Origin of the sequence: Mesorhizobium sp. AA22, assembly GCF_001672375.2 — a bacterium.
Taxonomy (GTDB): Bacteria; Pseudomonadota; Alphaproteobacteria; order Rhizobiales; family Rhizobiaceae; genus Mesorhizobium; species Mesorhizobium wenxiniae.
In genome coordinates, this window is sequence record NZ_CP048406.1 from 3590747 (window position 1) to 3648232 (window position 57486).

At 62.6% G+C, this 57486-nt stretch carries 50 protein-coding genes (2 of these 50 only partly in view); 31 read left to right on the forward strand and 19 right to left on the reverse strand.

The features are described from left to right. Together glmS and A9K68_RS17360 are read left to right on the forward strand one after the other, a co-directional pair. On the forward strand, positions 1-26 hold the 3' end of the coding sequence (gene glmS / locus A9K68_RS17355) for a glutamine--fructose-6-phosphate transaminase (isomerizing) (protein WP_065009493.1). 1798 nt of this gene lie to the left of the window's left edge; only the last 26 of its 1824 coding nucleotides appear in the window; its start codon lies off the left edge, out of view; its stop codon occupies positions 24-26. 80 nt (positions 27-106) lie between these two features. Further along, positions 107-865 carry a DUF502 domain-containing protein gene (locus A9K68_RS17360; protein WP_065009494.1) on the forward strand — a complete coding sequence of 253 codons (759 nt, stop codon included), beginning with the start codon at positions 107-109 and terminating at the stop codon, positions 863-865. On the opposite strand, the gene recG is transcribed toward A9K68_RS17360, so the two are convergent. Further along, a complete protein-coding gene (recG, locus tag A9K68_RS17365) occupies positions 817-2925 on the reverse strand; it encodes an ATP-dependent DNA helicase RecG (RefSeq protein WP_065009495.1) in 2109 nt (702 codons plus the stop codon). The genes A9K68_RS17360 and recG overlap by 49 nt on opposite strands. A 92-nt stretch (positions 2926-3017) precedes the next feature. Between recG and A9K68_RS17370 the strand changes: the two genes are divergently transcribed. From A9K68_RS17370 to A9K68_RS17395, 6 genes are all read left to right on the forward strand, one after another. Continuing rightward, entirely contained in the window at positions 3018-3305 is a 288-nt protein-coding gene (locus A9K68_RS17370) for a succinate dehydrogenase assembly factor 2 (RefSeq protein ID WP_065009628.1), read from the forward strand. Positions 3306-3317: 12 nt separating this feature from the next. Continuing rightward, positions 3318-6815 carry a transcription-repair coupling factor gene (gene mfd / locus A9K68_RS17375; protein WP_065009496.1) on the forward strand — a complete coding sequence of 1166 codons (3498 nt, stop codon included), beginning with the start codon at positions 3318-3320 and terminating at the stop codon, positions 6813-6815. A 183-nt stretch (positions 6816-6998) separates the two neighbouring features. Continuing rightward, positions 6999-8372 (forward strand): 3-deoxy-7-phosphoheptulonate synthase class II, encoded by a 1374-nt coding sequence (locus A9K68_RS17380; protein WP_065009497.1) that lies wholly within the window; start codon positions 6999-7001, stop codon positions 8370-8372. A 334-nt stretch (positions 8373-8706) separates the two neighbouring features. Next, positions 8707-9126 carry a GFA family protein gene (locus tag A9K68_RS17385; protein WP_065009629.1) on the forward strand — a complete coding sequence of 140 codons (420 nt, stop codon included), beginning with the start codon at positions 8707-8709 and terminating at the stop codon, positions 9124-9126. 94 nt (positions 9127-9220) lie between these two features. Continuing rightward, positions 9221-9580 carry a diacylglycerol kinase gene (locus A9K68_RS17390; RefSeq protein ID WP_029352991.1) on the forward strand — a complete coding sequence of 120 codons (360 nt, stop codon included), beginning with the start codon at positions 9221-9223 and terminating at the stop codon, positions 9578-9580. A gap of 39 nt (positions 9581-9619) precedes the next feature. After that, positions 9620-10207: a hemerythrin domain-containing protein gene (locus A9K68_RS17395; protein ID WP_065009498.1), complete on the forward strand. Its 588-nt coding sequence runs from the start codon at positions 9620-9622 to the stop codon at positions 10205-10207. A 200-nt stretch (positions 10208-10407) separates the two neighbouring features. On the opposite strand, the gene A9K68_RS17400 is transcribed toward A9K68_RS17395, so the two are convergent. Next, on the reverse strand, positions 10408-10995 hold the full coding sequence (locus tag A9K68_RS17400) for a DedA family protein (protein ID WP_065009499.1): 588 nt from the start codon (positions 10993-10995) through the stop codon (positions 10408-10410). Beyond that, on the reverse strand, positions 10992-11546 hold the full coding sequence (locus A9K68_RS17405) for a DUF1003 domain-containing protein (protein WP_065009500.1): 555 nt from the start codon (positions 11544-11546) through the stop codon (positions 10992-10994). Before A9K68_RS17405 ends, A9K68_RS17400 begins: the two co-directional genes overlap by 4 nt. Before the next feature lie 84 nt (positions 11547-11630). Here A9K68_RS17405 and A9K68_RS17410 point away from each other — a divergent pair, with 84 nt between their 5' ends. From A9K68_RS17410 to gltX, 5 genes are all read left to right on the forward strand, one after another. Further along, positions 11631-12344 (forward strand): DNA-3-methyladenine glycosylase I, encoded by a 714-nt coding sequence (locus tag A9K68_RS17410; protein ID WP_082982502.1) that lies wholly within the window; start codon positions 11631-11633, stop codon positions 12342-12344. A gap of 139 nt (positions 12345-12483) precedes the next feature. Next, complete coding sequence (locus A9K68_RS17415; protein WP_065009501.1) at positions 12484-14196, forward strand: NAD+ synthase; 1713 nt, start codon at positions 12484-12486, stop codon at positions 14194-14196. Positions 14197-14252: 56 nt separating this feature from the next. Further along, positions 14253-14666 carry a GNAT family N-acetyltransferase gene (locus A9K68_RS17420; RefSeq protein ID WP_065009502.1) on the forward strand — a complete coding sequence of 138 codons (414 nt, stop codon included), beginning with the start codon at positions 14253-14255 and terminating at the stop codon, positions 14664-14666. A gap of 392 nt (positions 14667-15058) precedes the next feature. After that, the gene (locus A9K68_RS17425) at positions 15059-16864 is read left to right on the forward strand and encodes an ABC transporter ATP-binding protein (RefSeq protein ID WP_065009631.1); all 1806 of its coding nucleotides are present in this window, start codon (positions 15059-15061) and stop codon (positions 16862-16864) included. Between the two features lie 133 nt (positions 16865-16997). Beyond that, positions 16998-18371 carry a glutamate--tRNA ligase gene (gltX, locus tag A9K68_RS17430; protein WP_065009503.1) on the forward strand — a complete coding sequence of 458 codons (1374 nt, stop codon included), beginning with the start codon at positions 16998-17000 and terminating at the stop codon, positions 18369-18371. On the opposite strand, the gene A9K68_RS17435 is transcribed toward gltX, so the two are convergent. The 3 genes from A9K68_RS17435 to A9K68_RS17445 all read right to left on the reverse strand — a co-directional run bounded on the left by A9K68_RS17435 (position 18289) and on the right by A9K68_RS17445 (position 22937). Then, positions 18289-19485 (reverse strand): DUF2865 domain-containing protein, encoded by a 1197-nt coding sequence (locus A9K68_RS17435; RefSeq protein WP_065009504.1) that lies wholly within the window; start codon positions 19483-19485, stop codon positions 18289-18291. The two genes, gltX and A9K68_RS17435, sit on opposite strands and share 83 nt — an antisense overlap. Positions 19486-19566: 81 nt before the next feature. Next, complete coding sequence (locus A9K68_RS17440; RefSeq protein ID WP_065009505.1) at positions 19567-21891, reverse strand: NADP-dependent malic enzyme; 2325 nt, start codon at positions 21889-21891, stop codon at positions 19567-19569. Between the two features lie 212 nt (positions 21892-22103). Further along, positions 22104-22937 (reverse strand): LysR family transcriptional regulator, encoded by an 834-nt coding sequence (locus tag A9K68_RS17445; protein ID WP_246811177.1) that lies wholly within the window; start codon positions 22935-22937, stop codon positions 22104-22106. A gap of 147 nt (positions 22938-23084) precedes the next feature. Here A9K68_RS17445 and A9K68_RS17450 point away from each other — a divergent pair, with 147 nt between their 5' ends. Beyond that, a complete protein-coding gene (locus A9K68_RS17450; RefSeq protein WP_065009632.1) occupies positions 23085-24158 on the forward strand; it encodes an alpha/beta fold hydrolase in 1074 nt (357 codons plus the stop codon). A gap of 213 nt (positions 24159-24371) precedes the next feature. Here the strand turns inward: A9K68_RS17450 and A9K68_RS17455 are convergent, their stop codons facing one another. Next, entirely contained in the window at positions 24372-25289 is a 918-nt protein-coding gene (locus A9K68_RS17455; RefSeq protein WP_065009507.1) for a LysR family transcriptional regulator, read from the reverse strand. 139 nt (positions 25290-25428) lie between these two features. On the opposite strand from A9K68_RS17455, the gene A9K68_RS17460 reads away from it, so the two are divergent. Then, a complete protein-coding gene (locus A9K68_RS17460) occupies positions 25429-26397 on the forward strand; it encodes an MBL fold metallo-hydrolase (protein ID WP_065009508.1) in 969 nt (322 codons plus the stop codon). Between the two features lie 125 nt (positions 26398-26522). On the opposite strand, the gene A9K68_RS17465 is transcribed toward A9K68_RS17460, so the two are convergent. Then, the gene (locus A9K68_RS17465) at positions 26523-27302 is read right to left on the reverse strand and encodes an SDR family oxidoreductase (protein ID WP_065009509.1); all 780 of its coding nucleotides are present in this window, start codon (positions 27300-27302) and stop codon (positions 26523-26525) included. A 152-nt stretch (positions 27303-27454) separates the two neighbouring features. On the opposite strand from A9K68_RS17465, the gene A9K68_RS17470 reads away from it, so the two are divergent. Beyond that, a complete protein-coding gene (locus A9K68_RS17470) occupies positions 27455-28243 on the forward strand; it encodes a UDP-2,3-diacylglucosamine diphosphatase (RefSeq protein WP_065009510.1) in 789 nt (262 codons plus the stop codon). A gap of 129 nt (positions 28244-28372) precedes the next feature. Further along, a complete protein-coding gene (locus A9K68_RS17475; RefSeq protein WP_065009511.1) occupies positions 28373-29590 on the forward strand; it encodes an MFS transporter in 1218 nt (405 codons plus the stop codon). On the opposite strand, the gene dgcA is transcribed toward A9K68_RS17475, so the two are convergent. Next, positions 29561-30544 (reverse strand): N-acetyl-D-Glu racemase DgcA, encoded by a 984-nt coding sequence (gene dgcA / locus A9K68_RS17480; protein WP_065009512.1) that lies wholly within the window; start codon positions 30542-30544, stop codon positions 29561-29563. The genes A9K68_RS17475 and dgcA overlap by 30 nt on opposite strands. 99 nt (positions 30545-30643) lie before the next feature. Here dgcA and A9K68_RS17485 point away from each other — a divergent pair, with 99 nt between their 5' ends. From A9K68_RS17485 to A9K68_RS17505, 5 genes are all read left to right on the forward strand, one after another. Then, on the forward strand, positions 30644-31831 hold the full coding sequence (locus tag A9K68_RS17485) for an ABC transporter permease (RefSeq protein ID WP_065009513.1): 1188 nt from the start codon (positions 30644-30646) through the stop codon (positions 31829-31831). Position 31832: 1 nt separating this feature from the next. Then, on the forward strand, positions 31833-32654 hold the full coding sequence (locus A9K68_RS17490; protein ID WP_065009514.1) for an ABC transporter ATP-binding protein: 822 nt from the start codon (positions 31833-31835) through the stop codon (positions 32652-32654). 14 nt (positions 32655-32668) lie between these two features. Continuing rightward, positions 32669-34042, forward strand: coding sequence for an MlaD family protein (locus A9K68_RS17495; protein ID WP_065009515.1), 1374 nt, complete (start codon positions 32669-32671; stop codon positions 34040-34042). Positions 34043-34088: 46 nt separating this feature from the next. Beyond that, complete coding sequence (locus A9K68_RS17500; RefSeq protein ID WP_203546848.1) at positions 34089-34757, forward strand: ABC-type transport auxiliary lipoprotein family protein; 669 nt, start codon at positions 34089-34091, stop codon at positions 34755-34757. 118 nt (positions 34758-34875) lie between these two features. Continuing rightward, on the forward strand, positions 34876-35319 hold the full coding sequence (locus A9K68_RS17505; RefSeq protein ID WP_065009517.1) for an SRPBCC family protein: 444 nt from the start codon (positions 34876-34878) through the stop codon (positions 35317-35319). A 76-nt stretch (positions 35320-35395) separates the two neighbouring features. Here the strand turns inward: A9K68_RS17505 and A9K68_RS17510 are convergent, their stop codons facing one another. Continuing rightward, positions 35396-42217 (reverse strand): kinesin, encoded by a 6822-nt coding sequence (locus A9K68_RS17510; RefSeq protein ID WP_065009518.1) that lies wholly within the window; start codon positions 42215-42217, stop codon positions 35396-35398. 271 nt (positions 42218-42488) lie between these two features. Here A9K68_RS17510 and A9K68_RS17515 point away from each other — a divergent pair, with 271 nt between their 5' ends. The 3 genes from A9K68_RS17515 (at position 42489) to A9K68_RS17525 (ending at position 44513) form a co-directional block, all read left to right on the forward strand. Then, on the forward strand, positions 42489-42860 hold the full coding sequence (locus A9K68_RS17515) for an Hpt domain-containing protein (protein WP_065009519.1): 372 nt from the start codon (positions 42489-42491) through the stop codon (positions 42858-42860). Positions 42861-42960: 100 nt separating this feature from the next. Continuing rightward, complete coding sequence (locus A9K68_RS17520; RefSeq protein ID WP_006334837.1) at positions 42961-43281, forward strand: 2Fe-2S iron-sulfur cluster-binding protein; 321 nt, start codon at positions 42961-42963, stop codon at positions 43279-43281. A 203-nt stretch (positions 43282-43484) separates the two neighbouring features. Next, positions 43485-44513 carry an NAD(P)/FAD-dependent oxidoreductase gene (locus A9K68_RS17525; protein ID WP_065009633.1) on the forward strand — a complete coding sequence of 343 codons (1029 nt, stop codon included), beginning with the start codon at positions 43485-43487 and terminating at the stop codon, positions 44511-44513. A 47-nt stretch (positions 44514-44560) separates the two neighbouring features. On the opposite strand, the gene A9K68_RS17530 is transcribed toward A9K68_RS17525, so the two are convergent. Beyond that, a complete protein-coding gene (locus A9K68_RS17530) occupies positions 44561-45175 on the reverse strand; it encodes a DUF922 domain-containing protein (protein WP_065009634.1) in 615 nt (204 codons plus the stop codon). An 87-nt stretch (positions 45176-45262) separates the two neighbouring features. On the opposite strand from A9K68_RS17530, the gene folP reads away from it, so the two are divergent. The 3 genes from folP (at position 45263) to folK (ending at position 47076) form a co-directional block, all read left to right on the forward strand. Then, a complete protein-coding gene (gene folP / locus A9K68_RS17535) occupies positions 45263-46105 on the forward strand; it encodes a dihydropteroate synthase (protein ID WP_029352937.1) in 843 nt (280 codons plus the stop codon). A 115-nt stretch (positions 46106-46220) separates the two neighbouring features. Then, positions 46221-46580 carry a dihydroneopterin aldolase gene (folB, locus tag A9K68_RS17540; protein ID WP_029352935.1) on the forward strand — a complete coding sequence of 120 codons (360 nt, stop codon included), beginning with the start codon at positions 46221-46223 and terminating at the stop codon, positions 46578-46580. After that, positions 46564-47076 (forward strand): 2-amino-4-hydroxy-6-hydroxymethyldihydropteridine diphosphokinase, encoded by a 513-nt coding sequence (gene folK / locus A9K68_RS17545; RefSeq protein ID WP_065009520.1) that lies wholly within the window; start codon positions 46564-46566, stop codon positions 47074-47076. Before folB ends, folK begins: the two co-directional genes overlap by 17 nt. 48 nt (positions 47077-47124) lie before the next feature. Here folK and A9K68_RS17550 read toward each other — a convergent pair whose 3' ends face one another. Together A9K68_RS17550 and A9K68_RS17555 are read right to left on the reverse strand one after the other, a co-directional pair. Beyond that, entirely contained in the window at positions 47125-47673 is a 549-nt protein-coding gene (locus A9K68_RS17550) for a DUF924 family protein (protein WP_065009521.1), read from the reverse strand. A gap of 17 nt (positions 47674-47690) precedes the next feature. Beyond that, positions 47691-49526: a monovalent cation:proton antiporter-2 (CPA2) family protein gene (locus tag A9K68_RS17555; RefSeq protein WP_065009522.1), complete on the reverse strand. Its 1836-nt coding sequence runs from the start codon at positions 49524-49526 to the stop codon at positions 47691-47693. 260 nt (positions 49527-49786) lie between these two features. Between A9K68_RS17555 and A9K68_RS17560 the strand changes: the two genes are divergently transcribed. After that, positions 49787-50041, forward strand: a complete 255-nt coding sequence (locus A9K68_RS17560; RefSeq protein WP_065009523.1) for a hypothetical protein — start codon at positions 49787-49789, stop codon at positions 50039-50041. Between the two features lie 96 nt (positions 50042-50137). On the opposite strand, the gene A9K68_RS17565 is transcribed toward A9K68_RS17560, so the two are convergent. From A9K68_RS17565 to A9K68_RS17580, 4 genes are all read right to left on the reverse strand, one after another. Beyond that, positions 50138-50692: a hypothetical protein gene (locus A9K68_RS17565; protein ID WP_065009524.1), complete on the reverse strand. Its 555-nt coding sequence runs from the start codon at positions 50690-50692 to the stop codon at positions 50138-50140. 180 nt (positions 50693-50872) lie between these two features. Further along, positions 50873-51961, reverse strand: coding sequence for a TIGR01620 family protein (locus A9K68_RS17570; RefSeq protein ID WP_065009525.1), 1089 nt, complete (start codon positions 51959-51961; stop codon positions 50873-50875). Then, positions 51958-53454 (reverse strand): YcjX family protein, encoded by a 1497-nt coding sequence (locus A9K68_RS17575; protein ID WP_065009526.1) that lies wholly within the window; start codon positions 53452-53454, stop codon positions 51958-51960. The genes A9K68_RS17570 and A9K68_RS17575 overlap by 4 nt, the downstream gene beginning before the upstream one ends. Positions 53455-53519: 65 nt before the next feature. Beyond that, positions 53520-54023: a histidine phosphatase family protein gene (locus A9K68_RS17580; RefSeq protein WP_065009635.1), complete on the reverse strand. Its 504-nt coding sequence runs from the start codon at positions 54021-54023 to the stop codon at positions 53520-53522. A gap of 263 nt (positions 54024-54286) precedes the next feature. On the opposite strand from A9K68_RS17580, the gene dksA reads away from it, so the two are divergent. Continuing rightward, positions 54287-54703 (forward strand): RNA polymerase-binding protein DksA, encoded by a 417-nt coding sequence (dksA, locus tag A9K68_RS17585; protein ID WP_006202025.1) that lies wholly within the window; start codon positions 54287-54289, stop codon positions 54701-54703. Between the two features lie 100 nt (positions 54704-54803). Here dksA and A9K68_RS17590 read toward each other — a convergent pair whose 3' ends face one another. Both A9K68_RS17590 and A9K68_RS17595 read right to left on the reverse strand, forming a co-directional pair. Further along, entirely contained in the window at positions 54804-55532 is a 729-nt protein-coding gene (locus tag A9K68_RS17590) for a flagellar biosynthetic protein FliO (RefSeq protein ID WP_065009527.1), read from the reverse strand. Continuing rightward, a complete protein-coding gene (locus tag A9K68_RS17595; protein WP_156768402.1) occupies positions 55513-55821 on the reverse strand; it encodes a hypothetical protein in 309 nt (102 codons plus the stop codon). Before A9K68_RS17595 ends, A9K68_RS17590 begins: the two co-directional genes overlap by 20 nt. An 83-nt stretch (positions 55822-55904) precedes the next feature. Here A9K68_RS17595 and A9K68_RS17600 point away from each other — a divergent pair, with 83 nt between their 5' ends. Further along, positions 55905-57486, forward strand: partial view of a PAS domain-containing sensor histidine kinase gene (locus A9K68_RS17600; RefSeq protein WP_065009528.1) — the 5' portion only. 989 nt of this gene lie beyond the right edge of the window; only the first 1582 of its 2571 coding nucleotides appear in the window; its start codon is at positions 55905-55907; its stop codon lies off the right edge, out of view.

The window sequence follows — 57486 nt, forward strand, 5'->3', positions numbered from 1 at the left end:
TGGCGAAATCGGTGACTGTGGAATAGGCGTGGTTTAAAAAATTTCGCGGTTCCAAAGCGGATTGCGGTTCATTAATGTTGCGCCGCAATCAGTGCTGCGGTGAACCATGTCCGATGCGCCCAAGACCTCAGGCATGACCCGGCTGCGGAATTACTTCCTGACAGGCTTTGTCGTCTGCGCGCCGCTGGCGATCACCGCTTACATCGCCTGGTCCTTCATCGGCTGGGTCGATTCCTGGGTGAAACCCTATATTCCGGCTCGCTACAACCCCGATAGCTATCTGCCGGCGCCGGTTCCGGGGTTCGGCCTGATCGTCGCCTTGATTCTGATCACCCTGATCGGTTTCTTGACCGCCAATATAGTCGGTCGCGCTATCGTCTTGTTCGGCGAACGGCTGCTCGGCCGCATGCCGCTGGTGCGCGGCATCTATGGCTCGTTGAAACAGATCTTCGAGACCGTGCTGTCGAACAAAGGTGACATGTTTCGCCAGGTCGGGCTGGTCGAATATCCGCGCAAGGGCGTCTGGTCGCTGGTCTTCGTCGCCAGCGACAAGGAAACCGAGATCAACCAGAAGCTCGACCAGGAAGGTGATCCGCTAATCGCGGTTTTCATGCCGTGCGCGCCCAACCCGACCACGGGCTTTCTTATGTATGTGCCGAAATCCGACATCGTGCTGCTCGACATGACGGTCGAGGACGGCGCCAAGCTGATCGTTTCGGCAGGCTTGGTGGCGCCGGCGGTCAAGACGAAAATGGTGACGTTGAACGGCAAATCGATCGGCGGTCAGATCGGCAATCCGCCTGTGGATGCCGAGCCTCAACCGGCGCGCAAGAGCCGCACAGCCTCGTCGCGGCCGAACAAATAAAGCAGCATGCGAAGGGCGGCGCCGCGTTCGGATTGCAGCTCGGGATCGCGCGACAGGATCAGCCGCGCGTCGTCGCGGGCGGCTTCGAGCAGGTCGGCATGCGCTTCGATGTGCGCCACCTGGAAACCTGGAGTGCCGGACTGGCGGGTGCCCAGCAGCTCGCCTTCGCCACGCAGTTTCAGGTCCTCCTCGGCGATGCGGAACCCGTCCTCGGTCTCGCGCATCACCGACAGCCGGCGCGTTGCCGTCTCGCCGAGCGGATCCTTGTAGAGCAGCACGCAGGAGGACGGTTTTTCGCCGCGACCGACCCGGCCGCGCAACTGGTGCAACTGGGCGAGGCCGAAGCGCTCGGCATGCTCGACCACCATGATCGTCGCATCCGGCACATCGACCCCGACCTCGATGACCGTGGTGGCGATCAGAATGCGTGTCTCGCCGGCCTTGAAGGCGCGCATCGCCTCGTCCTTGTCGGCGCCCTTCATGCGCCCGTGCACCAGGCCGATCCGGTCGCCGAACAGCGGCTTTAGCGAGGCAAAGCGGTCCTCCGCCGACATCAGCTTGATCTCTTCGGATTCCTCGACCAGCGGGCAGATCCAGTAGATCTTCTGGCCGTCGGCGACGGCGTCGCGCATGCGGCCGACCAGTTCGTAGAGCCGCTCGAGCGGCAGGGTGACGGTGCGGATCGGCTGGCGACCCGCCGGTTTTTCGGTCAGCTTCGACACATCCATGTCGCCGAAGGCGGTCAACACCAGCGTGCGCGGGATCGGCGTCGCCGTCATCACCAGCATGTCTGGGGCATCGCCCTTGGCGGTGATGGCAAGCCGCTGGTGGACGCCAAAGCGGTGCTGCTCGTCGATGACGGCGAGGACGAGGTCGTGGAACGTCACCGTTTCCTGGAACAGGGCGTGGGTGCCGACGACGATGTCGATCTCGCCATTGGCCAGACCGGCCAGCGTGTCAGTGCGCTCGCGGCCCTTTTCACGGCCTGTGAGGATGGCGATGCGCAGGCCGGCTTGTCCCGCCAAAGGCGCAATCGTCGCAAGATGCTGGCGCGCCAGGATTTCGGTCGGCGCCATCAACGCCGCCTGGCCGCCGGCCTCGACGGCGCGCGCCATGGCGAGTAGCGCGACCACCGTCTTGCCGGAGCCGACATCTCCCTGCAAAAGCCGCAGCATGCGTTCGGGATCGGCGAGATCGGCGTTGATTTCGGCCAACGCGAATTCCTGGCTGGGAGTCAGCGAATAGGGAAGGGCGGCGCGCAGGTTTTCGACGACGCGGCCGTCGCCGACCAACGGTCGTCCGGACAAGCGGCGGACTTTCGCGCGCACCAGCGCCAGCGACACCTGGCCTGCCAGAAACTCGTCATAGGCGAGACGCCGCCAGGCCGCGCCGTCGACGGACACGTCGATCGGGTCGGCGGGATTGTGGATGCTGGCGAGCGCGTCGCCGAAGGCAGGAAAGGTGCGGCGGCGCAAAAACTCGCCATCCTGCCATTCCGGCAGCACCGGCAAGCGAGCGAGCGCTTGGCCGATTGCGCGGCGCAGTACTTTTCCCGAGAGCCCAGCGGTGAGCGGATAGACCGGCTCGACCAGCGGCAGGTTTTCCGCTTCGCTGGCCAGCGCGATGTGGTCTGGGTGGACCATGGTCGGCCGGCCGTTGAACCATTCCATTCGACCCGAGACCACGACATGCTCGCCCTGGGGCATCGCCTTTTCGAGATAGGCGGCGTGCGCATGGAAAAAGGTCAGCGCGATCTCGCCGGTGTCGTCATGGGCGTAGACGCGGTATGGCACCGATCTGTTGCCGCGCGGCGGCGGCTGGTGGCGGTCGACGCGTACTTCGAGGGTGACGATCGCGCCTTCGGCCGAACCGGAGATGCCCGGCCGGTTGCGGCGGTCGATCACCGTGTGGGGCAGCATGAACAGAAGATCGCCGGCGCGCGCCGCTCGGTCGCCGAGATCGGCCGGCACGATTTTCTCGATCAGCGCGCCGACCTTCGGCCCGATGGCAGCAAGCGAGGTGATCGGGACAAACAGCGGATCGAGGAGGGAAGGACGCATGATGTCAGCTTATGTCGAGACAGCCGCAGCGCAAGGCTGACACCGCCCTCTATCCACGCTATATGCGCCGCTTCAGCAAGGATGCGGGAGCAATGACGGGAACGAGACGATCAAGCGAGGGGCTCGATGCCCGCCGCCGCAAGCTTCTGTTTCGGTCCTGGCATCGCGGCATGCGCGAAATGGACCTCATTCTTGGCGGTTTCGCAGATGCCGAGATCGGCGCCTTGACCGGCGACGAACTCGACCAATATGAGAGGCTCCTCGATGTTCCCGACACCGAATTCCTGCCCGTGATCACCGGCGAGCGCCCAGTTCCGGCTGATATCGAGTGTGCCGTCCTGCAAAAGATCTTGGCGTCGCGCCAGGCGATGACATTCTGAATACGTGATTTCATGAGCTTGATTCCCACCATCGGCCTGCCGAAAGGCCGCGCCGGCCAGTTCATCGTCGACGGTGTTGCCGACGGCTACGAAGCCTTTGCGCTGGTGCAGGCCGCGCACGAGATCGCGCCCGACAAGCCGGTTTTGTTCGTGGCTCGCGACGGCCAGCGCCTGCCTTCGATTGTCGAGGCGCTGTCATTCGCCGCGCCAGGCCTGCCGGTGCTCGAACTGCCAGCCTGGGATTGTCTGCCTTACGACCGCGTCTCGCCCGGGGCGGATGCTGCCGCACGGCGTCTGGATGCGCTCACCGCGATGGTCGCGCTGGTGAAAAGACCGCACCGCGCCGTCATCCTGACCACCGCCAATGCGCTGCTGCAGCGCATTCCGCCGGCAAGCCTCATCGAGGCGCAGACCTTCCACGCCAGACCCGGCAACCAGATCGACATGAATGCACTGGTGTCGCGGCTGGAGACATCAGGCTTCGAGCGGGTGCCGACCGTGCGCGGCGTCGGCGAGTTTGCCGTCCGCGGCGGCATTCTTGACCTGTTCGCACCGGGCTGGACGGAAGCGTTGCGCCTCGATTTCTTCGGCGACACGCTGGAATCGATCCGCGTCTTCGACGCCGCCACGCAGCGCACCACCGGCCAGCGCAAGTCGATGGCGCTGCAGGCGATGAGTGAAGTGGCGCTGACGCCGGAGACCATCAGCCGTTTCCGCCGCAGTTACATCGAGGCCTTTGGCGCGCCTTCGCGCGACGATGGGCTCTACGCGGCGGTCAGCGAGGGACGGCGTTTCGCCGGCATGGAGCATTGGCTGCCGTTCTTCTATGAGCGGCTGGAGACGGTGTTCGACTATCTGCCGGACACGCCTGTCGTGTTCGACCATCTGGCGCATGAGGCGCTGGCGGAACGCCATGCGTTGATCCTCGACCACTACGAGGCGCGCAGGAAGCAGGCCGACGGCGCGCTGAAGGACGCCGTTCCGTACAAGCCGGTGCCGCCCGACCTGCTTTATCTGTCGCCCGAAAACCTCATCGCCTCGCTTGGGCCGCGCGAAGCGATTGACTTCACGCCCTTCGATGCGCCCGATGCCGGCGCGAAGAAAATCTTCCATGGCGGCTCGCGGCATGGCCGCAGCTTCGTCGAGGAACGCGCCGATCCCACCATCAACGTCTTCGACGTCGTCGTAAAACACATTGCCGATGAGCGGGCCGCCCGCCGCCGCGTCGTCGTCGCCGGCTGGACAGAAGGTTCGCTAGACCGGCTCGGCCAGATCCTGGCTGAACATCATCTCGGCAATCTCAAGCCGGTGGCCACGCTGGCCGAGGCGGAAAAGCTCGAACCAGGGCAGGCGGCACTTGCCGTCTTGCCGCTCGAATCCGGCTTCGAGACCGAGAAACTGGTCGTCGTCGCCGAGCAGGACATTCTAGGCGACCGGCTGATCCGTCGCTCGAAGCGCAAGAAACGCGCTTCGGACTTCATCGCCGAAGCCTCGGCGTTGTCCTCCGGCGACATTGTCGTCCACACCGACCACGGCATTGGCCGCTTCATCGGGTTGCGCACTATCGAGGCGGTCGGTGCGCCGCATGACTGCCTAGAAATCCATTATGCCGGCGACGACCGGCTGTTTCTGCCGGTTGAGAACATCGAACTGCTGTCACGCTATGGCTCGGATTCGGCCGAAGCGACTTTGGACAAGCTTGGCGGCGGCGCCTGGCAATCGCGCAAGGCGCGGCTGAAGCGGCGGCTGCTCGACATGGCCGGCCAGTTGATCCGCATCGCCGCGGAGCGGCAGATGCGCGCCGCTCCTTCGCTGGTGCCGGCGGAAGGTCTCTATGGCGAATTCTCCGCGCGGTTTCCCTACGAGGAGACCGACGACCAGCAGACGGCGATCGATTCGGTCATGGGCGATCTGGGCGCTGGAAAGCCGATGGACCGGCTGATCTGCGGCGACGTCGGCTTCGGCAAGACGGAAGTTGCGCTTCGCGCCGCCTTCATCGCGGCGATGGAAGGGTTTCAGGTCGCGGTGGTGGTACCGACGACATTGTTGTCGCGTCAGCATTTCAAGACCTTTTCGCAGCGTTTCTCCGGCCTGCCGATCCGCGTCGCTCAGGCCTCGCGGCTGGTTGGCGCCAAGGATCTGGCCGAGACCAAGAAGGGCATCGCCGAAGGCACGGTCGACATCGTCGTCGGCACTCACGCGGTGCTCGGCGCCTCGATTTCGTTCAAGAATCTTGGCCTGTTGATCATCGACGAGGAACAGCATTTTGGCGTCAAGCACAAGGAACGGCTGAAGGACCTGAAGAGCGACGTGCATGTGCTGACGCTGTCGGCGACGCCGATCCCGCGCACGCTGCAACTGGCATTGACCGGCGTGCGCGAACTGTCGCTGATCGCCACGCCGCCGGTCGACCGCCTGGCGGTGCGCACCTTCATCTCGCCCTTCGACCCGCTGGTCATCCGCGAGACCCTGCTTAGGGAACGCTACCGCGGCGGTCATTCCTTCTATGTCGTGCCACGCATCAGCGATCTGGCGGAAATCCATGATTTCCTGCGTGAATCCATTCCAGAGCTGAAAGTGGCTGTCGCTCACGGCCAGATGCCGCCCGGCGAACTCGACGACATCATGAATGCCTTCTACGACGGCCAGTACGATGTGCTGCTGTCGACCACCATTGTCGAATCCGGCCTCGATATCCCGACCGCCAACACGCTGATCGTGCATCGTGCCGACATGTTCGGTCTGTCGCAGCTCTACCAGCTGCGCGGCCGCGTCGGCCGCTCGAAGGTGCGCGCCTATGCGCTGTTCACGCTGCCGGCCAACCGCAAGCTGACCGACACCGCCGAGCGCCGGCTGAAGGTGCTGCAGTCGCTCGACACGCTGGGCGCCGGTTTCCAGCTCGCCAGCCACGATCTCGATATCAGAGGCGCCGGCAATCTTCTCGGCGAAGAGCAGTCGGGCCATATCAAGGAGGTCGGCTTCGAGCTCTACCAGCAAATGCTGGAGGAAGCTGTCGCCGAGGTGAAGGATTCCGGCGAGGTTCAGGATGGCGGCTGGTCGCCGCAGATCGCCGTCGGCACGGCGGTGATGATCCCGGAAAGCTATGTTCCGGACCTGCAGCTGCGGCTGGCGCTCTACCGCCGCCTCGGCGACCTCGAAAACACCGAGGAGATCGATGCCTTCGGCGCAGAACTGATCGATCGGTTCGGCCCGCTGCCGGAGGAGGTGAAGCATCTGCTGAAGATCGTCTTCATCAAGGCGCTCTGCCGCAAGGCCAATGTCGAAAAGCTCGATGCCGGACCAAAAGGCGTTGTCATCCATTTCCGCAAGCGCGAGTTTTCCAATCCTGTCGGGCTGGTCACGTTCATCGGCGAGCAGGGTTCGCTGGCCAAGATCCGGCCCGACCAGAGCGTCGTCTTCAGCCGCGACTGGCCGACACCTGAAAAGCGTCTGGCCGGGGCCGCCGTCGTCATGACGCAATTGGCTCGGCTGGTGGAGAGGACTGCCTAGCAAGGCGTTGCTGGTGCTTTGGCCAATGACTACGCCGGCAGTTCCTGGCGCATCACGGCCATTCGCCACACGTCCAAATCCGGTCTAGAATAGGAAATCGGCTTCGTGTATGGAGCCGCGAGCCCCATTTGGGGGCGAAATGGCGGGCGATACCACCCGCTGGAAAGAACGTTGGGTGCAACGATGACGAAATGGTCGCCGAATTCGTGGAGAGCAAAGCCGATCCAGCAGGTTCCTGCCTATCCGGATCTTGCCGCGCTGAAGAACACGGAAGGCCAGCTTGCCACCTTTCCACCGCTGGTTTTTGCAGGTGAGGCACGCAAGCTGAAGAAGCAGCTTGCGACCGTCGCTGCCGGTGACGCATTCCTTCTGCAGGGCGGCGATTGCGCCGAGAGTTTTGCCGAGCATGGCGCGGACAACATCCGCGACTTCTTCCGCGTCTTCCTGCAGATGTCTGTGGTGCTGACCTTTGCCGGCGCGCAGCCGGTGGTGAAGGTCGGCCGTGTCGCCGGCCAGTTCGCCAAGCCGCGCTCGTCCGACAACGAGACCAAGGGCGGCGTGACGCTGCCCAGCTATCGCGGCGACATCATCAACGGCATCGAGTTCGACGCCAAGTCGCGCATTCCCGATCCCGCACGCCAGGAAATGGCCTACCGCCAATCGGCTGCGACGCTCAATCTTTTGCGCGCTTTCGCCCAGGGCGGCTACGCCAGCCTGGAGAACGTGCACCAATGGATGCTCGGCTTTGTATCGGATAGCCCGCAGGGCGAGAAATACGAGTCGCTCGCCAACCGCATCACCGAGACGATGGACTTCATGAAGGCTGTCGGCATCACCTCGGAGACCAACTACGCGTTGCGCGAGACCGATTTCTACACCAGCCACGAAGCGCTGCTGCTCGGCTACGAGGAGGCGCTGACCCGCGTCGATTCGACCTCAGGCGACTGGTACGCAACTTCCGGCCATATGATCTGGATCGGCGATCGCACCCGCCAGCCCGACCATGCCCATGTCGAATATTGCCGTGGCATCAAGAACCCTCTGGGCCTGAAATGCGGCCCGTCGCTGACGCCGGACGGGTTGTTGCAGCTCATCGACCTGCTCAATCCGGAGAACGAGCCCGGCCGGCTGACGCTGATCGCGCGCTTCGGCTCCGACAAGGTCGCCGACCATCTGCCGAAGCTGCTGCGCGCGGTGAAAAAAGAAGGCCGGAGCGTGGTGTGGTCGTCGGACCCGATGCATGGCAACACCATCGAGGCCGCCGGCTACAAGACGCGGCCCTTTGACCGCATCCTGAAGGAAGTTCAGACCTTCTTCGAGGTGCATCGTGCCGAAGGCACGCATCCGGGCGGCATCCATATCGAGATGACCGGCAAGAACGTCACCGAATGTACCGGTGGCGCCCGCGCCATCACCGCCGAGGAGCTGCAGGATCGCTACCATACCCATTGCGACCCGCGCCTCAACGCCGACCAGGCGATCGAGCTGGCATTCCTGGTCTCGGACCTGCTCAAGAAGAGCCACCCGGTCCAGCACAAGCAGGCCGTCAACGGCTGATTTCAGTCGCCATCGATCAAGAAGCGCCGGAGAAATCCGGCGCTTCTTGATTCAGCATCCTCATCTTGCGATAATCTGATTGCAATTTGCAATTGGTTATGCGCCTTTGGGCGGGGACAGAACGGAGGCACCGATGGCTGGGATCGTCTATGCCATGCTGATGTCCCTGAAAAGCTATATCCCCGGGCCAGGCGGAGACATTGCCTTGCGCAGTCGGGTTTCATAGCTGGCCGTTCGAACACGCCCGCTTTGTGTCGCATTTGCTCGTGCGCGGCAGCGATAAAACTGGAATCCTGCCGCAATGCCGAGGATGGCGACTGCGTGGGGAGGCGAGATGGACGACACTCATACCGGGTCATGCCTGTGCGGAGCCGTGCGCTTCAAGACGCGGGGGCCATTGCGCGACGTAATCTATTGTCACTGCTCGCAATGCCGGAAGCAGAGTGGTCACTTCTACGCTGCGACCAATGTCCCCGAAGGGAACATCACAATGTCAGGTGCCGAGAGCATCACTTGGTACGAAGCGTCTTCGTTTGCAAAGCGCGGCTTTTGCAAGACATGCGGCTCTCTGCTGTTCTGGAAGCCACGGCAAGATGCCTACATCTCGGTTATGGCGGGACTATTCGACGAGCCCACGGGACTTCAGGGGCAATGTCACATCTTCGTCGGCGACAAGGGCGACTACTACACGATCGACGATGGGCTGCCGCAGTTCGAGAAGTCGACGCCGTCGATCAAGGTCGCGGATGAGTGAGAAGGTCGCCGACGAATGATTTTTGGAGAGATCGCCTTATTCCCTTGATCCGGCCATTGCGCTATCCCCTGCCGGTGATTCGGAAAGGTTTGGCATGCAGCGGCTGATCGACGCATTCTTCAATTCAGTGCGGGCATTTCGCAAATTGGCTTCCAGCGAAAAAGCCTTCCAGCAGGAGCTGATGCTGCTCGTGCTGGCGTTGCCGCTCGGCTGGTTTGTTTCGGTGTCGTGGCGCGGCTATGCGCTGTTGATCGGGGCGGTGCTGCTCCTGATCATGGTCGAAGTGCTGAACACCGGCATCGAGGCCGCATGCGATGCGTTCAGCCGGGAATTCAACGTCGATATCCAGCTCGCCAAAGACTGCGGTTCGCTGGCGGTGCTGATTTCGGTGGTGATCGTTGCCGGCGTCTGGGGCATCGCCATCATCGAGCGAATCTTGGGGCTACCGATCTAATCCTCACCTCTTATATGACGGTTACCAAAGGAGACCGTCATGTCGGACACTACTGATTTTCTTCTGCCCGAGCGTGCCGGCCTGCCCGATGATTTGCGCTGGCTGACTGAGAAATATCCGCGCGAGATCTGGCAGGGGCATTCCAACATCCATGGCATCGCCACTATGTGGCTGCAGCGGCACGACATGTTCCGCGAGCTCGGCGGCATGCTGACCAACGGTATCGGCGACTATCACGAGGGCAGGCTGACGGGGCCGGAGTTCGCTCGCTGGTTCGCGCCGCGCCTCAACCATTTTCTCGGCAATCTCGACGGTCACCACAATGTCGAGGACCATCATTATTTCCCGGTATTCGCCAAAGCCGAGGTCCGGCTGAAGCGCGGCTTCGAGATTCTGGATGCCGATCATCACACCATCCATGAGGGGCTGGAGCGCAATGCCGAGGCCGCGAACGCCTTCATCCGCACGCTTCAGGACAGCGAGGACAAGCAGCGCTTTGCCGCCGATGCCTATGCCGACCAGAACAGCCGGCTGATCGCCATGCTGACCCGGCACCTTGCCGATGAGGAAGACCTGATCATTCCGCTGATCCTTGATCGCGGCGATCGGACGCTCGGCATCGATTAGGATGTGTGGATATTCAGGTGATGCCGGCCTGCAAATGGCGGCTTCCTGTGCTTCCGGTGCTCACGTACCCAAAAGTACGCTGCGCTCCGGTTCTCGGAACCCACCTGTTTGGTCGCTTCGCGCCCGTCCTCGACTCCGACTCGGCCTGACCTGAATCTCAACACATCCCGGAGCAAGGTGAGGTCAGGTTTGCTCGACCCTTACGTTTCCTTGCTACGCTCCTTTTTGGCAATGGTGTGAGCGATGAACCAGGCGAGGACCGCCGCTGCCAACCCAATCGCCAGGGCGATCAGCAATCGCTCGTGACGGGCCAACGCCTGGCCGACGATGCGCTCCGTGCCCAGCCCGAACACATAGCCGATGGTGGTGAACAATCCGGCCCAGACTATGGATGAAATGACGTTGAGAATGACAAAGCGCGTCACGGCAATGCCGGACAATCCGGCCGCGATGCCGCCGACAAGGCGCAGGCCGTAAATGAAGCGGTTCGACAGCACGAAAATGTCGGGATGGTTGGAGACGAGACGATAGGCGTGGCTGAAGCCTGGCCGACCTCTCAATTTGATCACAAGCGGATGATCGGCGAAGCTTCGTCCGAGGGTGAAGAAGAAAGTGTCGCCGACAAAGGCGCCGATGGAGGCCGCCAGAAACGCCTGCCACAGGACGAAGACATGCTGATGGGCGAAAAACCCGCCAAGGAGGGCGGCACTTTCGCCCTCGGCGACACAGCCCAGAAAGACGGCAATCAGCCCATATTGTTCGATGAGATTATGGATGGCATCCGTCATGGACGCGTCCGCTGCTTCGACAGAATCTCGTCGATGCGCTTCACCTGCTCGGCTAGCCGGGCGATCTCGTCGCGCATCCCGATGATCTGGCTGTGGCGCAGTTCGTCGAGCTTTTCATGCAGCGCCATGATCTCGATCTCGGCCTTGAGATTGACCTCGTAGTCGTGCGCGGCATCGATACGATCGCGCTCGGTCTGGCGGTTTTGCGCCATCATGATCACCGGCGCTTGCAGGGCCGCGACCATGGAAAGCACCAGGTTGAGGAAGATGAAAGGATAGGGATCGAAGGCGTCGCGCGTCAAAAGCCAGACATTGCCCGCCGTCCACAGGATCAGGAAAGCAATGAATGTCAGGATGAAGGACCACGAGCCGCCGATCCGGGCGATGGTGTCGGCCAGGCGGTCGCCAAACGTCTGATGAAAGGCGATAGCCTTGTTGGTATCCTTGGAGATCGTGGTGCGCTCGAGCGTTGATTGCAGCACCCGGTTTTCAGGTGCGTCCGGCTTTCGCTTCAGCCAACGGTTCGCCAGTTCCTCGATCGTCTTGTTCATCGTCGCCTCCGTCGTCAGCGATAGAGGTAAAGGCTACTGGTTCGCACGGGAAGTGGTAGATTGACGCGATAAGGTGAGGAAACAATGATGGATTTTCAGAAAATCCGCGCCCGCGCGGCCAAACGCAAGGACGGGGAAGCGGCGCTGGCGTCGCTGCTGGGACCTATCCCGGACAATGCCGCGGTGGCTGACATTACCGACGACCGCATCCTCTCGACCATTGCCGAGCGTGTTTTCGCCGCTGGTTTCGTCTGGCGTGTCATCGAGCAGAAATGGCCTGGTTTCGAAGAAGCGTTCCTCCGCTTCGAGCCGAAGCGGCTGTTGTTTCAGCCGGACGATTTCTGGCACGATCTGGCGAGGGACGAGCGTATCGTGCGCAACCCGCAGAAGATCAAATCCGTCCGCGACAACGCAGCCTTCGTCGCCCGCGTGTCGAAGGAGCATGGCGGCTTCGGCAGGTTCCTCGCCGATTGGCCTGAAGACGACCAGGTTGGACTGATGGCCTATCTCGCCAAGCATGGCAGCCGGCTCGGCGGCAACACCGGCCAGTATTTTTTGCGTTGGCTGGAATGGGACGCCTTCATCGTCTCAACCGATATGGCGGCCGCGCTACGCGACGCCGGCCTGGACATCGCCGAAAGCCCGACCTCCAAGAGGGATCTCGACAAGATCCAGAGCCAGATCAATGCCTGGGCGGCGCAAACCAGCCTGCCGCGCCGGCATATTTCGCGCATTCTGGCGATGTCGATCGGCGAGAACCATTCGCCGGAAGCGCTGCGCGAATATATGGGCGAATAGGGCCGAACGACATGTCGATCGGTCCGACACGATCGACATTCGTCGATCGGCCGGGACACGTATGACACATGTCATTCGGTCCGGGTGGTCCAAGCAAACGCCATTGCCCAGGCGATTTTGCCGCGTTAAACCCGCAGGCATGACCAACACCGCTTCCGACATATTGCGCATCGCCGTCGCCCAGCTCAATCCGACGGTTGGCGACGTCGCCCGCAATCTCGCCAAGGCGCGCGAGGCGAGGGCGGATGCCGCCCGCCAAGGCGCCGATCTCGTGCTGTTCACCGAGCTTTTCCTCGCCGGTTATCCGCCCGAAGACCTGGTGCTGAAGCCGTCTTTCCTGAAGGCCTGCGAGCGGGCGGCGCAGGATTTCGCCGGCGATACTGCCGATGGCGGGCCGGGCGTCATCATCGGCACGCCGCTGAAGCGCAAGAGCGGCACGCACAATTCAATCATCTTTGCCGATGGCGGCAAGATCCTTGCCGAGCGCTACAAGCTCGATTTGCCGAACTACGGCGAATTCGACGAGAAGCGCGTCTTCCAGGCTGGTCCTGAAATGCAGGGACCGGTCAATTTCCGCGGCGTGCGTCTGGGGATTCCGATCTGCGAAGATATCTGGGGCGATGTCGGCATCTGCGAGACTCTGGCCGAAAGCGGTGCGGAAATCCTGCTGGTGCCGAACGGCTCGCCCTATTATCGCGGCAAGGTCGACGTTCGCCACCAGGTTGTCATCCGCCAGGTCATCGAATGCGGATTGCCGATCATCTATGCCAATCAGCTTGGCGGCCAGGACGAACTGATCTTCGACGGTGCATCCTTTGCCATCGGCGCCGACAAGACGCTGGCCTTCCAGATGAGCCAGTTCGAGGAGACGGTCAACGTCACCACCTGGAAGAGAAACCGCGCCGCCGCAGGCGGGCAAAACGGCAATAATTCCGACGGCTGGGTCTGCTCCGAAGGGCCGATGTCGAAAATCCCGGAAAAGGAGGAGGCCGATTATCGCGCCTGCATGCTGGGCCTGCGCGACTACGTCAACAAGAACGGCTTCAAGAACGTTGTGCTCGGCCTGTCCGGCGGCATCGATTCGGCGATCTGTGCAGCACTTGCCGTCGATGCGCTCGGCGAGGAACGGCTGCGCGCCGTGATGATGCCCTACCGCTACACCTCGAAGGACTCGCTCAAAGACGCCGAGGACTGCGCCCGTGCGCTCGGCTGCCGCTACGATATCGTGCCGATCTTCGAACCGGTCGAAGGATTTCTGCATGCGCTGACGCAGCTTTTCGAAGGCACCAAGGAAGGCATCACCGAAGAAAACCTGCAGAGCCGCGCGCGCGGCACCATTTTGATGGCGATCTCTAACAAGTTCGGCTCGATGGTGGTCACCACCGGCAACAAGAGCGAAATGTCGGTTGGCTACGCCACGCTCTACGGCGACATGAATGGCGGCTTCAACCCGATCAAGGACCTCTACAAGATGCAGGTCTATGCGCTGGCGCGCTGGCGCAATACGCACGTGCCGCCGGGCGCGCTGGGCCCATCCGGCGAGGTGATCCCGAACAACATAATCGACAAGGCGCCGTCGGCGGAACTGCGCGAGAACCAGACGGATCAGGATTCGCTGCCGCCCTATCCGGTGCTGGACGACATATTGGAGTGTCTGGTCGAGAACGAGATGGGTGTCGACGAGATCGCTGCCCGCGGCCACGACAGGGCGACGGTGACGCGCGTCGAGCATCTGCTCTACATCGCCGAATACAAGCGCCGGCAGGCAGCGCCCGGCGTGAAGATCACCAAAAAGAATTTCGGCCGCGACCGCCGTTATCCCATCACTAACCGGTTCAGGGACGGCGGATAGATCACCGTTTCTCGCTTCTGTGAAATGGCTGCGGCCGGCCGATCGGTGGGATAGCCATGCCTGACTGTGAAATCAGCTTCGACGTATCGCGGATCGACTTCCGGGCGACCTCCGACCGGTTGATGGCAAGCTACTGGGGCAGCGGGCGCAGCGACGAAGTCCACCGCCGCGCCTTTGCTAATTCGCTTTGCGTCGGCGCCTATTCCGACGGCAAGCAGGTCGGCTTCGGCCGGGCAATCACCGACCGCACGGTGTTTGCCTATCTGGCCGATGTCATCATCTGGCCGGAATATCGTGGACAAGGGATCGGCACGCGGCTTGTCCAGGCGCTTATCGATCATCCGGATTGCAAGACAGTCACGCACTGGAGCCTGTCGACGAATGATGCCCACGCGGTTTACGAAAAACTTGGCTTCAGGCCGTCCACCGATGGCCGCTACATGCGGCTCGATCGTATTCCGGTAGCCTGAGTGGACGACGACAGCGCACAACCCGCGATTGTTGCAAATCTTCTCACTGGTTGGACCAGATGCGCTTTCGGTCGCTCTCTGGCTTGGCGACGCGTTGAGGCATCTCTATAAGAACGGTTCCGCGATTCCCCTTTTGGGAGGACCGAATGCCAGGATTTGACATCGTTATGCGAGGCCGCGAAGCCTAGGTCTCAGGTGGCGCGCCGGAAGGTTTTCACCTTCATGGCCAAGCCGATCTGACAACAGGCCTTCGTCGATGCCGGTCGCCGCCCGTATTCGGGTGAGCCGCCAAATATGCCGAACCTCCGCATTCCCGGGCGCTAATTCGCCCCACGCGGTTTTTCAATTTTCGACCTTACCGGGACCGGGCTCGTTTGCGCCCGAATGACATCATGGCTCGTTTTCAGATAGATTTGCGCGCGGGTGCCTTTCGCAGCGTTCTTGGCTTCACGCTCAGTCATTGGCGGCGTCAGCCGTGGCGGCTTTCGCTCATCATGGGCACGTTCCTGCTGTCGACGTTGGCCGACGTGCTGACGCCGCTCTATTCCGGCCGACTGGTCGATGCCGTTGCCAGCAGTGCTGCAGCGGACGATGTCGCGTGGAATGCGGCGATGGCGGCCTTTTCGATGCTGGTAGCCCTGGCGCTCACCGGCGTTGTGCTGCGCAATCTCGCCTTCGTGGCCATCGTCGAACTGACCCTGAAGATGATGGCGGATATCGCCGCCGACGCCTTCCATCGCGTCCAGCGCTTCTCGACCGACTGGCACGCCAACAGCTTCGCCGGATCGACCGTGCGCAAGATAACCCGCGGCATGTGGGCGCTCGACCTGCTCAACGACACGATCCTGATCGCGCTGCTGCCGTCCGTCGTCATGCTCGTCGGCTCGACGCTGCTGCTCGGCTGGTTCTGGCCGCTGATGGGTGCTGTCGTCGCCGCGGGTTCGGTGCTGTTCATCGCGGTGACGGCGCTCCTGTCGCTTGGCTATGTCGCGCCTGCGGCAAGGCTTGCCAACGCGTGGGACACGCGCCTGGGCGGTTCGCTGGCCGATGCGGTGAGCTGCAACGCCGTGGTCAAGGGTTTTGGCGCCGAGGAGCGCGAGGAGACGCGCCTTGCCAACGTCGTCGCAAGATGGCGCGCGCGTACGCGCCGCACCTGGGTGCGCGGCACCATCAACGGCACCACGCAAGGGTCGATGCTGCTGCTTCTGAGAGCAGCGGTGATCGGACTTTCGCTGCTTTTGTGGTCGTGGGGGCAGGCGAGCGCCGGCGATGTCACCTTCGTGCTGACCTCGTTCTTCGTGCTGCAAGGCTATTTGCGCGACATAGGCACGCACATCCGCAATTTGCAGCGCTCGATCAACGACATGGAGGAACTGGTCGACTTCCAGTCCGAGCCGCTCGGTATCGAGGATGCGCCCGGCGCCAAACCGATCCGCATCACCGACGGTCGCATCAGCTTCGACAACGTCACCTTCCATTATGGCAGCCATAGACTGCCGCTCTATCGCGACTTCTCGGTGGATATCGCGCCGGGCGAACGCATCGGGCTGGTCGGCCATTCGGGCTCGGGCAAGACGACCTTCGTCAAGCTGATCCAGCGCCTTTACGACGTGAACGCGGGAACGATCCTGATCGACGGCCAGGATATTGCTGGGGTGGCGCAGGCATCGCTGCGCGGGCAGATCGCCATCGTCCAGCAGGAGCCAATTCTGTTCCACCGGTCGCTGGCCGAAAACATCGCCTATGCCCGGCCGAGCGCCACGCAAGCCGAAATCGAGCACGCAGCACGGCTGGCCAGCGCGCACGACTTCATCGTCGGCCTGCCGAAGGGTTACCGCACGCTGGTCGGCGAACGCGGCGTGAAACTATCGGGCGGCGAGCGCCAGCGCGTGGCGATCGCGCGGGCTTTCCTCGCCGACGCGCGGATCCTCATTCTGGACGAGGCGACATCCAGCCTCGATTCGGAATCGGAGGTGCTGATCCAGCAGGCGATGGAGCGGCTGATGGTCGGCCGCACAACGCTCGTCATCGCGCACCGGCTTTCGACGGTGCGGGCGCTGGACAGGCTTCTGGTGTTCGATCGTGGCCGCATCGTCGAAGAGGGTTCGCATGACCAACTGATCCGGTTGCAGGGCGGCATCTACCGCCGGCTGTTCGAGCGCCAGGCGCTCGAATTGACCAAGGGGCTGGCGATCTGACGCCTACAGCGCCGTGTGTCTTAATGAACGCGCGGCGCTGCCGCCTTTTCATCGCCTTCGTCATGTTCTATGTCTGCGGCCAAGCGCGGGGGCGTGTCTTGTCAACAGCTAAACCATCCGGTACCCCCCGTTCATGACAGTTACCGTCCGTTTCGCCCCATCACCCACCGGCCGCATTCATATCGGCAACGCGCGCACTGCGCTGTTCAACTGGCTGTTCGCCATGAACAACAAGGGCCGCTTCATCCAGCGTTTCGACGACACCGACGTCGCCCGCTCGACGCAGGAATTCTCCGACGCCATCCTCTATGACCTACATTGGCTAGGGATATTTCCGGACGCGACGGAATACCAGTCACGGCGCTTCGAGATCTACGATGCGGCGGTGGAGAAATTGAAGGCGGCGCGCCTTCTCTACGCTTGTTACGAAACACCGGAAGAGCTCGATCTCAGGCGCAAGGTGCGCCGCACGCGCGGCCTGCCGCCGGTCTACGGCCGCGAAGCGCTGGCGCTGCCCCCTGAGCAGATCGCCGAATACCAGGCCGATGGTCGGCGGCCGCATTGGCGCTTCCTCCTGCCCAATTTCACCAGCGATCCTCTGCAGCCGGAGCGCACCGAAATCCACTGGAACGATCTGGTGCGCGGCGAGGAAACCGTCGACCTTGCCTCGCTTTCCGACCCGGTTCTAATGCGCGAAGACGGCACCTATCTCTATACTCTGCCCTCGGTGGTCGATGACATCGAGATGGGGATCAGCCATGTCATCCGTGGCGACGACCACGTCACCAACACGGGCGTGCAGATCGCGCTGTTCCAGGCACTGGGTGCCGAGCCGCCGGTGTTCGGCCACCACAATCTGTTGACCACTGCATCGGGCGAGGGCCTGTCGAAGCGGAGCGGCGCGCTGTCCATCGAGAGCTTACGCGAGACCGGCATCGAACCGATGGCAGTTGCCTCGCTGGCCGTGCTTGTCGGCACGTCGGAGAACGTAGTGGCGGTGCCTGACATGACCGAGCTTGCCCGGCGCTTCGATCCGGCCGCGACGTCGAAATCCGCCACCAAATTCGATCCGGACGAGCTCTTCGTGCTCAACCGCACACTGCTCCACCATATGCCGTTTTCCGAGGCGCGCGACCGGCTGATCGTGCTCGGCATTTCCGGCGAACAGGCCGAGCCCTTCTGGCTGGCGGTGCGCGGCAATCTCGACAGGCTGGCCGATGCAGCGATCTGGTGGCGCACACTTCGCGAAGGCCCGCAGGAGCAGCCGGGCTTTTCCGACGTCGACCGCGATTTCCTTCGCCAGGCGTTCGACCTTTTGCCGGAAGACCCCTGGAACGGGTCGGTCTGGAAGGAGTGGACGGGCAGGATCAGGGAAGCGACCGGCCGCAAGGGCAAGGCGCTGTTCATGCCGCTCAGGCTGGCGCTTACGGGGCAGCCTTCGGGGCCGGAGCTTGCAGATCTGTTGCCGCTGCTGGGTCGGGAAGGAACGTTGGCCCGACGACCCTGACCTTGCGCCGTCCCGGCGGCGGCAAAGTCGTCGGCGAGGGTTTGACGGCGAGGCGCTTGATGGCTTCGCGATCGAGCCCGCCTTCGACATTTGCCAAAGTCTCGGGGTCGGCGCCTTGATCGGCTTTGGCGACAGGCACCGGAATGAGCTGCTTGGACTCCACATCGGCCTCGGTCTGTTCCGGGCTTGGCGGATTGCCGGCAATGATCTCGAAATTCTGTGCAGCGTTGCAGCCGCAGGCCGGCGGGCGCAACGTTTCGGGCTGCTTGTAGAGATAGGCGGTCGGCAGTTCGCTGTAGCGCCTGCCGGTTACCGAAGACGTCATGTCAGCCGAGTCGTCGCCAATGCCGCGCGTATAAAACACCTGCATCTCGGTGCCGGGGCAACTCGAATCGCAGTTCTTCTGGTCGCGCTCGAAATCGCCCAGCGAGGCGGCATTCGACATCGGGAAGAAATAGCCGTCGCAGGTGCGCACGCACATTGTGCGGAATTCGCCGCCAAGGCGTGGCAGGTCCATGCCATCGGGCTGATTGATCATTGCGCGGACACCGCGTTCTTCGTCCGGATCGCTCGGCTCGTCCAGCGCATCGGGGTGATTTGTGGCGTCGCCCAAAAGCCGATCGAGCAGGCTTTCTTCGCCGTTTTCACGGTTCGCTTCGAGGACAGGCGCACGTTTCGAAGGCACGACGCTGTCGCGACAGCCATTGGCGTCGAGTGAGGCCAATATGCGTGCGCGATCGCGGCGCGAGCCGCCGCCGGCGAGCTGCGCGCGCTTGACCTGCAGGGCATCGAGATTGGCGTTCATGCGGTCGAGCGTGGCCTCGAGTACGGCGCAAGCGTTGCGATTGCGGCCGAGCAGCGAAAAGCCGCAGCCGGCGCTGTCGGACTGGCGGCTTACCTTTGAAATTTGCTCGCGCTGCCGCACGATTGCATCATCGTATTTCCTGAGCAGGGCCGGCTTGCCGCCGCCACCGCGCGAAGCGGTCGCGAGATCGGCTTCCAGTTGCCGGCAAACACGGGAGGCGGCCTGCGGCTGAGTGACGGCAAAGCCTGATAACGCCAGGGCACCAAGCAGCGCCGCTGCATGCGTCAGCTTCCACCCTCCGCCCGTCATTCGCCGTGAACTCCGTTTAACCGCCCGTCGCGAAAGCTACCGCGTTGCGGTCATTTATCAGCTTACCGCGAAAAAGCCGTTTTAGCCCAGATTTACGACCGCCTGCGCCTTATGGGCCGCTTCGACCACGGCGAGCGCCGTCATGTTGACGACGCCACGTGACGTCACCGACGGCGTCAATATATGCGCCGGTCTGTCGGTGCCGAGCAGGATCGGGCCGACATGCAGCGCGTCCATCATCGCGCGCAGCGCGGTTAGCGTGATGTTCGCCGAATCGAGATTGGGGAAGACCAGCAGATTGGCTTCGCCCTTCAGCCGCGAATGCGGATAGACCCGCTGGCGCAGCTGCTCCGACAAAGCCGAGTCGGCATGCATCTCGCCGTCGCATTGCAGGTCTGGCGCGATGCGCGCCAGGATTGCCGCCGCCTGCCGCATCTTGAGCGCGCTTGGCGAATCGCGTGAGCCGAAATCCGAATGCGACAGCAGGGCGGCCTTGGGTTCGATGCCGAAGCGCTGGATTTCTTCGGCCGCCAACACCGTCATCTCGGCGATCTCCTCGGCCGTCGGATCGACCGTGACATGGGTGTCGGTGAGGAAAATGATGCCTCGCTGCGAGATCAGCATGGAAAGCGTCGACAGGTCATGATCCTTGATACCGGCGCGCGGGCCGATGATCAGGGTGACATTGCGCAAATGCCGCTCAAAACGTCCTTCCAGGCCGCACACCATGGCGTCGGCATCGCCACGCTTGAGGGCAAGTGCGGCGATCACGGTGTTGTCGGTGCGCACCATGGTGCGCGCGGCTTCCGTCGTTACGCCACGCCGGCCGGCGAGTTCGATCAAAAGGTCAACATAGTGGCGATAGCGTGGATCGTCCTCGGGATTGATCAGGCCGAAATCGACGCCTGGTTTGATTCGCAGTCCGTAGCGTTTCAGCCGCACCTCGATGACATGCGGGCGGCCGATCAGGATCGGCTCGGCTATGCCTTCCTCCAGCACCACCTGGGCGGCACGCAACACGCGCTCATCCTCGCCGTCGGCATAGATGACGCGCTTGGCATTCGACGTCTTGGCCATCGTGAACACCGGCTTCATCACCAGGCCGGAGCGGAAGACGAAGCGGTTCAGCGTGTCGATATAAGCGGCAAAGTCGGTGATCGGCCGTGTCGCGACGCCCGTGTCGCAGGCGGCTTTGGCCACCGCCGGAGCGATGCGCAGGATCAGCCGCGGGTCGAAGGGCGAGGGGATCAGGAAATCAGGCCCGAAGATCGGCGTTTCGCCGGAATAGGCGCGCGCGGCGACATCGGAAGGTTCCTCGCGGGCAAGGGCAGCGATCGCCCGCACCGCCGCCATCTTCATCTCTTCGTTGATGGCGCTGGCGCCGCAGTCCAGCGCGCCACGGAAAATGTAAGGAAAACAGAGTACGTTGTTGACCTGATTGGGGAAATCCGAGCGGCCGGTGCAGATCATCGCGTCGGGCCGCGCCGCCCGTGCCGCTTCCGGCATGATCTCGGGGTTGGGATTGGCCAGCGCCAGGATCAGCGGTTTTGGCGCCATATGCTGGAGCAATTCCGGTTTCAGCACGCCGGCGGCCGAAAGACCCAGGAACACGTCGGCGCCCGGCAGCACATCGGCCAGCGTGCGCGCCTCGGTGTCCTTGACATAGGGGTCCTTCCAGCGGTCCATCTCGTCGACGCGGCCCTTGTAAGCGACGCCGAAACGGTCGGTGACCCAGATGTTTTCCACGCGCGCGCCGAGCAAAACCAGCAAGTTGAGGCAGGCAAGGGCAGCTGCCCCGGCGCCGGAGGTGACGATCTTGATGTCGGAGATCGTCTTGCCGGCAAATTCCAGCCCGTTGAGTACGGCGGCGGCGACGATGATCGCGGTGCCGTGCTGGTCGTCATGGAAGACCGGTATGGCCATGCGGGCCTTGAGCCGTTCCTCGACCTCAAAACATTCGGGCGCCTTGATGTCCTCGAGGTTGATGCCGCCGAAGGTCGGCTCCAGCGCCGAGATGGTCTCGACCATCCGCTCGATGTCAGGCGCTTCGATCTCGATGTCGAAGACATCGATGCCGGCAAATTTCTTGAACAGCACCGCCTTGCCTTCCATCACCGGCTTGGAGGCCAGTGGGCCGATATTGCCCAAGCCGAGCACCGCCGAACCATTGGAGACGACGCCAACCAGATTGGCGCGCGCCGTGTAATCGGCGGCCGCCGCCGGATTGTCGCGGATTTCCAGACAGGGCGCCGCGACCCCGGGCGAATAGGCAAGCGCCAGGTCGCGCTGGTTGCCGAGCGGCTTTGTTGCCTGGATTTCAAGCTTTCCAGGCCGTGGATGCTTGTGGAAATAAAGTGCGGCTTCGTCGAGATCCGAGCGGGCCGTTTTTTTGATTTCGCCTTCCATACGGGCCTCCCTGCGATCCTGCCTTGAAGCCCTTTTAGCATGCAGCGTTGGATTTTCACGATGCCAAATGACGTAACCGCCAATTAGGCAGAAGAATCGTCAAAAACTCATCTATGTCAGATTGTTGCGCTGAACTCCTCACCTGCCATGTCGCTGCCGGGCTGATGTCATGGGAGCGCATTGCGCGACCTGGTACGTCCGATCGCCGGCGGTCAAGTCACGTCTGGCCGACCATCAAGCAGTTTCCAGACGCTATCGACGATGGCCGGCCGTGGCCGCCGTTTCGCGATCACCGCAAGTGGCCACGCGGGCAGCGATGCGTCGGCGATCGCTGCATACCGGACGCCCTGAAATACAAGGCGCTGTGTCGATCGTGGCAGCAGGGCCGCACCCAAGCCTGTGGACACGAGCGAAAGCATGGTCAGTGCCCGCGTCGCCTCCTGGACGATCCGCACGTCGAGGCCAGTCTTGGTGAATGTGTCTACGATGCGGGCATGGAGCGCCGGGCCTTGTGCAGCCGGAAACATGATGAGCCCGTGGCGGGCGATGTCCGCCAGCGTCACCCCGTGCGTCTGCCGATCGTCAGGCAGAACGGCAACAAGATCTTCAGCAGGATAGTCATGGACGTCGAGACGTTCGTCGGTCCCGAGCGGTGGATGCACGAAACCGATGTCGATCTCACTGCGCGACAACGCCGCAATCTGCTCATTGGTGGACACCTCGATGAGCTTTGGATGGATGTCCGGATACTTCTCGCGAAGCCGGGACAGGAGGTGCGGCAGATGCTCGTAAAGGGCCGCCGACACGAAGCCGATCCTGATCTCGCCAGCTTCGCCGTCATGCGCTGCGCGGGCGACATGAAGCGCCGAATCGGCGTGCCGTATGGATGCTCGAGCCTCTTCCACGAAGGCCGAGCCGGCGCGCGTCAAGGTCAGGCGGCGGTTGGCCCGCTCGAACAGCTTGACGCCGAGCTCCTTCTCCAAACGCCCGATCGATTGACTAAGCGGAGGCTGCGCCATGGCCAGCCGCAGTGCGGCACGACCCATATGCAGATCCTCCGCAACAGCGAGGAAATGTCGCAAGTGCCGAAGTTCCATATCTTGACGATATCAAAAACCCTCAAACGCGTCATCGATAAGATATCGAATAGCTGGCAGTCTTTGCGGAACGCAATTGCGACCGGAGACGTCATGATGTCCCATTTTACCGCCTTTCCCCTCGTGCTCACAGCAGCCGCTATGATCGCCGCTCCAGCACCGGCAGGAGAGCCGGATCTCGTCCGGGCCGACAGGTTCGTCGAACTTCGGACGGGCGAGCGCCTCTTCGTCCGGGAGGTGCGCCGTCCTGGCGCAGCGTCCGAAGCCAACTCCGCCGTCCTCCTCGTCCATGGCGCACGCGTGCCCGGCGTTGCGTCCTTCGATCTGCCTGTTGCGGGTGGGTCGCTTGCCGCCGACCTCGCGGCGGACGGGCACCTTGTCTATGTCCTGGATGTTCGCGGCTACGGCGCATCGAGCCGCCCTGCGGCCATGAACAGGCCGCCGGACAAGTCCGCTCCCCTGATGCGTACCGAAGACGTCGTGGCGGATATTTCCGCAGCGGTCGACGCTATCGCGGAATGGAGCGACGTTTCGAGGGTCAGCCTCGTCGGCTGGGCCACCGGCGGACATTGGGCCGGCGCCTACGCCAGCCGGTTTCCGCAGACGGTTGACCGGCTCATCCTCTACAACTCCCTGCATGGAGGCTCAGACCAGCACTCCACTCTTGGCACCGGCTCGCCGCTCGAAAATCCCGACCGGCCCGGGACATTCAATGTCCATACGTTCGGCGGTTATCGGATGAATACACGTCAGAGCCTATTCACTGCCTGGGACGACAGCATCCCGGTCGCGGACAAGGCCCAGTGGCGCGATCCCGCGGTCGCTGCGGCCTATGGTGATGCAGCACTCGCCTCCGACGAGACGGCGCCGACGCGCCAGCCGCCGAGTCTCCGGTCCCCAAGCGGCGCCATGGCCGACAGCTTCGAACTCGCCTTCGGTCGCCGGCAATGGTCGGCGGCGGCACTCACCATGCCAGTGCTCGTCATCCGCTCCGGACGGGATTTTTGGAGCCGGCCGGAGGACGCGAAGACAATCGTGGACGAAGCACCAAAAGCGGAACGTCTAGACATCCCGGACGCCACGCACTTCGTGCATCTCGATCGCGAGGCCGCAGGGCGCGGTGTGTTCCTCGACGCTGTGGAGCGGTTTCTCGATCGGCAGGAGGAATGACCATGAAGGGTAGTTCATGTGTCCTGCGGGAGCAGCAGCCGCAACGGTGTCAGGTGGACCGCTTTGCGGCTACCGTCCACCCGACAGCTACTGACCGCGGTTGCGGGGCTACGCCTATCTCCGCCGCGCCACATCTCGACTCTCCCGCCTCCGCCATTTCCCGGCGCATACAAACGTCAGACTTCGCTAGGCCGGCGCCGTTTCCTTGGATGTTCATGCTTTTTTGTCATCGATGAGCGCACCCATCGCGGCGAGGTGGTCGGCGAAGCCGGCAACGAACCGCCTGACCTTCAACGGAATGAAGCGGTTCGATGGATAGACCGCATGCACATGGTGCGGCGCATAGTGCCAGTCCGGCAGCACATGTTCGAGCAAGCCTTCGGCGATGAGCGGATCGAGTATCACCCTGTGCCCGAGGCCGATGCCGACGCCGGACAGCAACGCCTGATGATTGAGCAGCGAATTGTCAGAGCGCATGGCCGGCCGGATTCGCACCTCGGCCTTTTCGCCGCCCGGGCCGGTGAGCGGCACGACATCGCGCTTCCTGATGTGGGCGTAAAGCAGATAATCATGTTCGGCGAGATCTTCCGGGCGCCGCGGCCGGCCCCGGCGGTCGAGATACTCTGGCGTCGCCGCGAGGCAGCGCCCGATCACGCCGAGCTTGCGCACGATCAGCCGGTTGTCATCGATAGTCCCCATACGGATCGCCACGTCGAGCCCCTCTGCGATCACATCGACGAAACTGTCGGTCAGCGCCACGTCGAGCAACAGTTCCGGATAGGCGCGCTTGAACTCGATCAGATAGCTGCCAAGCACGCCGGCGCCGAAGCTGGCCGGCGCGCCGACGGCGAGACGTCCGCACATCTTCGATTCGAGGCAGCCGACGCTTCTGTCCGCCTCCTCGATGCGCTCAATGATGTCGCGGGCGCGCTCCAGATAACGCCGGCCGGCTTCCGTTGGCGAAACATGGCGGGTCGTACGGTCAAAGAGCCGGACGCCTAGACGCTTTTCCAGTGCGCGGATCTGCTGGCTGACGGCCGGCTGGCTCAAGCCCAACTCGCGCGCTGCCGCCGAGAATCTGGCGGTATCGCAGGCGCGTACGAAGCTGGTCAGCTCGGTCAGGCGGTCCATGATGGCAACTCTCCGTCGTGATTAATAAACAAGAGTAATGAGACATATAATCAATCGGCAAGTTCAAAAAGCTGAGCCTATGACGTAGATCCGCCTTGCTCCGCCTGGAGCTCTGGATCCCCAAACTGGAGACGATGCAATGCCGCTTTCCCGCCGTCATTTTCTCGCCGGTGCCGGCCTAACCGGCGGCACTCTCCTAGCCAATGTCTCCGTTCCGGCCTTGGCCCGCGCGCCGCTGGTCGACGCCGCAACGCTTGGCGCGCTGCGCCGCAACGTGGGATCGGTCCAGGTTACGGCGCTACTGGACGGCTATATCGACATTGGTTCCGAGCTGGTCATCGGGCTCGCTGAGGCCGATGCGGAGCGGCTGGCTGAGGCCAGCTTCCAGAAGCCCGGACCGCACCGCGCACCGGTCAATGCCTATCTCATCAATCTGGGCGACCGTCTGGTGCTCGTCGACGCCGGTACGTCGGACAGCATGGGCCCGTCACTCGGCCGACTTCCGGCCGCTATCGAGGCGGCGGGCGTTTCTCCGGACCAGATCGACACGTTGCTGATTACCCACATGCATCCCGACCATATCAACGGCGTTCTGACTCCCGCCGGCCAGGCGCTGTTTCCCAATGCCGAGCTCATCGTCACCGCCGCCGATTACGCCTTCTGGCATGACGACGCGAACATGAACCGGGCGCCGGATGGGGCAAGGCCGTTCTTCATCGGCGCCCGCCAGGCCGCCGCCGCCTATGCGAACCGCGTGCGGCAGGTGGCTGGCGAGGGCGAGGCGGTCGGCGCGATCCGCACCGTGCCGCTGCCCGGCCACACGCCGGGCCATGCCGGCTTCATCGTGGAATCGGACGGCGAGGCGCTGTTCATCTGGGGCGATGTCGTGCATATGGCTACCTACCAGTTCGCGCGCCCGGACTGGAGCATCGCCTTCGATGTTGATTCCAAGCTGGCTGCCGAAACGCGCAAGCGGACGCTCGACCGGGTCGCTGCTGACCGGATGCTGATCGCCGGCATGCATTTGCCGTTCCCCGGCATCGGCCATGTGGCGCGCGATGGCGACGCCTATCGCTTCGTGCCGGAAGAATGGCCCTATGCACTGTAGGGCGGCCAGCGCGGGAAGGGGCCATCATAGCTCAGCTGCTCCATGACGACGGCCACCTGCAAGGCCTGCTTCAGAGCCGTCACGATCGTCTCCCGGCGTTCCCAGCGGGTACCAAGCGTTCGGTACTAGAACGCGCTGACATAGGCGCCGCCGTCGACCGGTATGTTCTGCCCGGTCAGGTAGCCGGCATGAACTGAGCACAGGAAGGCGCAGATCTGGCCGAATTCCTCCGGCGTGCCGAGCCGCTTGGCCGGAACGTTGGCTGCTGCCTGGGTCTTGCGTGCGGCGGCAGCAGCTGGATCTTCGGGGGTGCCGGCTTCATGCGGGGGGCGCAGCCGATCGGTGTCGATCTTGCCCGGCAGCATGTTGTTGATCGTCACATTGCGGTCGATCACCGTCCGCGCGACGCCGGCCAGGAACGAAGTCAGGCCTGCGCGCGCGCCGGACGACAGATCGAGGCCGGGAATGGGAACATAGACCGACAGCGAGGTGATGTTGACGATGCGGCCGAAGCCGCGTTCGGCCATGCCGTCGATCACAGCCTGAACCAGTTCGACCGGGGTCACCATGTTCTGGGTGACGCCTTCGAGGATTTTTTCGCGGTCGAGTTCGCGGAAATCGCGAAGCGGCGGTCCGCCATTGTTGTTGACGAGGATATCGGGATCGGGACAGGCGGCAAGCAGCGCCTTCTGCACCTCGGGCTTCGACACGTCGCCGACGATTTCGGTGACCTCGACGCCAAATCTTTCCCGCAGTTCGGCGGCGGTCTTCGCCAGCTGGTCGGCATTGCGCCCGTTGACGACCAGATCGCAACCGGCCTCGGCCAGCGCCATGGCGCAACCGCGCCCAAGTCCTTTGCTCGAAGCGCAGACGATGGCCTTTTTTCCGCGAATACCGAGATCCATGGCGATTTCTCCTTTGATTGGCGCGGCAACCTACTCTTGAGGCTGGACCAATCGCAACCGTCATACGGTTGTTGCATGAATCGGGGCATAGGCTGCACGAGAGCAACGGTGAGAATCCAATGCCTGGCGCAGAGCCCCGCACTTTCCGCAGCATGTTCATCTCCGACGTCCATCTCGGATCGAAGGCGGCGAAGGCCGAGTTCCTGATCGATTTCCTGCGCCATCACGACGCCGATATCATCTATCTCGTCGGCGACATCGTCGACGGCTGGCGGCTGAGACGGAGCTGGCACTGGCCGCAGAGCCACAACGACGTCGTCCAGAAGTTGCTACGTAAGGCGCGCAAGGGCGCCAGCATCACCTACATCGCCGGCAATCACGACGAGTTCGCGCGCCAGTTCCAAGGCGTGCATTTCGGCGGCATCGTCGTCGCCGACCGCGCCATTCACGAGACCGCCGACGGCAAACATCTTCTTGTTATCCATGGCGACCAGTTCGACACTGTCGTCCACAATGCGCGCTGGCTGGCCTATCTTGGCGACTATGCCTACGACGCGGCCATGCTCGTCAACCGCGTGGTGACGCGGCTTCGCCAACTGCTTGGCCTGCCTTATTGGTCGTTTTCGTCCTGGGCCAAGGTCAACGTCAAAAAGGCGGTGAATTTCATCGGCTCGTTCCAGACCATGCTGACCGAGGAAGCGCGCCGCTCGCATGTCGACGGCGTGATCTGTGGTCACATTCACCATGCCGCGATCGAAAATTATGAGGACGTGCAATACATCAACACCGGCGATTGGGTGGAGAGCTGCACCGCGGTGGTCGAGCATTTCGACGGCCGGATGGAGATCCTGCACTGGGCGCACGTCCTGCCGGAGGCTCCGGTCGGCAACGAAGTGCTCGTGCCGATCGACATCAAGGGCAGGGCAGTCCAGGCTGCCTGAGCAAACCCGACCTCACCTCGCTTTAATCGATTAGTCCAAGCGGTTCCGCGGACTTTTTCAGCATGTTATGGAATTGGCGTGCGCTGCAGACCGACTCGGCTGAACGCTGCGCCGACGGATTGCCTGTTGATGTCCTCCCTGCCGCCGCTTTCACCCGAACAGCTCGTCAAGCCGCGTCATTTCGAACTGCGGATGGGCCTGATTTTCTTCACGCTTTTCGTGCCGCTCGGAATACATTTGCCGTACTTCCCGCTGTGGTTGCAGGCAGAGGGTTTCGATGCCGAGCAGATAGCGGTCATTCTCGCAGCACCAATGTTCCTGCGCGTGGTGACGACGCCATTGCTTACAGCACTGGCCGACAGGGCGAGCGACCGCGCCCATGTTTATGTCGCACTGATGGCCGCATCTGTAGCGCTGTCCGCCGGTTATTTTCTGACGCCGAGCTACGCCATGGTGCTCGCTGTTTCGCTGGCGCTCGCTGTGGTCTGGACACCGCATTCGCCGATTGCCGATTCGCTGGCACTGTCGGGAGTGCGCCGCTTCGGCTCCAGCTACGCAAGCATGCGCAAATGGGGATCGATCTCCTATCTGTGCGCAAATCTTACGGGCGGTTTCATCCTGTCGGCGACCGGCGCCCAGGCTGTTCCGATGATCATCTTCGTGGCGTTTGGCGCCGCACTTGTCGTCGGATTGATCGCGCCGCGACTCGGCCGTCCGCGCCGTGCCTCGCTGCTTTCGGCGGCCGACATCCAGCAATCGGCGCCAAAACTCCTCAACGCCTATTTCCTGTATTTCTCCATCGGCGTCGGCGTCATCACCGCCAGCCACGCGTTTCTCTACGGCTTCGTGTCGATCTACTGGAAATCGATCGGCATCGGCGATCAGGTGGTCGGGCTGCTTTGGGGTTGGGGTGTGGTGGCCGAGATCGGCATGTTCATGGTCTTCACCCGGGTTTTCGGCTCCTTCTCGGTCGTGTCGATCATGGCGATGGCCGGGATAGGCGCGATCGTGCGCTGGATTGCCTTCCCCATGATCTGGCCGCTCGGCCTTGGCGTCGCCGGATTTTTCGCAGTCCAGACGCTGCATGCGGTCTCCGTGGCGCTGGTGCTGATCGGCCTGCAGAAAATGATCGGTGAGACGATCGCGGAGGAGCGCACCGGGGCCGCGCTAGGCATCGCCTATTTCTCCAACGGCTTTTTCACGGCCGTGGTGACGCTCTTGTCCGGCCCGCTTTATGACCGCTTCGGCGTGGACGGCTTTTTTGCCATGATCCCGATCGCCCTTATCGGCCTTGCGTTGATCGGGCTTGCGGCGCGTTCAGCCCCACAGCGCCGTATCGGGCGGTGACACCAGCGAACCCCGGTAGACGAGACCGGGAACACGGTCGCGGGCCAGCAGGAGCGGCCCGTCGAGATCGACGAAATCGGCATCCTGCGCCAAGAGCACGGCCGGCGCCATGGCCAATGACGTGCCAACCATGCAGCCAACCATGACGTCAAAACCCAGTACGCGGGCGCGATCGCGAAGGATGAGGGCAGCGGTCAAGCCGCCCGACTTGTCGAGCTTGATGTTGACGGCATCGTAAAGGCCGACAAGCGAGGCAAGGCCCTCTGCCTCATGCACGCTTTCATCGGCGCAGATCGGCACGGGATGCGCGATTTGGCGAAGGATGCCGTCACGGCCCGCCGGCAGCGGCTGTTCAATCAGGGCGATGCCGTATTCGGCGGCAAAGGCGAGATTTGCAACGATGTTGTCGTCGCTCCAGCCCTCATTAGCGTCAAGGATGATGCGGCTCGCCGGTGCCGCCTCCCTAACCGCGCGAATACGGGCCATATCGTTGTCACCGCCGATCTTGACCTTGAGCAGCGGGCGCTGGGCGTTGGCGCGGGCCTGGGCTGCCATCGCTTCGGGCTCACCGAGCGAAAGCGTGTAGGCCGTCTCAAGCGCGCTCGGCGGAGCCGTGCAGATGCTGAATGCGACCGGCTTGCCTGTGATCTTCGCCTCCAGGTCCCATAGCGCGCAGTCGATGGCATTGCGGGCGGCTCCGGCGCGCATGGCATCGAGCAGCGCGGCCCGGCTGATGCCGCCAGCGATCTCGCCGCGCATCGCCTCGATCGCATCGCGCACACCGTCCATCGTTTCGCCATAGCGCTTGTAGGGGACGCATTCGCCGCGCCCGCTCTGGCCGTCCTCGTGGATCGTCACTGTGATAACCTCGGCTTCGGTTTTCGAACCGCGCGAAATGGTGAAGGTCCCGGCAATGGGAAAGCGCTCGGCCTCGACCGAAATGACACGCGCCATATTTTTCTGCTCCGGCTGACCGACAACGAGCTTGTCGGCAAATCGACAGGTGGGTTCCGTCAGGTTAAACAGATTGGCCCGTCAGGCTAACAGGACGCCATGTTTACCATCCGCAAACGCCACGCAAGCGGCAAGACCGCCAAGGAGGCCGACCACCAGCCGCGCGTCGCGGTCGGTGAGGAGGGTGGCGTTCTGGGCTGCGCCTTCTCCGGAAACTGGACGACGCGCACCGTGACGCTGGTCGACGCCGAGATGCGCAAGATCGAGAAGCGCAGCGGTTTCCAGACGCTGGCGCTCGACCTTTCGCATATCGAGAAGATGGATACCGCCGGAGCCTGGCTGATCGACCGCCTGGTCAGCGCCTTCGAAAAGAAAGGCGTCGAGATCAGGCTGCAAGGGCAAAGCGAGATTGCCTCGATCCTGCTCGGCGCCGTTGGCGACGCGGTCCGGCGCGAACCCGATTCCGGCGGCACAAAGCCGCCCAACATCATCATTCGCGCGCTAGAGGCGGTTGGCCGGCGTGTCTATGAAATGCGCGACGATTTCCTGGCCGCGATGAACATATTGGGCGCCACGATACGCGGCTCGCAGATGAAGCTCGGCCGCGGCCATGCGGTCAATCCGGCGGCGATCTTCAACCAGATCGATCGCATGGGCGTCGGCGCCATCCCAGTGGTAGTGCTGATGTCGGCCATCGTCGGCGCGATCGTCGCCCAGCAAGGCGCCTACCAGCTCAGCTATTTCGGCGCCGATATCTTCGTCGTCGATCTGGTCGGCGTGCTGATCCTGCGCGAACTCGGCGTGCTGATGACCGCGATCATGATCGCCGGCCGTTCGGGCAGCGCCATTACGGCTGAAATCGGCTCGATGAAAATGCGCGAGGAGGTCGACGCGCTGAAGGTCATCGGGCTCAATCCAATCGGCGTGCTGGTGTTTCCGCGGCTGGTCGCGCTGGTGATCGCACTGCCTTGCCTGACGATCATCGCCAATTTCGCCGCACTCGGCGGCGGCATCCTGGCCGCATGGCTCTACTCCGACATCGCACCGGCGGCGTTCATTGACCGGCTGCGTGTCGCCATCGATCTCAGCACCATCTTTGCCGGGCTGATCAAGGCGCCGTTCATGGCCATGATCATCGGCACGATTGCCTCGGTCGAAGGCATGAAGGTTGGCGGCAGCGCCGAATCGCTGGGACAACACGTCACCGCTTCGGTGGTGAAGTCGATCTTCGTGGTCATCATCCTCGATGGGCTTTTCGCCATGTTCTACGCGGCGATCGAGTTCTGACATGGCGACGCAGGGCAGCACAAAGGCGACTGGGGTTGCGGAAGGGGCCGACGAAGACGAGATCGTGCTTTCCGCGCACGACATCACCGTGTCCTTCGGCGACAAGGTCATTCTCGACAGATTGTCGCTCGATATCAGGCGCGGCGAGATCCTCGGCTTTGTCGGCGCCTCCGGTGCCGGCAAGTCGGTTCTCCTGCGCACCATCCTCGGCCTGGTCCACAAGCAGTCGGGAACGATCAAGCTGTTCGGCGTCGATGTCGAAAAGGCGAGCGAGAGGGAGCGCCTTCGCATCGACATGCGCCTTGGCGTCCTCTTCCAGCACGGCGCGCTGTTTTCGGCGCTCACGGTTCTCGAAAACGTGCAGGTGCCGATGCGCGAATATCTCGACCTGCCCAGAAAGCTGATGGACGAGCTGGCGATGCTCAAGGTCGAACTGGTCGGGTTGCCGCCGGATGCGGCGCAGAAATTTCCGTCCGAGCTTTCCGGCGGCATGATCAAGCGCGCGGCGCTGGCGCGCGCACTGGCGCTCGACCCCGACATCGTGTTCCTGGACGAGCCGACCTCCGGCCTCGATCCGATCAGTGCGGCTGAATTCGACGAACTGGTCGTCAAGCTGCGCGATACCATGGATCTGACCGTGTACATGGTCACGCACGATCTCGACACGCTGTTCACCGCTTGTGATCGGGTGGCCGTGCTCGGCAAGAAGAAAGTGCTGGTCGAAGGCACGATCGACGACATGCTCAGAAGCGAGGAACCCTGGGTGAAATCCTATTTTCGCGGAAAACGTGCGCGGCAACTTGATCTTGCGGCCCGCGCGTAGCCATAAGTGGATAAATGGAAACCAGAGCCAACTACGTCATTGTCGGCATTTTCACGCTAGCCGCGATCCTGGCAGCGTTCGCGTTCGTCTATTGGACGGCCGCGATCGGCGACAGAGGTGAGACGGCGATGCTGCGGGTGCGCATTCCGGGATCGGCTTCGGGCCTCGGCCGCGGCAGCTTCGTGCTGTTCAACGGCGTCAGGGTTGGGGATGTCAGGCGCGTCTATATCGACGTCGACAATCCGACCGCCGCCATAGCCGACGCCGAAATAGACCGCATGACGCCGATCACCAAATCGACGCAGGCCGACATCGGCCTCGCCGGCCTCACCGGTCAGGCCAATATCGAACTCAAGGGCGCCGATCCCAAGGAGCCCAACCTCCTCGATCTGGCGGAAAAGGAAGGCCGTGTCGCCGAGATCGTCGCCAATCCGTCGGCGGTTACCAATCTCTTGCAGACGGCGCAGAACATCTTCACCCGCGCCGATACGGTTCTCACCCAGCTCGAAGGCTTCACCAGGGACGTTCGCGGGCCGCTGACGCAGACCGTCAACAATGTGCAGACCTTCTCCGACGCGCTGGCCAAGAACTCCGACGGCATCGACAAATTCCTCGCCAGCGTCAGTTCGCTTTCGGACGAGTTGAGGGGTGTCTCGGGCAAGCTCGACGGCACGCTGAAGGCGGCGGAAGGACTGCTCAATGCCGTCGACAAGGACCAGATCAAGAGCATCGTCGCCAACGTCGACACGGTGACCACGAACCTGAAGGAAACCAGCAAGCAGTTCGACAGGGTCGTCAGGAATGTCGACACGGCGGTAGGGTCGATCAACGATTTCGCTCAAAGGACGCAAGGCACGCTGGCCAAAGTCGACGGCGTTCTCGACGGCATCGACCCGGCACAGGTTCGCACCGCGCTGGCCAACATCCAGAAGGCCAGCGAAAACGCCAACGAGGCTGCCGCCGACATCGCCAAGGTGACCAGCAAATTCGCCAACCGGGCCGACGATATCGACCAGACCATCAAGGACGCGCAGCAGCTCGCGGAGCGTCTCAACGACGCTTCGGTGCGCGTCGACGGCATCCTCGCCAAGGTCGATACGTTGCTCGGCTCAGGTCAGGCCGACGGCATGATGGCCGATGCCAGGAATACGCTGAGATCGTTCAAGCAGGTCGCCGACACCCTGAACGCCCGCCTCGGCACCATCACCGACAATCTGGCCCGATTCTCCGGTCAGGGCCTGCAGAACGTCGAAGCGCTGGTCCAGGACAGCCGCCGTTCGATCAGCCGCATCGAAGAGGCGGTGACGGATCTCAGCCGAAATCCGCAGCGTATCCTGTCAGGCGGCGAAGGCGAGGTTCGGCAATTCGACGGCAGGGTGCGGCGTTGACTTCGGCCTTCGCCCGCCCCAAGAACAGCGGGCAAGTGCGCTACGGATGCGGGTTGCTCATACGATTCGGGGACAACGGGGATCGCGTGTGAAGTCGGTCGTGCTTAAATTGGGCGGGGTCAAATCGGGCGGGCTTAAAGCGGGTGTGGCATTGCTTACGCTTTCGCTAGCCAGTTGCGCGTTTTTGCCGGGCGGCGGGCCGGCGCCTCTGGACACATTCGAATTGTCGGCGCCGCCGCTCGATGCGCGCGGCCGCAGCCGCCGCCAGATCCTCATTGCCCAACCCTCCGCGCTCAAGGCGCTGGACAGCCAGAACATCGTCATCAAGCCGTCCGTGCGCTCGATCCAGTACCTCAAGGGCGCTCAATGGGCCGATCGGCTGCCGCTGATCGTGCAGGCGCGGCTGGCCGAGACATTCCAGCGCTCGGGCAGCTTCGCCGGTGTCGGCAAGCCGGGCGAGGGGCTGGCGATCGACTACCAGGTCATCGTCGAGGTCCGTTCCTTCGAAGTCAGGGTCGACGGCGGCGAACATGCCGAAGTCGAGCTGTTCGTGCGGATACTGAACGACCGCAATGGCGAGGTGCGCGCCTCGAAGAGCTTTACCGCGACCGCGCCCGTCTCGGGCAGCGGCAACCAGGCCTATGTCAGCGCGCTCGACAATGCGTTCGGCGATGCAGCCAAGGACATCGTCCGCTGGACCGATTCGGTGATCTGACACAGCCAGGGGCCGCCGGGCGCAGCGTAGGATCAAAAAACCTCAGAACTTGTGTCGGATTGGTCAAGACCGGTTCGTCCTTGGGTGGATCGACACTCCACTCACAAGGATAAATGATATGCCCAGTACCGTACGCCTGCACCGCGTCCTGGCAACCAGCCCAGAAAAAGTCTATCGCGCATTCGTTGAGGCGGACGCGCTCGCGAAATGGCTACCGCCCAACGGCTTTACCTGCACGGTTTATCATCTGGAACCCAAAGTCGGCGGCACATTCAAAATGTCGTTCCGCAACTTCACAACGGACAAAAGCCACTCGTTTGGCGGCGAATATATCGAGCTCGTTCCGGGCGAACGGCTGCGCTATACGGACAAGTTCGACGATCCTGACTTGCCCGGCGAGATGCAGGTGACGGTGATATTGAAGAAAGTATCAGTCGGTACGGAACTGGATATCACGCAGGCAGGTGTTCCGGACGTCATTCCAGCTGAGGCTTGTTATCTTGGTTGGCAGGAGTCGCTGCGAAACCTGGCAAGGCTCGTCGAACCGGAGATCAATCAATAGAGCATCATCCCGAGGACGCGGGGACGGCATGAAAAAGGCGGGAAATTTTCCCGCCTTTTCGGTCCCTATCGCCTGATCAATGCAGGCGGCCGCTGGCGTGCGCAAGCATCGTATAGACCTTGCCGGTGTCCGACGTGAGGTAGGTCTGCGCCATCATGTTGTCGCGGTCGTTGCGCGACACGTCCTTGAGCAGTTTTTCGAAATCGTCGCAGTAACGGTCGACGGCGGCGCGGAACTCCGCCTCCATCTGATATTTGCGACGGATCTCGTCGAAAGTCTGCTGACCCTTCAACGTGTAGAGACGCCGCGTGAACACGTCACGCTCGCCGCGCCGGTAGCGGTCCCACAGCTCGATCGAGGCGTCGTGATCGATGGCGCGGGCGATGTCGACGGAAAGCGAGTTGAGCGACTCCACGACGTGAAGCGGCGAGCGCTGGGCAGGGGCCGAGCGTGGCGCTTCCGAAGGTGCCGCGGGCTTGGCGCCCTCTTCGCGCGATGCCCCGGTCAAAAGATCGCGCACCCAGCCGCCCTGCGGCGTACGGCCATTGGGGTCCCGCTGGCGCGGCGCCGTCTCAGCCGGGCGTTCCAGGTCGAGCGTGCCGCGCAGTGCGGTGTCACCCGATGGCGCCTGCGGGCCAAGAGGCTCCGGTTGCGGGCCCGGAGGACGGCGCTGCGGCTCAGCGCCGCGCGCCGCAGGCGCCTGGGGTGCCGGACGCAGGTTGCGCGGCTCCGAGGAGTCGGTGTTGCGGCCCGATTTCGCGACGATTTCAGATAGTTCCTTCAGCGCGTTGATCTGCTCGGAAACGGCGCGGCGGATGGCGGTGGTCGATTCCTTTGCCTCTTCCGGCATCTCGATGACGCCCTTCTTGAGCTCGGCGCGGGTGAGGTCGAGCTCGCCCTTGATCGAGCCGGCGGTGCGCCGCATCTCCTCGGTCGCGTCGGCGAAGCGCTTCGTTGCCGAATCGACGACGTCGGAGATGGCGGTCCGGATCTTGTCCGCCGACTCCAGCGTCTTGCCTTCGGCGTTCTGCAACGTCTGGCCGACCAGATCCTCGAACGAGCGCATGACCTTTTCGAGATCCTCCGACTTCTTGACCAGGCCGACGGCGAGATCCTCCAGCGACGACTGCCTTTCCAACGTGTGTTCGAGGTTGCTCTGGGCCGAGCTCAACAGATCCGAAGCACTGGACAGCAATCGGCTGTGCTCGTCGAACTTGGTGGCGATCGAGGCAACCTCGCGCAAGGTCGCGGATGACAGCTCGGTAAGCCGTGTCGTGTTCGAATCGACCAGGCGTGCCGAACTGGCGAAGGTCTGCGCGGCTTTTTCTGTGGTCGCTGCAAAGCTTTGCGTGCTGCCGGTCAGGCGTTCGTCGACCTGGCCGAGATTTGCCGCCGCCTGCTCGATCAACTGACCGAGCTGCGAGCTAGAGGTGCTCATACGGCCGATGAGATCGGCGACACTGTCGGCGAGCGTCGAGCGCGCGCCTTCAACGGCCGACAATGTTTCGGCCGTGCGGCTGGCGAGCGCATTGACGAGGGTGGCGTTTTCACTGCGGAGCTTCTCGGTGGCGCGTTCGGTCACCTCTTCCATGCTCTTTTGCAGTTCCGAGCCGCCCTGGGCGAAGCGCTCGACCAGCGGCCGTGCCGTTTCGTCGAGGATTTTCGAGATCTCGGCCGAACGTGCCGCAAGCATGGTGTTGAGCTCGCGGGTGTTGGTGCCGATGGTCTTCGCCGCGTCGTTGGTGCTCTGGCCGATATGTTGGCCGACCGCAGTGAAGGTTTCGGCGATCGCGTTGGCGCGCGAAATAAGTTGCGCCTCAGCGGTCGAAACCTGTTCGTTGAGTTTCTGGCCTATCGTTTCGGTGGTGTAGACGAGACGGTTTTCGACGCCGGCAACCTGCTCCTCGACGCGGGCCGCCGCAGCCGCCGCGCTGGATGCCAGGCGCTCGTCGGCGCCGGCGAGCGCCTGCTCGATTTCACGGGCGTGGACGGCAAGTTCCTCACCGGTCTGCCGCGCACGTTCGGCAACTCGCTGCTCGGTGCTGGCGAAGGCCCCGACGATGTTGTCGGCATGTTCTCCGATCGTCGACGTGCTGTCGGCGATGCGGGATACCAGACGGTGATCCGCCTCGTCGAAGATACGGCCGATCTCCGACGCACGGGCCGACAGCGCCTCCGATCCTTCGGCGATGCGCGAGATCAGCTGTTGGTCGGCGGCATCGAAAATGCGGCCAAGGTCCGATGCTCGCGCTGCGAGCGCTTCGGCCGATTCGCCGATGCGCACGCCGAGCCGTTCGTCGGCGCCTTCGAAATTCCGCAGGATGTCGCCGGCGCGTGCCGCCAGCGACTGCGCCGTTTCGACCGCGCGGGCAACCAGCTTCTGGTCCGCCGCATCGAATGTACCGGCGATCTCGCTGGCACGAGCGGCCAGTTGGTCGGCCGTCTCTTGGGCGCGCGTCAGCAAGGAGTTCGATGTGTCGTCGACCCGGGCCATGATTGCGCTCGATGTATCCTCGGCGCGGGCAATGAGCGCAGTCGACGTGTCTTCGGCACGTGCGGCGAGGCGGCGGTCCGCATCTTCGAAGGTGCGGGCGATATCCTCCGCCCTGGCGAGCAAGGCGGCCGAGGTCTGCTCGGCACGCTCGGCGATCTTGCGGTCGGCGTCGCTGAACGCCGCGCCGGCCTGCTCATGCAGCGCGCTGGTGACTTCCATTACCTTTTCACGCAACGCTCCCGCGACGAAGACGGCGCTCTTTTCGAGCACGCTGCGGACGTTGTCGACACCGGTCGACAGCGCGCGCTCCATGGTTCCGGCGCGCTCCTCGATGATGCCCGTCTGACGGCTGAACGCCTGCTCGATCTTTTCGACGTCAGCGGCAATGGCGTCCGAAATGTCGGTGCTTCTGGCGGCGATCTGGTCGATATGGCCGGACAGGGAACGGTCGACTTCCTTGCGCGTATCGGCGAGCTTGGAGAGATCGTCCTCCAGCGCACGGGTCAGCGCGTCGCGGCCTTCGGCCAGCTTGCCGACATGCCCGGCGATGATGTCGTCCACCTCGCCGCGGCTCGCCGCAATTTTCTGCAGGTCTGCTTCCAGCGCACGTCTAAGGATATCGCGGCCTTCGGCCAGTTTCTCGACCTGGCCGGCAACCAGCCCATCGATGCTCGATCGGCTTTCCGCCAGTTTGGCGAGGTCGTCTTCAAGCGCCTTGGACAGGATCGAGCGGTCCTGGATGAGCTTCTCGGCGTGGGTGTTTACGAGACCGTTGACGCTGCCGAGATCGGCCTCCAGCGCCCGAGCAAACTCTGCACGATTGTCGGTCAGCTGCTGCGACTGGTCGGCGACGACACCCTTGATGGTATTGAGGTCTGCTTCCAAGGCGCGTCTGAGAATGTCGCGGCCTTCGGCCAGCTTCTCGACCTGGCCGGCAACCAGCCCGTCGATGCTTGACCGGCTTTCCGCCAGTTTGGCGAGGTCGTCTTCGAGTGCCTTGGACAGGGTCGAGCGCTCCTGGAGGAGTTTCTCGGCATGGCTGTTTACAAGACCGTTGACGCTGCCGAGATCGGCTTCCAGCGCCTGCGCAAACTGAGCGCGATTGTCGGTCAGCTGCTGCGACTGGTCGGCGACGACACCCTTGATGGTATTGAGGTCTGCTTCCAGCGCACGTCTGAGAATGTCGCGGCCTTCGGCCAGCTTTTCGACTTGGCCGGCAACCAGCCCGTCGATGCTCGACCGGCTTTCCGCCAGCTTGGCGAGGTCGTCTTCGAGCGCCTTGGACAGGGTCGAGCGGTCTTCCGCCAGCTTTTCGGACTGGTCTGCGATAACGCTCTTGATCGTGTTGAGATCGGATTCCAGCGCGCGTTTGAGAATGTCGCGGCCCTCGGCCAGCTTCTCGACCTGGCCGGTGACCAGACCATCGATACTCGACCGGCTTTCGGCCAGCTTGGCGAGGTCGTCTTCGAGTGCCTTCGACAGGATTGAACGGTCCTCGGCGAGCCTGTTCATGTGATCAGAGATAAGCCCGTTCACGCTCTGCAGGTCGATTTCCAACGCCTTCGAGAGCTGGCCACGGTCTTCCGCCAGCTTTTCGGACTGGCCTGCTATGACGTCCTTGATCGTGTTGAGATCGGACTCCAGCGCGCGCTTGAGAATGTCGCGGCCTTCGGCCAGCTTCTCGACCTGGCCGGTAACCAGACCATCGATGCTCGACCGGCTTTCAGCCAGTTTGGCGAGGTCGTCTTCGAGTGCCTTCGACAGGACGGAACGGTCCTCGGCGAGCCTGTTCATGTGATCGGAGATAAGGCCATTCACGCTGTGCAGGTCCGTTTCCAACGCCTTCGAAAGCTGACCACGGTCTTCCGCCAGCTTTTCGGACTGGCCTGATATGACGTCCTTGATCGTGTTGAGGTCGGACTCCAGCGCGCGCTTAAGGATGTCGCGGCCTTCGGCCAGCTTCTCGACCTGACCGGCGACCAGCCCGTCGATGCTCGACCGGCTTTCCGCCAATTTGGCGAGGTCTGCCTCGAGCGTTTGCGAAAGCAGGCTGCGATCGTCGGCGAGCCTGCCCGAATGGTCCTCGATCAGGCCTCGGATACCGGACAGGTCGTTTTCGAGCGAGCGCGAAAGCAGGCTGCGGTCCTCCGCCAGTTTGGCGGAATGGCTCTGGATGAGATCCTTGATGCCGACAATGTCGGTTTCCAACGCCTTGGCAAGTATGGCGCGACCTTCGGCGATCTTCTCGACCTGACCGGCGACCAGGCCGTCGATGCTGGCGCGACTGTCGGCCAGCTTGCCGAGATCGGCCTCGAGGGCGCGTGAAAGAATGCTGCGGCCTTCGGCGAGCTTGCCAACATGGCCGGCAACCATTTCGTCAATGATCGTACGGGCTTGTACAAGTTTTCCGGAGTCTTCGTTCAAGGCTTGGGAAAGCCTGTTGCGGCCCTCTTCGAGCCTTTCGAGATGGCTGCCGAGCGAAGCATCGATGGCGGCGCTTGACTCGTTGACCTTGCGCAGATCCTCTTCGAGGGCGCGCGAGATCAGGTTGCGGCCTTCGGCGAGCTTCTGCACCTGGTCGGTGACAGCCGCGTCGATGCCGGCGCGGCTTTCGGCGAATTTCGCAAGATCGGCCTGCATTGCCGCCGCCATGCGTTCGCGGCTTTCGGAAAGCTTGCGGCTGTGGTTCTCGACGGCTTCTTCGATGCCGACGCGGGCATCGGAAAGCCGCTGGATGTCGGCGTCGAAGGAGCGCGACACCACATGACGGGCCGCTTCCATGCGCCCTGCGAAATCGCCTGCGCGTGCTTCAAGCATGGACGAAGTCGACGAAACAATGTCGGCCATGTCGGCGCCGATCTGGGTCTTGCCCTGATCGATCATCGCCGACAGCGTCTCCTTGCTCTCCTGGAAGGTATGGGCGATTTCGCGCGCGCGCTCGACCAGCGTCTCGTTGATCTGGCGTGCGCGAGCCTCGAGCGCGGCGTTGAGCTTCTGGGTGCCGGTATCCAGCGCTTCGGCGCGGGTCTGAAATTCACTAATCAGCGCCTGGCCGCGTTCGGCCAGCGTCCGCTCGATGCCGTCAAGGCTGGCTTCAAATTCGGAGTTGAGCGTACGCGCGGCGCCGCCGAGCAACGACACCATGCCGGAGGTCCGATCGTCGAGCAGGTCGGTCAGCGACCGGGTGAGGCCGTCGGTCGTGTCCGTCAGCTTGGCGATGCGCGTATCGAGAAGGCTGGCGAAGGCTTCGCCGGAGGTCGACAGCCGGTCCGTGATCGATTCGAGCCGGCCTTCCACCGAATCGAAGATCGACAACGAGCTTTGGTTGATCCTGTCGATCAGGGTGTCGCCGGAATTGGTTATGGTCATCGACAGGTTGGTCGAGGCGTTGAGAATGCTGTCGCGAATGATGTCGCTGGCCGCCCCGATTTCGTCCTTCAGCGTCTCATGCGCGCCGGTGATCGAGGCGCGCACGCGTTCGGCGTGGGTGACCACCGCTTCGCGCTCGCTGCCCAGCCCGTCGACAAGCGAGCGGATGCGGGATTCATTCTCCGAGTAGGAGCGTTCGATCTGGTTCACCTCGCTGTGGACCAGGGTTTCGAGCTCGACGGCACGCGCAAGAGTGCGCTCAATGCCTTCACCCATGGCCGCCACCTCGCGGCGGACGGCTTGCCCGATCATCATGACGCGATCCTGGGCAATGTTTTCCGGCTCGGTCAGGCGGAAGGCCACTTCCGTCATCGACTGAGCCGCGATGCGCATCTCCTGCGCGCGGCGAATCATGGCTGCAAACGCCCAAAACAGCAGCACGGGCAGGATCGCAGCGATCGCCAGGCCGATCAGTTCGGGACGGGCGAAAAACTGGCCGGGCGTGCGGATTTGCCAGATGCCTGGCCCAAACAGCAAGTTGGCCAATGCACCGGCGCCCGCGATCCAGGCAAGCGAAACGAGCGCCACGACCCAGTAGATCGTGTTCGAGGCACGCCGATTGAGGGTATGCAGCAGCGTTTTGTAATCTTTTTGACGAGGGTCATTGGCCGGCGTGAAGCCGGCCGGCTGCGTGCCATTGCGCGTTTCCACAGGGCGCAGTTCAGCCTTTGCCGCGGGTATTGTTTTCTGGTCCTGGGCTTTTTGGTCCTGGTTGGCGGCAGGCTCCGCCTTCTGGCTCTGGCTGGCGACGGGCTCGGCATTCTCGCTCTGGCTGGCGACAGGCTCGGCATTCTGGTTACGGCCTTCGCGTGCCAACTCGTCGGCAGCCTGCGATATCTGCGCTTCCAGATCTTCCATCGACGCTGCGATGTCGAGGTCGCCGCCGGCATCGCCGCTCAGATCGATTTCAAGTGCTTTTTCGAGTTCCCTGGCTACGTCGTTGTCGAGCGTTCTCGTCGTTGTTTTCTTCGCCATGCCTTCGCTACCCTGTACAAGCTGCCGCGGGACTTATTGATTCTGCTTGTCGTGTCCCACGCAAGAGGCTGAAAATGGACCTGTCGTATCGTAATGACACACCGGGGTAAAGAAAACATGCATTCGGCGCGATACGTAAAACTTTAAATATAAGGTTAACATAACTGTGACTCCGGCGCCGTTATCGCAACATTTTTCCGGGCCAATCATTAACCCGTCATCCACAGGATGGGCCTAGTTTTTGCGGCTGGATGAACGGAGTTGCAGAATCATGCGTGGCGAAAACGGCATTGCCTTCTCAATGCCCGGCGGCGACGTATCGGGAACGGCGGCCGGGTCGCGGCCGGTGGACTTGGCGCATCTGGCGCGTCAGACGATGGGCGACCGCAACCTCGAACAGGAGGTGCTGGCGCTGTTCGTGCAGCAGGCGCTGTCCGTTCGCGACAGGATCGTCGACGCCGATGTGGGGCAAAGACTGCTTCTTGCGCACGGGCTGAAAGGTTCGGCGCGCGGCGTCGGCGCCTTCGCTATTGCCGATTGCGCCAGCGCGATCGAACTTCAACCTGAAGATACCAATACCCTCAAGCGGCTTGGCGCCCTGATCGAAGAAGTCCGCGATTTCGTCGCCGCCATCAGCCGTTAAACCGATTTCCGAAAAAAACGGCATAGAGCGCCGCTTTCGCGCGGCAGTTGACTTGTCTGCTGGAGTGATTATCTCGGCTGGAACTCCCTTCAGGTGACAAATGACCAAGCTGACCTTCATCGCCCATGACGGCACACATTTTGACGTGGATGCCGAAAACGGCTCGACCGTCATGGAGAACGCGATCCGCAACGCCGTGCCGGGGATCGAGGCCGAGTGCGGTGGCGCCTGCGCCTGCGCGACCTGCCACGTCTATGTCGACGAGGCATGGACGGCGGAAGTCGGTGAGCCGGAAGCGATGGAAGAGGACATGCTGGACTTCGCCTACGATGTCCAGCCGAACTCACGGCTCTCCTGTCAGATCAAGGTGCGCGACGCTCTCGACGGCCTAGTTGTGCGCGTGCCCGCCCGCCAGGGCTGAAGCGTGAAGGCTGAAGCGTTGTAGCCGATTTTTCGGGTCCCGGCTTGGCAGCGGGCCAATGGTCATGCAGTGTCTCGCCGTTCTCTATAGCGCCGCGCATCCTCTTGGACACGCAAAGGACGCTATAGCACCGTGATTTGGCGCATGATCTCCAGCGAAAATCGATTTCGATTTTCGCGGTCGTGCGGATTGAAGGCGCATTCATGACCGATATCACCAAGACGGACGTATTGATTGTCGGTTCAGGGCCGGTCGGCCTGTTCGCCGTGTTCGAGCTCGGCCTCTTCGACATGAAATGCCATCTCATCGACATACTCGATCGCCCTGGCGGGCAATGCGCCGAACTCTATCCGGAAAAGCCGATCTACGACATTCCCGGCTGGCCATCGATTTCGGCGCAGGGCCTGGTCGACAGGCTGCTTGAGCAGATCGCGCCGTTCAAGCCCGACTTCACCTTCAACCGCATGGTCTCGAGCCTCGAAAAGCTCGAGGACGGCAGCTTTCGCGTCCTCACTGACGAGAACGAGGTTTTTGAAGCCAAGGTTGTGGTTATCGCCGCCGGCGGCGGCTCATTCCAGCCGAAGCGGCCGCCGATCCCGCACATCGAGATTTATGAGGGCAAGAGCGTCTTCTACTCGGTTCGCCGGATGGAGGAATTTCGCGGCCACGACCTCATTATCGTCGGCGGCGGCGATTCGGCGCTCGACTGGACGCTGAACCTGCAGCCGGTGGCCAAGAGCGTGACGCTAGTCCACCGGCGGCCGGAGTTTCGCGCGGCGCCCGACAGCGTCAACAAGATGTACGCCATGCAGGAAATGAAGGAACTGGATTTCCAGGTAGGGCAGGTGGCGGGATTGTCCGGCGCCGACGGCCAGCTTTCCTCCGCGACCATCAAAGGCCCCAGCGGCGATATCGAGGTGCCGTGCACGCGGATGCTGCCGTTCTTCGGCCTGACCATGAAGCTAGGACCGATCGCCGAGTGGGGGCTCAATCTTCACGAGAACTTGATCCCGGTCGACACCGAGAAATTCCAGACATCGGTACCGGGCATCTTCGCCGTCGGCGACATCAACTGGTACCCCGGCAAGCTGAAGCTGATCCTGTCGGGCTTCCATGAGGTCGCCCTGATGGCGCAAGCGGCCAAGCGCATCGTCAGCCCCGGCGAGCGCATCGTGTTCCAGTATACGACCTCGTCGACCAGTCTGCAGAAGAAGCTTGGCGTCGCCGGCTGACGCCCCACTCTTACTCCACGAAAATCGACCTTACCATCTGGCCTGAGCTAACCCGGCAGCCGGCCGTTCTCGATGCGCTCCATGCGATAGCGCAGCAGCCGCAGGATGCGGCTTTCGAAATTGATTGTCTCGACGCGATCGAATTGCATCTGGGCCCGGTCGTGCTTGGCAAGAATAGCGGCGGCGATTTCCGCGGCCTTGGCCTTGGCCTGCTGGCAAGTCTTCTGCGGATAGGTCGCCTTCAGCGCATCCTCGAGCTCGCGGGCATGGTTCTTGGCGATCTCGACATGGCGATCCTCATGGCGCTTGATGTCGGCGGACAATGTATCCCAAAACAGCCTTACGCCCGCATCAGCCTTGCGCGAGCGGCGCCACTCGGGAAGGATCACCTTGACTTTGAGAGTGACGTTGGCGTCAGCAATCGCGCAGGAATTCGATTTTTCTGCATAGCTGATGCGGGTGGTGAACGCCATCTGCGTGGCGCCTGGATGCCGCATCCCTGTACTTTTTACCTGGGGCCCAAGTTTCGTAAGCTGGGTTCCGATATCATCGAGCGTCCTGCCGCCGATGCTAAAGTAGCTATATGTCTTTACCAAACTCGCCGTGCCCGCCGGCAAGGCAGAAAAAGCGAGCATCAGGGCGCAAAGCAGTGATCGTTTCATTATGTTGCCTCTTTGCCCACCATGCGCTACGGCCGCTGCCGGCGCAACGGAATTGATCTTTGGCGGATCACACATGGTTGATGGACAATGACGACACGGCGATGGCAACTGGCGCATGGGCGTCATCTCGACCTCGGCGGCAAAGCGGTGATCGTCGGTATCCTCAATGTCACTCCGGACAGTTTTTCCGACGGGGGATTGTTCGTTGCGCCCGAACAGGCGATGGCCCAGGCCCGCCGGATGGTGGAAGAGGGGGCCTCCGTCATTGACGTCGGTGGAGAATCGACACGCCCCGGCGCATCTCCGGTAGCCGTCGAGGAGGAGCAGGCCCGTGTGCTGCCTGTCATCGAGGCGCTCGCCAGGCTTGGCAAGGCGCTGATTTCGGTCGACAGCTATCGCGAGGACACCGCTCGGCTTGCCGTCGCCGCCGGCGCCCATATCGTCAACGATGTCTGGGGCCTGCAGCGCGAACCGGGCGTCGCGCGGGTCGCTGCCGAGACCGGCGCCGGGCTGGTCATCATGCACACCGGACGTGACAGGCAAAAACTGCCCGACGTTATCGAGGATCAGTTTTCCTTCCTTAGGAAGTCACTGGAAATCGCCCGGCAAAGCGGCGTTGCCGACGACCAAATCGTGCTCGATCCGGGCTTTGGCTTCGCCAAGGAAACAGCGGAGGAAAATCTCGACCTGATGGCACGGTTTTCCGAACTTGATGCCTTGGGCTTTCCGCTGATGGCGGGTACATCGCGAAAGCGCTTCATCGGCGTCGTCACCGGCCGCGACGCCTCGGCCAGGGGGGCCGGAACAGCGGCGACGAGCGTTATCCTGAGACTCAAGGGCGCGCAGCTTTTTCGCGTCCACGATGTCGCAATCAACGTGGATGCGCTGGCGCTTGCGGATGCTATGCTGGCCCGTGAAACCACCGCATAGGCTCGAAAATCAAAATCGATTTTCGGAAAGCAGGATGCGTAGATTGAAAGCGTTAGAGCGTATTTTGTGCGTCCAAGTGGATGCACGTCGCTCTAATCGAGCGGGACGCTGAGCGATGTATGTCATCCGCATGAAGAACTGCGCCTTCTTCGCCCGGCACGGCGTGCTGGATGAGGAGGAGACGCTCGGCCAGCGTTTCTATGTCGACGCTGCGCTCTCCGTCGAACCCGGCCGCGCGCTGGTCGATGATTCCATCGAGGATACCGTCCACTATGGTGTCGCCTTCGGAGTGATCGAAAAGATCATAACCGGCGAGAGGCGTTTTCTGATAGAAGCGCTGGCGCTGGAGGTGGCCCGGGCGCTGACGGCTCGGTTTCCTCAGATCAAAAAGGCCGAGATCACCGTGCGCAAGCCGAATGCGCCAGTGCCCGGTGTGCTCGATCATGTCGAGGTGACCGTTGTCTGGCCAGAATAACACGGTTTACCTCAGCCTTGGCGGCAATCTCGGCGACCCGGCAAGGTCGATGGGCGCTGCGCTGCGTATGCTGGACGCTGACGAGAACGCGCGCGTCGTTGTCGTCTCCTCGCTTTACCGCACGCCGCCTTGGGGCAAGCTCGACCAGCCGGATTTTCTCAATGCGGCTGCCGAAATTTCGACTGTGCTCGCACCACACGCATTGCTCGATCTCTGTCTCGACGTCGAGCGCAGACTGAAGCGGGTGCGCGAGGAGCGCTGGGGTCCACGGCTGATCGACATCGACATTTTGGTGTTCGGCGATCGGATTATCCATGAATCCGGGCTGGAAGTGCCGCATCCGCGCATGCTGGAGCGCGCTTTCGTTCTGGCGCCGCTGGCCGAGATCGCGCCTGACCTCACCGTCGACGGCAGAAGCGTGGCGGAGCAGCTTGCCGCGCTCGACAGCGCCGGCATCGAGCGACTGCCGTCTGGCCGGGATTGGTGGCTGACCTAAAGCATCGGACCAAAACCTCTAACAAGTTTTGGCCCCGATGCACTGAGCTCAGCCGGAAAATCCGCCCCCGTCGAGGAACACCTGTTCCTCAGGCGTCGTCTCGCGGCCAAGCATCCTGTTTCGATGCGGAAAGCGGCCGAAGCGCTGAATGATCTCCAGGTGCTCGACCGCATATTTCAGATAGGATTGGGCTTTGGCGGTAAAAAGGTCCAACGATTTGAGCTGGTCGGCGAGATGCTCCGAATGCTCATACGGCAAATAGAGGAAGGCGCGCAGGTCTTCGTCGATCGCCAGATCCTGGCCGGCGGCGGTCGCCTTTTGCGCAAAATGCCTCGCCAGCGGGTCGGTTGCATACATATGGCCGGTGCCGCGAAAGCAGTTTCGCGGGAACTGGTCGAGCAGGATCATCAGTGCCAGTGAGCCTTCGGCATGCTCCGACCAGTCATCGCATTCACGCCGTGCGGCAGCGTAGTGCAGGTCGAGAAACCGGTTGCGGAACTCCGCGTCGAAGGCGTCATTCTTTTCGAACCACGCATCTTTCCCGGCGTCACGCCAGAATCTGGTGACGGAGAGCGCACGTTCGTCCAGCTCGGTCATCTGTTTGCTCCAGGTATTTAGTCCGCAGGCTCGGATTTGTGCAGAACGCCGGCGGTTTCTTCATTGAGCGCCTGACCGGTGCGGCGCGGCTGGCTGAGCGGTGTCGGAATGGGCGTGCCGATGTTGCCCTTGAGGAAGCGCGCTCCGGCGCGAACGCCTTCGGCGAGCTGCAACTCGAAACGGGCAGCATCGCGGTGGCGGACATCCTCGATCACCTCGGCGACTTCCTCCGGGTCGACGCCCAGCGCTTCCAGCGTGGAGCCGCCGAAGACAAGCGCCGATTCGAAGGTTTCGCGAATCTGGAAATCGACGTCGGCACGTATCAGCTGCAGTGCGGTTCCGCGGTCGAAAGCCCGTGCCAGCACGGTCAGCAGGGGAAACTCCGCCTTGACGAGCTTTGCGATGCGGACGGCGACATCGGGCTTGTCGACGCAGATCAACACGGCGCGCGCGCGGCCGGCACCTGCGGCACGCAGAATGTCCAGCCGCGTGCCGTCGCCATAATAGACCTTGAACCCGAAATCGGCCGCCGCCTGGATCATCTCGACCTCATTGTCGATGATCGACACATCGATCCCGCGCAACAGCAGGGGCTGGCTGGCGATCTGGCCGAAGCGGCCGAAGCCGATGATCAACACGCTGCCGGTAAGGCCATCGGCGATGTCTACGCCTTCGAGCGACTGCTCGTCGCGCGGCGTCAGATACCGCAGTGCCAGAATGGCTAGCGGTGTCAGCACCATGGAGATGATGACGATCGCCGTCAGGGTCGCGTTAGCCTGGCTGTCGATGATGCCGACTACCGCGGCGGCCGAATAGAGAACGAAGGCGAATTCGCCGCCTTGCGCCATGAAGACGGCACGCTCGAGGGCTTCCCGGTGACCGGTCTTGAGGATGCGGGCGACGAGATAGATGCCGGCCGCCTTTATCGCCATGTAGGCAACGACGTAGATGGCGACAAGCCGCCAGTTCTGGACGACCACATGCAGGTCGAGCGACATGCCGACAGCGAGGAAGAACAGCCCGAGCAGCACGCCGCGGAATGGTTCGACGTCGGCCTCCAGCTGATGACGGAAGGTGGATTCCGACAAAAGCACGCCGGCCAGGAAAGCGCCCATCGCCATCGACAGGCCGCTGAGCTGCATGGCAAGCGCCGATCCCAGAACGACCAGAAGGGCGGCTGCGGTCATCACTTCGCGGGCGCGGGCATCCGCCAGGATGCGGAAGAATGGATTGAGCAGATAACGCCCGGCCAGCACCAGCCCGACGATGGCGGCAAGGCCTATGCCCACCTCCGTCAGCCGCTGCGTCAAGCTCATATCGGCGCCGCCCGGCGCCAGAAAGGCGATCAGGGCCAGCAACGGCACGATCGCCAGGTCCTCGAGCAGCAGGATGGAGACGATGCGCTGGCCTTTGGGCGCGGCGATCTCACCGCGTTCCTCCAGAAGCTGCATGACGATCGCTGTCGAGGTCAGCACGAAGCCGGCGCCGGCGACGAAGGATTGCGAGATCGGAAAACCTCCCGCCAGTCCAACGCCAGTCAGCAACAGCGCGCACGCGCCGACCTGCAGCGCGCCGAGACCGAAAATCTCCCGGCGCAGGCCCCACAGCCGTGACGGCTGCATCTCCAGCCCGATGATGAACAGGAACATGACGACGCCGAGCTCGGCGACGTGAAGAATCGCTTCCGATTCGGAAAAGATGCCGATGCCGAACGGGCCGATGACCACGCCGGCCGCCAGATAGCCGAGGATGGAACCAAGCCCCACGCGCTTGAAGATCGGTACGGCGACAACACCTGCGGCGAGCAGCGCCACCACGTGGATCAGATCGCTGCCCGCTGCTTCTGCTGCCATGCCTGCCGTTCCGTTCTCTCTAGAGACCGCTGCACGTGCTGCGGCATCGAGCAGCCAAGATAGGGGCTTCGGCTGAAATCGAACAGTCCGAATCCGGAAACTGGTGCAGCAGTGTTGCAGGCGCGCTCCACAGCTTTATGCACCCGCTGCGCTGCGCGTTGCAGCAATCGGGCGCTAAGGACGCGCGGCTTTGGCCGTGAAGGGCGGACGACGATCAAATCCGCGCCTTTTTTGAGGGAGACGACTGACGTGAAGATTTTTTGCTTGTTGCCGTTGGCATCGCGGCACTTGCCGGATCGGCCTGCTCGAACGCGCCGGACTGCACGACTGAAATGCTGACCAAGAAAGCTCAGGACATGACTGCAGCCCTTCAGGAGGCGATCACCAAGGATCCGGCCAAGGCGGCCGATCTCACCGCCAAGGTTCAGGCGGTTACAGCCAAGTATCAGGGCGCTACGACGGCGGACGAGGCCTGCAAGGCCTATGACGAGCTGACTGCCGCCATCAAGGCCTGAGAATCGATTTGAGTTTTGCAAAAGAAGCGGTGGCCGTGGCTGCCGCTTTTTTTAAAGCGCGGTGCCGCACGTCCTGTCGGACGCGCAGATAAGCGTTCAGTTCGGCGCGATGGAGCCGACTTCGACCGTATCGACGCGCTTCAGCTTCATGCCGATGACCGGCACCAATTGCTGGTCGACGCGCACCGCAACCGTCACCGTCATCGAATTGTCGTTGGGGACAAGAGCCTGCATCACGCCGCGCAACTGATTGCGGTTGATGGTGAAGACGACCTTGTTGGCGCTGACCACGTTGCCGCCGATAATGTCGAGGCCGGAACCGGCGGCACCGCCCATGAAGCTGCCCTTGTAGCCCTCGCGGCCCTTGTGCTGGATCGTCGCCGACATCTGCTGGGTGAACATGCCGACCCGACAACCGCCGTCGAGCGACATGCCGATCTTGCCGTAAGGTGTCGAGCCGGTGAAATTGCAGGTGAATTTCGTTCCCTTGTATTTGCCGGCGACGATTTCCCCCGGGCCGACCCATTCGCCTTCCACGGATTGAAAGAACTTCTTGTCTCGTTCTGCTGCAAAGGTCTTTTCGGCCATGCCGGCAGTTGTTGAAACCACGACCGCTATGGGCAGGACACTGGACAAGATCACGCTTTTCATCGACGACACCCGGCAACAAAGAGTCTGGTTTGGAACCCGTCCGACCATGAACAAGATTGGTTAATGCTTCGTCACCACTAGCGCATGGCCCCGAAAACCGGAAGCGATTTGCGCTGGGATCGTGCGCGAAATCAAAGGGCTACAGCGTCCCACCAGGACGTGCGGTGCTGGAGACGGTTGTCACGTGTCGGAAGCGGATGTCTCCTTCTGCTTTTTGGTTGCAAACGATGTCAGCGCGGACAGGAAATCACCCATGCCGGGCCGTCTCGCGGCGCTGAAGGGCAGGGGCCTTGCGGTCTCCATCGCAGCAATGCCGATGCGCGCCGTCATCATGCCGTTGACGACACCTTCGCCAAGCTTGGCCGAGAGCCGAGCAGCGAGGCCATGGCCGACGATCTGCTGAACGAAACTGTCGCCGACGGCAATCGAGCCGGTCACCGCCAGATGAGCGAGAACGCTGCGCGCCAGCCGGAAGAACCCCAGCGTGCCCGGCCGGCCGCCATAAAGCTCCGACAGGCGGCGAATCAGCCGGCCCGCTTCGAACACGACATAGGCGACGTCGACCAGAGCGCGAGGGCTGACCGCCGTCACCAGCGACACGCGCTTTGCCGCTTCGAGGATCATCACCTTGGCGCGCGCATCGAGGGGGCCGAGGATTTCGGTCTCGGCCAGGCGCACCAGATTGCCACCGTCGATGATCTCGTCGCGCAGGTCAGCCAGCGCGCGTCTGCCGGCCGCGGTTTCGGGCTTGGCCGCGACGAAGGCCGAGAGTTCGTCGACCACGGCGCGAGCTGCCTTCGGATCGTCGCGGGCAATGGCGTCGAGTGCCCGCTTCTGTAGTTTTTCGACCTCGGTGAGGCGGGTGATCGCCAGGAATTCGCGGACGAGGATGATCAGAAGCGCCAGCAGCGCGACCACGGCCATGCCGGCGGCCAGCCAGCCCAGCCATTCGGCACGCGCGAACAGATCGCGAATCAGCTGGTCGGTCCAAAGGCCGAGGGCCAGCGAAACCAGAACGCCCAATGCGCCGAAGAACAGGGTGCCGAACGTCGAACGTTTCCGCGGCGCGGTCGCCGGCGGCGGTTCGGCGGCGATGATGTCCGGCTCGTCGAAAACGTCGATTTCCGCCGGAGTGACGACGGCAAGATCAGCCTTCACGGTGCGCGGCTTTCTGGCCGATGGAGCGTCGGGCTGGCGCAAGGCTGCCCTCTCTTTTGGCGGGCCTTCCGGCTCGATGCGAAATGCCGCCGGCTTGCGGGGCGCGGTCATGCCAGATGATCTCCGATCAGGAACTGCAGGGCGCGGTCGAGCCTGATATGCGGCAGCGACAGCGTGACGCCTTCAGCCGTGCGTTCGAGCTTTGGCGGGCGAAAGCGCACGAAGCGCATCGCCGGGTCCTCATTGCTTTGCCGATGGCCCGGGTTCTGCCGATGGTCTGGTCCAGAGACATCGAACACTGCATCAATTTTCTCCGGTAAATCACCGGGAAATATGGCTGTTTCGGTTCTTCCATCGAATGTTTCGCCGTTGATCTTTTCACCTTTCAACGGTGTGCCAATGATGACCGGCAGCGTCTCACGGCCTTGCTTGACCGTGCCTTCGCGGGTCGCGCGCACCGCCGCCAGGGCGACCACGTCGACATCGGCGCCGGTGAAATTTGCTCGCGCCACGGCGCGGTCGGCAAGCCTCCGCACGATCGCCTGCAGCCGATCGTGGCTTTCGTGATGCAGATGGTCCGCCTTCGTCGCCGCCACCAATATGCGGTCGATCCGCCTTGAAAAAAAGTCAGTCAGGAAATTGCCGCGGCCGGGGCGGAAGCAGGCGAGGATTTCGGTCACCGCACGTTCGAGATCGGCCATCGCGCCGGGGCCTGCGTTCAGGGCCTGCAGGGCGTCTATCACCACGATCTGACGGTCGAGGCGCGTGATGTGCTCCCGGAAGAACGGCTTTACGACGTATGTCTTGTAGGCTTCGTAGCGCCGCTCCATCATCGCCTGAAGCGACCCGGAACGCGCCCGCCGCTCACTCAGGCCCGGCAAGGGCGCGAAGGTCAGCGCCGGCGAGCCCTCAAGATCGCCGGGCATCAGGAAACGGCCGGGCGGCAGGGTCGAAAGCGCCCGCTCATCGAGCTTGCATGCCTTGAGGTAAGCGGCGAAGCTCTCGGCGAGGCGTCGCGCCGTCATCTCGTCGGCGTCTGCATTCAGGTCGACTGCGGCGGAGAGCGAGCGCCATTCTTGCGAAAGGTCGGCGCGCACCGGCAGCACGGCCATCTCGAACGCTTCGCACGAGAAATCAGCGTAGGATTTACCGAGCAACGGTAGGTCCAGCAGCCATTCGCCGGGATAGTCGACGATATCGACCGACAATCTGCCTGATGAAAACATGCGGCTCCAGGCGGAGGCCGATTCATATTCGATGGTGAGCCTCAGCTCGGAAATGGCACGTGTCGAATCCGGCCAGAGGCGATCGTTGACCAAAGCCGCTACGTGATCCTCGTATTGGAATCGCGGTACGGCGTCATCCGGTTGCTCTTCGAGGAAGGCACGGGCGATGCGTCCCGATTTCTGCGCCGAGAACAGCGGCAAGCGCCCGCCATGGATCAGATTGTGGACAAAGGCTGAGATGAACACCGTCTTGCCCGCGCGGGAAAGACCAGTGACACCCAGTCGCAGTGATGGCGAAAAAAGCCCGGTAGCGCGCCCCGACAGCGTATCCAGGGCAATCTTCGCCTCGTCGGTGAAAGTGGTCAGCGATGATGCCAAAATGCGGTCTCTCGGGGCTTCGGTACGATCCGATATAGACGCTGCTGCGTAGGTTTGAAATGGCGTCAGAGATCGGCCGGCGTCACGAAGGCTTCGAGATAGCCGGTGCCTTGCGCGGCGTTGGCAAGACTGGCCGGAAAGCAGACGACGGCAAGGCCGGAAGTCGGAAAGCCGTGATTCAGCATTCCCATCGCAGCCTCGTCGCCGTCGCCCGAAAGCGCGATAGTGAGATCTTCCGTCATCGGGTTGTGGCCGATGATGAGCAGCGAGCTAGGCCCGCCATTGCTGCGGATGAGGTTGAGATAGCCGGCGGCGTCCTCGCTGTAGAGCGTGTCCAGGAACAGGACCCGGCCTGTATCGGTGTGGCCGGCCAGACCTTCCAGGGTCTGGCGCGCTCGCTTTGCGTTGGAGCAAAGGGTGAGGTCCGGAATGTAGCTGCGGGCCCGCATGGCCGCACCCATCGTTTCGGCGTCGGCGACGCCCGATGCGTCGAGGGGACGATCGAAATCGCGCATGCCCGGCAGAGCCCACCCGGCCTTGGCATGCCTCAACAGATAAAGCTTGCTCACCGGCCCCTCGCTTGTGCCAAACACCGAAACTCGTCAAAAGGCGATGCAGGATTAGCCATGAGAAACGCCTTGCGCACAATGGCCGCCACCCTTCAAACCCAACGAATCATACGCGAATTCGGTCGCGCCCTTCATGCGAATGATGCGGCCCATAGCATTTTGCCCGACATTAACAATTGCGTGAAACTGTCGTCGATTGCGCTTGTGCAGTATTCGGTCCGCGAATATATAGGCGCCAAAATTGGGGCTGTTGGGTGAGTCGAATGAACGACATCGTTACCGCCGATTACGTACCCTCCGAAGACGAGCCGTTCATGAACGAGCGGCAGAAATCCTACTTTCGCCTGAAGCTCGTCACTTGGAAGAACGACATACTGCGCGAAGCGCGCGAAACTCTCGAAATCCTACAGCAGGAAAACGCCAACCACCCCGATCTCGCCGATCGCGCCTCTTCGGAAACCGACCGCGCCATCGAACTTCGCGCCCGCGATCGCCAGCGAAAACTCATTTCAAAGATCGATTCCGCGCTTCAGCGCATTGATGAAGGCACTTACGGTTATTGTGAGGAAACCGGCGAGCCCATCGCGCTGAAGCGGCTCGACGCGCGTCCGATCGCGACCTTGTCGATCGAGGCGCAGGAGCGCCACGAGCGCCGCGAGAAGGTCTACCGCGACGACTGAAGCACAGGCGAATCGCCTAAAAGCAGCAATAGCGAATTTTGTCATGGCCGGTCTCCGGCCATTTTTTTGTCGCCTGTTCGCTGGCCCCGTTTATGGCCGGTTATCTTTTCTGGCTGGAGAGCTCGCCGAGAAGCTTCGTCATCTCGTCATCGAGAGACGACGGCGCCTTTGCCGCCGGCTTGCTCTCCGGCGCGGGCTGCGGGACATCAAACGAGACCTCGAGCTCCCTCATCAGCGTATCGTCAATGGAATCCTGCTTTGCCGGGGAATCCTGTCTTGCCGGCGCTGGCGCGTGTCGAACGGCATTGGCGTAGGCGGGCAGCGGCGTGATGGTCGCCGATTGATGGCTTTGCGCTGGCTTCGGCGCTGGCGCTGGTGCAGTCTGATGGGGCCGGACAGGCGCCGGGGCCGCGCTTACCGGCTGCGGAGGCGGTGCTTGCCTCATTGGCGCAGGAGCTGGTTGAGGCGCGCGCGGCCGCGGTGCCGGCTGATGGCCACCGCCATCTCCGGTCAGCGCGGGACGGCGCAGCGCCGACAGCCGGATGTCGCGTTCAACGACGACGTCTGTCGGGCCCCCGATCAGCAGCAGGTGCTCGATGTCGTCGCGGCGCACCAGCACCAACCGGCGGTGGCTGTCGACAGCGGTGGCGTCCATGACGGCCAGCCGCGTCTTGCGGTTCCTGCCGCCGGCAACGAATGTTCCGAAGGTCAGATTGCGGACCAGCTTGACGATGAGGAGAATGATGACCAAAAGGACAAGCGCGACAAACGTCCACAGGATTGCCGCGGCATAACCCGGACCCGCCACACTATCCAGCCACTGCAGCATTGGTGCCCCCAATATCGGCTTTCGAAGAAGACGCGACACTAGACTGTTGCGGCACGCCACTGCAAGTCGCCTTTCGCGCCTCTTGAACAGCTTGAAACACCAATGTGGTGGAATTGAAGTCCCTACGAATTGAGGGCGTCAGCGTTCCGGAATTCAATCCACCACACTGGATTTTCAGCACGTTGCTGATGTGGTGAATCCGAAATTCGCTCCCCGCAGCACCCAGGGTAATGCGAATTTCGGATTCACCACACCAGGCGCCGAACAGGCGGTCATTTTTAGCGGACATTTGCCGCCAAGGCCTTTTCCGGACCCTGAGAATGTGATTCAACCGGGCAGGGGCAAGTACCGGATTTCACGAGCAGGGGGCACATGGCCAAGGAAGCGCGCGGCGATTTCTATCCGGTACCGATCGTCGACCAGAACACGCGACCGGGTGCGGTCACCCGGCTCATCGTCTTCATCGTCGTCCTGACTGGCGCCGCGATCGTCTTCGGCCTTTTCCGCGAACGTCTTGGCGACCCATTCCTGCTTGGAATGCTTGGTGTGCTGGCGATGATCGGTGTCGGCTTCCTGTTCGCCACCGCCATCGGCTTCGTGCAGATCACACCGCGCTCGACGAGTGACGAGCTGTCAAAAGCCTTCGTCGATTCGATGTCGCAGGGTCTTCTAGTCACCGACACCAAGGGTCGTGTCGTCTACGCCAACCGGGCCTATGCCGACATGACGGGCGCGGCGTCCGCGGCGGATCTCAAGACGGTCGAAGGTTTGCTGTCCGACGTTCCCGAGGCCTCAGTGACCATATACCGGCTCGCCTCCGGCCTGCGCGACGGCCAGCCCGGCGACGGGGAGTTTCGGCTTGCGCAATCCATTCGACCCGGCGCCGAGCCGGGCGCGCGCTGGTATCGTGCCCGCGCCCGCGCCTTCAGCGTCCCGGGCCAGCGGCTGCCCTTGCTCGCCTGGCAACTCGCCGACATCTCGGAAGAACGGGCCGAGCAAGAGCGGTTCTTCCTCGATCTGCAGGAGGCCATCGATCATCTCGACCATGCGCCGGCCGGCTTCTTTTCGGCCGATCAGGAAGGCCGCGTCACCTATATCAACGCGACGCTTGCGGAGTGGCTGGGCATCGACCTGACGAGTTTCACGCCTGGCGCCGTCACCCTTCCGGAGATCGTCGCCGGCGACGGCATGGCGCTGGTCCGCTCGGTCAAGGCCGATCCCGGCACCACTCGCAATGCGGTCATCGATCTCGATCTGACGACAGTGAAGGGCGAGGCGCTGCCCGTGCGTTTCATGCATAGGGTCTCGGCCAGCCGCGAGGGCGTCAACGGTCCGACGCGCACCATCGTGCTCAACCGGACGCAAGGCGAGGACGCTTCCGCCGACCTTCGCGCCTCGGAGATCCGCTTCACCCGCTTTTTCAATTCGACGCCGATGGCAATAGCAGCTGTCGACAACAGCGGGCGCATCTTGCGCACCAACGCGCCTTTCCTGTCGCTGTTTTCCTCCGTCGTCGACGGGGACGCGGTCGATCGGCGCGTGCGGCTGGACACGGTGATCCATGAGCGCGACCGGCCCGCCTTTGCCGCGGCGTTCGAGAAAGCGCGACAAAGGCAGGCTGACATCGAACCGATCGATACGCTGCTGCCCGGCAATGAAGAACGGCATATGCGCTTCTACGTCAACGCGGTCGCCGACGGCACCGGCGAGGGCGCCGAAGAATCGGCCATCGTCTACGCCGTCGAGACCACCGAGCAAAAGGCGCTTGAGGGCCAGATGGCTCAAAGCCAGAAGATGCAGGCGGTCGGCCAGCTTGCCGGCGGCATCGCACACGACTTCAACAATGTGCTGACCGCCATCATCATGGCGTCGGACCTTTTGTTGACCAATCATCGCCCGTCGGACCCGTCCTTCCCGGACATCATGAACATCAAGCAGAACGCCAACCGGGCGG

Coding starts and splice junctions, on each gene's coding strand:
- A9K68_RS17360 (WP_065009494.1), top strand. CDS start 107: ATGTCCGATGCGCCCAAGACCTCAGGCATGACCCGGCTGCGGAATTAC.
- recG (WP_065009495.1), bottom strand. CDS start 2,925: ATGCGTCCTTCCCTCCTCGATCCGCTGTTTGTCCCGATCACCTCGCTT.
- A9K68_RS17370 (WP_065009628.1), top strand. CDS start 3,018: ATGACGGGAACGAGACGATCAAGCGAGGGGCTCGATGCCCGCCGCCGC.
- mfd (WP_065009496.1), top strand. CDS start 3,318: ATGAGCTTGATTCCCACCATCGGCCTGCCGAAAGGCCGCGCCGGCCAG.
- A9K68_RS17380 (WP_065009497.1), top strand. CDS start 6,999: ATGACGAAATGGTCGCCGAATTCGTGGAGAGCAAAGCCGATCCAGCAG.
- A9K68_RS17385 (WP_065009629.1), top strand. CDS start 8,707: ATGGACGACACTCATACCGGGTCATGCCTGTGCGGAGCCGTGCGCTTC.
- A9K68_RS17390 (WP_029352991.1), top strand. CDS start 9,221: ATGCAGCGGCTGATCGACGCATTCTTCAATTCAGTGCGGGCATTTCGC.
- A9K68_RS17395 (WP_065009498.1), top strand. CDS start 9,620: ATGTCGGACACTACTGATTTTCTTCTGCCCGAGCGTGCCGGCCTGCCC.
- A9K68_RS17400 (WP_065009499.1), bottom strand. CDS start 10,995: ATGACGGATGCCATCCATAATCTCATCGAACAATATGGGCTGATTGCC.
- A9K68_RS17405 (WP_065009500.1), bottom strand. CDS start 11,546: ATGAACAAGACGATCGAGGAACTGGCGAACCGTTGGCTGAAGCGAAAG.
- A9K68_RS17410 (WP_082982502.1), top strand. CDS start 11,631: ATGATGGATTTTCAGAAAATCCGCGCCCGCGCGGCCAAACGCAAGGAC.
- A9K68_RS17415 (WP_065009501.1), top strand. CDS start 12,484: ATGACCAACACCGCTTCCGACATATTGCGCATCGCCGTCGCCCAGCTC.
- A9K68_RS17420 (WP_065009502.1), top strand. CDS start 14,253: ATGCCTGACTGTGAAATCAGCTTCGACGTATCGCGGATCGACTTCCGG.
- A9K68_RS17425 (WP_065009631.1), top strand. CDS start 15,059: ATGGCTCGTTTTCAGATAGATTTGCGCGCGGGTGCCTTTCGCAGCGTT.
- gltX (WP_065009503.1), top strand. CDS start 16,998: ATGACAGTTACCGTCCGTTTCGCCCCATCACCCACCGGCCGCATTCAT.
- A9K68_RS17435 (WP_065009504.1), bottom strand. CDS start 19,485: ATGACGGGCGGAGGGTGGAAGCTGACGCATGCAGCGGCGCTGCTTGGT.
- A9K68_RS17440 (WP_065009505.1), bottom strand. CDS start 21,891: ATGGAAGGCGAAATCAAAAAAACGGCCCGCTCGGATCTCGACGAAGCC.
- A9K68_RS17445 (WP_246811177.1), bottom strand. CDS start 22,937: ATGGGTCGTGCCGCACTGCGGCTGGCCATGGCGCAGCCTCCGCTTAGT.
- A9K68_RS17450 (WP_065009632.1), top strand. CDS start 23,085: ATGTCCCATTTTACCGCCTTTCCCCTCGTGCTCACAGCAGCCGCTATG.
- A9K68_RS17455 (WP_065009507.1), bottom strand. CDS start 25,289: ATGGACCGCCTGACCGAGCTGACCAGCTTCGTACGCGCCTGCGATACC.
- A9K68_RS17460 (WP_065009508.1), top strand. CDS start 25,429: ATGCCGCTTTCCCGCCGTCATTTTCTCGCCGGTGCCGGCCTAACCGGC.
- A9K68_RS17465 (WP_065009509.1), bottom strand. CDS start 27,302: ATGGATCTCGGTATTCGCGGAAAAAAGGCCATCGTCTGCGCTTCGAGC.
- A9K68_RS17470 (WP_065009510.1), top strand. CDS start 27,455: ATGTTCATCTCCGACGTCCATCTCGGATCGAAGGCGGCGAAGGCCGAG.
- A9K68_RS17475 (WP_065009511.1), top strand. CDS start 28,373: ATGTCCTCCCTGCCGCCGCTTTCACCCGAACAGCTCGTCAAGCCGCGT.
- dgcA (WP_065009512.1), bottom strand. CDS start 30,544: ATGGCGCGTGTCATTTCGGTCGAGGCCGAGCGCTTTCCCATTGCCGGG.
- A9K68_RS17485 (WP_065009513.1), top strand. CDS start 30,644: ATGTTTACCATCCGCAAACGCCACGCAAGCGGCAAGACCGCCAAGGAG.
- A9K68_RS17490 (WP_065009514.1), top strand. CDS start 31,833: ATGGCGACGCAGGGCAGCACAAAGGCGACTGGGGTTGCGGAAGGGGCC.
- A9K68_RS17495 (WP_065009515.1), top strand. CDS start 32,669: ATGGAAACCAGAGCCAACTACGTCATTGTCGGCATTTTCACGCTAGCC.
- A9K68_RS17500 (WP_203546848.1), top strand. CDS start 34,089: ATGCGGGTTGCTCATACGATTCGGGGACAACGGGGATCGCGTGTGAAG.
- A9K68_RS17505 (WP_065009517.1), top strand. CDS start 34,876: ATGCCCAGTACCGTACGCCTGCACCGCGTCCTGGCAACCAGCCCAGAA.
- A9K68_RS17510 (WP_065009518.1), bottom strand. CDS start 42,217: ATGGCGAAGAAAACAACGACGAGAACGCTCGACAACGACGTAGCCAGG.
- A9K68_RS17515 (WP_065009519.1), top strand. CDS start 42,489: ATGCGTGGCGAAAACGGCATTGCCTTCTCAATGCCCGGCGGCGACGTA.
- A9K68_RS17520 (WP_006334837.1), top strand. CDS start 42,961: ATGACCAAGCTGACCTTCATCGCCCATGACGGCACACATTTTGACGTG.
- A9K68_RS17525 (WP_065009633.1), top strand. CDS start 43,485: ATGACCGATATCACCAAGACGGACGTATTGATTGTCGGTTCAGGGCCG.
- A9K68_RS17530 (WP_065009634.1), bottom strand. CDS start 45,175: ATGAAACGATCACTGCTTTGCGCCCTGATGCTCGCTTTTTCTGCCTTG.
- folP (WP_029352937.1), top strand. CDS start 45,263: ATGACGACACGGCGATGGCAACTGGCGCATGGGCGTCATCTCGACCTC.
- folB (WP_029352935.1), top strand. CDS start 46,221: ATGTATGTCATCCGCATGAAGAACTGCGCCTTCTTCGCCCGGCACGGC.
- A9K68_RS17550 (WP_065009521.1), bottom strand. CDS start 47,673: ATGACCGAGCTGGACGAACGTGCGCTCTCCGTCACCAGATTCTGGCGT.
- A9K68_RS17555 (WP_065009522.1), bottom strand. CDS start 49,526: ATGGCAGCAGAAGCAGCGGGCAGCGATCTGATCCACGTGGTGGCGCTG.
- A9K68_RS17565 (WP_065009524.1), bottom strand. CDS start 50,692: ATGAAAAGCGTGATCTTGTCCAGTGTCCTGCCCATAGCGGTCGTGGTT.
- A9K68_RS17570 (WP_065009525.1), bottom strand. CDS start 51,961: ATGACCGCGCCCCGCAAGCCGGCGGCATTTCGCATCGAGCCGGAAGGC.
- dksA (WP_006202025.1), top strand. CDS start 54,287: ATGAACGACATCGTTACCGCCGATTACGTACCCTCCGAAGACGAGCCG.
- A9K68_RS17590 (WP_065009527.1), bottom strand. CDS start 55,532: ATGCTGCAGTGGCTGGATAGTGTGGCGGGTCCGGGTTATGCCGCGGCA.
- A9K68_RS17595 (WP_156768402.1), bottom strand. CDS start 55,821: ATGTCCGCTAAAAATGACCGCCTGTTCGGCGCCTGGTGTGGTGAATCC.